Here is a 57671-nt window from a genome sequence, read left to right on the forward strand (position 1 = left end):
AGGTCCGGCGCCGTTACCCGGCGCTCGCCCAGGCGGTGCTCGCCGGTGCGTCCGGCCAACTGCGCAACATGGCCACGGTCGGCGGCAACCTGCTCCAACGCACCCGCTGCGGCTACTTCACCGACGTCACCCAGCCCTGCAACAAGCGCATCCCCGGCAGCGGTTGCCCCGCCATCGAAGGTGAGCACCGCAACCACGCGATCCTGGGCGCCTCCGACCACTGTGTGGCCGTACACCCCTCGGACATGGCCGTGGCCCTGACCGCCTTCGACGCCGTGGTCCGGTTCGAGACGGCGGACGGACCCGGCGAGGTGCCGCTCGCCGACTTCTACCTGCCCGTCGGGGACACCCCGCACCGGGAGACCGCCCTGCCGCCGGGCGCGCTGATCACCGGCGTGACACTGCCGCCCGCCCCGGTCGCCGCCCGCTCCCGCTACCGCAAGGTCCGCGAGCGCGCCTCCTACGCCTTCGCCATCGGCTCCCTCGCCGCCGCGCTCGACGTCCGTGACGGCGTCGTCCGCGACGCGCGCCTGGCCCTCGGCGCCGTGGCCTCCCGGCCGTGGCGGGCCGCCGCGGCCGAGCGGGTCCTGACCGGCGCACCGGCCACCGCCGAGACCTACGCCGCCGCGGCGGACGCCGAGCTGGCGGCGGCGCGGCCGCTGCCGCACAACGGATACAAGGTGGACCTCGTCCGCAATCTGGTGGTGGCCGTCCTGACCGAACTCGCCGAGGAGAGCGCACGATGACCGCCGTCACCACCGGAACACCCGCGCAGGCGCCCGCCGTCGGCACCGGCCACACCCGTGTCGAGGGCAGGGACAAGGTCACCGGAGCGGCCCGCTACGCGGGCGAGGTGCCCTTCGCCGACCTCGCCCACGGCTGGCTGGTGCTGTCCACGGTCGCCCGGGGCCGCGTCCGCGCCCTCGACACCGAACCCGTCCTCGCCATGCCGGGCGTCCTCGCCGTGCTGGACCACCGCAACGCCCTGCGCCTGGAGACCGACTACACCGGCCTGCTGGGCATGCGCCCCGACCCGACCTGCGCGGTCTTCCAGCACGACCGGGTGCCGCACCGGGGCTGGCCGGTGGCGCTGGTCGTCGCCGAGACGTCCGAGCAGGCGCGGGAGGCCGCCGAGGCACTCGTCGTGCACTACGAACAGGAGCCGCACGACGTCGGGTTCACCGGCGAGCGGCCGGACGCGTACCCGCTGGACGGCCACATGCCGGCGGTGACGGAGAAGGGCGACCTCGACGCCGCGCTCGCCTCCTCGCCCGTCGTCGTGGACGCCGAGTACACCACCCCCGAAGAGCACCACAACCCGATGGAGCCCCACGCGGCGACCGCCCGCTGGGACGGCGGACAGCTCGAGGTGATCGACTCCAACCAGGGCGTCACCTGGGTCGCCGGCGAACTCGCCAACCTCTTCTCCCTCGACCCGGCCTCCGTGCGCGTGCGCTCCGAACACGTCGGCGGCGGCTTCGGCAGCAAGGGGGTCCGCGCTCACCAGGTCGCCGCGGTGATGGCCGCGACCGTCCTGCACCGGCCGGTACGGGTCGTCCTGACCCGGCGCCAGATGTTCTCACTGGCCGGCTACCGCAGCCCCACCAGCCAGCGCGTCCGGCTCGGCGCCGACACCGCCGGACGCCTGCGCGCCCTGGAACACCGATCCGTCAGCGCCACCTCCACGGTGTACGAGTTCATCGAGCCGAGCGCCGGGGTGGCGCGGGTGATGTACGACGCCGACGCCCACCACACCGCCAACCGTCTCGTACGGCTCGACGTACCGACCCCGACGTTCATGCGTGCCCCGGGCGAGGCACCCGGCTCGTTCGCGCTGGAGGCGGCACTCGACGAACTCGCCGAGCAGTGCGGGCTCGACCCGGTCGAGCTGCGTCTGCGCAACGAACCGGACAAGGGCCCGGTGTCGGGCCTGCCGTTCGCCGGCCGCCACCTGGCCGCCTGCTTCCGGGAGGGCGCCCGCCGGTTCGGCTGGGCGGACCGGGATCCGCGCCCCGGGGTGCGCCGGGACGGCCGCTGGCTGCTCGGCACCGGTACGGCCGCGGCCTCGTTCCCGGCGGGCGCCGCCCCGTCCACGGCCGCCGCGACCGCGCACCCGGACGGCACCTTCACCGTGCGGATCTCCGCGGCCGACATCGGCACCGGCGCCCGTACCGCGCTCACTCTGGTCGCCGCGGACGCGCTCCAGGTGCCGCCGGAGCGCGTCCGGGTGCGCATCGGGGACAGCGCGTTCGGCCCCGCGATGATCGCCGGCGGCTCCATGGGCACCCGATCCTGGTCCTGGGCCGTCCAGGCCGCGGCTGGTGACCTGCGCGAACGGCTGGCGTTCGGCACCGGCATCCCGCCGGAGGGCATCACCGTACGCTCCGACACCACCGCGGCCATCGCGGCGCTGCCGCCCGCCGAACGCCATTCCTACGGCGCGCAGTTCGCGGAGGTCGCCGTGGACGCCGGCACCGGCGAGGTGCGGGTGCGGCGGATGCTCGGCATCTTCACGGCGGGCCGGATCGTCAACCCGCTCACCGCCCGCAACCAGCTGCTGGGCGGCATGATCTGGGGCATCTCCATGGCCCTGCACGAGGAGGCCGTCCGGGACCACGCCTCGGGCGGCCATGTCGGCGCCGACCTCGCGGGCTATCACGTCGCCACCCACGCCGACGTGCCCCGCATCGAGGCGGACTGGCTCGAGGACACGGATCCGGACGACCCGGTCGGCATCAAGGGCATCGGAGAGGTCGGCATCGTCGGCGCCGCGGCGGCGATCGCCAACGCGGTCTGGCACGCGACCGGCGTACGCCACCGCGACCTGCCCATCCGGCCCGACCGCGTCCTGTCGGCCGCCGCGGGAGCCCCCGATGCTTGACCTGGCCGGGGAACTGCGCCACTGGATCGAGGAGGGCCGGGAGTTCGCCGTCGCCACCGTGGTGGCGGTCGCCGGCAGCGCGCCGCGCGCTCCCGGCGCGGCCCTCGCCGTCGACAGCGCGGGCACGGCCATCGGCTCGGTCTCCGGCGGCTGCGTGGAGGGCGCGGTGTACGACCTGTGCCGCGAGGCCCTGCGGACCGGCGAGAGCGTGCTCGAACGGTTCGGCTACAGCGACGACGACGCCTTCGCCGTCGGCCTGACCTGCGGTGGGACGATCGACGTGCTCGTCACACCGGTGGCCGGCGAGGCCGGCGTACGCACCGTCATCGGGTCGGCGCTGTCGGCCGCCGCGCAGGGCGAACCGGCGGCCCTCGCCCGGGTGGCCCGGGGCCCCGCCGAACTCCTCGGCCGCGCCCTGCTGGTCCGCTCCGACGGCACGTCCGAGGGAGCTCTCGGCGGCGGTCCGGAGCTGGACCGGGTGGCGGCGGCCGAAGCCCGTGCCCTGCTGGAGGCGGGCCGCACCGGCACGGTGGACCTGTCGGCGAGCGGAGCGAGATGGGGGTCCCCCGGGACGGAGTCCGGGGGAGGCGCGCACTGCCCCGGCGGTCTGACACTGCTGGTCGAGTCGAACGTGCCGCCCCCGCGGATGATCGTCTTCGGTGCGGTGGACTTCGCGGCGGCGCTGGCCCGGGTCGGCCGGTTCCTCGGCTACCACGTCACCGTCTGCGACGCCCGGCCCGTCTTCGCCACGCCGGACCGGTTCCCGGACGCCGACGAGGTCGTCGTCGACTGGCCGCACCGCTACCTGCGGCGCACCGCCACCGATGCCCGTACGGTCCTGTGCGTGCTCACCCACGACGCGAAGTTCGACGTACCGCTGCTGAAGGTGGCCCTGCGGATGCCGGTCGCGTTCGTCGGGGCGATGGGCTCGCGCCGCACCCACGAGGACCGCGACCGGCGTCTGCGGTCGGAAGGTCTCACCGAACGGGAACTGTCGCGGCTCCACTCACCGATCGGCCTCGATCTCGGCGCCCGCACCCCTGAGGAGACCGCCCTGTCCATCACGGCGGAGATCGTCGCCGCGCGACGGGGCGGGACGGGGGCACCGCTGACCGGCGCGAAGACGCCGATCCATCACGGGAACGGAGAGGCCGAACGGCCGGCGGTCGCCTGACGGTCATTTTTTCGAGGGGGCACTCGGCGGGCGAAGACGTACGGCATCCGGCAGGGCCCGCTGAGGCCCGTGGCCCAGGCACGCGGCGCCGTCCCCGGCACGTCTCGTCGCGACGGGCCGGCCGTTGGGCGTCCAGTGGAGCGTCGAGCAGCCAACCGGGGTTCGACGACGGATGCCACCTCGCCCCGGTCGGTGAAGACGTGTCCGTTCATTGACGCGTGACCAGCGCTGATGGGTCCTTCCGCATGCTTCGGAGGTGTTCACTGCCTGCTCGCTGCCGTCACGCGCTTGCGGTCGGATTCGGTGCGCAGGGTGCCGGCGGCCACCGCGGTGATCGCACACAGCAGGGTCAGCAGTAGGAAGGCGTGATTCAGGACGACCAGGTGGGTCAGCCAGCCGATGACCGCGGGGCCGGCGAGCATGCCGACGTAGCCGAGCCCGGCGACGCGGGAGACGTTGGCCCCGGCAGCCGAGGAGTCGGCGTGCCCGGCCGCGCTGAACAGCTGCGGGACACAGCCGGACAGCCCGAGACCGAACAGCGCCCAGCCTGCGAACGCCGCCCATATCCACACGGAGACGGCCGCGACGGTGATGCCGACAGCGGCCGTGGCCGCGCCGTGGCGCAGGATTGTCATGGATCCGAACCGGGCGACGAGGCGGTCGGTGAGCAGCCGGCCGATCGTCATGGCCGCCGCGAAGGTGCCGTACGCGAATGCGGCGGTGCTCGCGGGCGCGCCGACGATGTCCTTCAGGTGCAGCGCGCTCCAGTCGTTGGCGGCTCCCTCGCACAGCATGACCAGCAGAGCCAGGGTGGCCAGGAGCCGGATGCGTCCGCTGGTTCCGCGGCGATCGGCGTCCCGAGCCTGCTCGTCCTCCTCCAGAGGGTCCGTGTCGGCAGCGCCGGGCGCGGCCGGTAGCAGGGCGCCGGCCGGCAGCAGGGCGATCACGATGCCAAGGCCTCCCACGGCGGCCATGCCCGCGGCCGGGCCCAGCCCGGCGCCCGCCGTGGCCGCTCCGACGAGCGAGGCGAGGACACCGCCGACCGAGAACGTGGCGTGGAAGGCCGACATGACGGGGCGGCCGTACGCCTTCTCCACGTGTACGGCGTGGGCATTCATGCTCACGTCCAGGCAGCCGTTGCAGAACCCGAAGGCCAGTAGGGCACCTGCCAGAGTCCACGGGTCCCGGGACAGGCCGGGCAGCGCGAGCGCCGCGCTGCACAGCACGCCGGTGGCGGGGACGACGATGCGCGCTCCGAGCCGGTCGGTCAGACGCCCGGCCGCCCGCATGCCGATGAACGCTCCCACGCCCAGCAGCACCAGGAGCCCCCCGAGCGTCGCGTGGCTGACACCGACGCGCTCCTCGACGGCGGGGATGTGCACCACCCAGCTGCCCATCGTCGTGCCGCACAGGATGAAGTAGACAAAGGTCGCCACTCGGGCACGCCGAAGAGAATCGCTCATGGCGGCAACCGTAACGAACACGAGATGCGCTCGGATATTGTTCTTTCGCACACATTGAATGTGCGTTTCGAGGGGTGTTCAATCGCGGTATGAGCAACGCGGACCGACACGGCATGATCGCGCAGGCTGTCAGGGAGTCGGGAAGGATCACGGTGCAGGACCTCGTCCGACTGACCGGCGCCTCCGAGATGACCATCCGGCGCGATCTCGACTCGCTGGCCGCGCAAGGCGTCCTCGAGCGGGTCCGTGGCGGCGCGCGCACCCTGCTGCTCCGGGGGGATGAGCCGCCGTTCGCGCTGCGTGCTCGCGAGGCCGTCGATGCCAAGCGCCGCATCGCGGCGGAGGTGTCCTCGTCCATCGCCGACGGGGAGACCGTCCTCCTCGACAGCGGTACCACCTGCCTGGAAATCGCCCACCTGCTGTGCCGGCGACCGGTCACTGTGATGGCCCTGTCATTGCAGGCCATCCACGTACTGGGCCAGGGTCCGAACCGGGCGAGGCTGATGGTGCCGGGCGGGCAGCCGCGGGCCGCGGAGGGAGCCCTCGCCGGCCCCCTCACCCTCGCTTCCCTGGCGGCGCTGCGCTTCGACACCGCCGTCATGGGCTGCTGTGGCCTGAGCGCAGCCGAGGGCCTGACCGCCTACGACCTCGATGACGCGGCCGTGAAGAAGGCCGGCCTCGCCTCCGCGCGCCGCATCATCGTCGCGGCCGACGGCAGCAAGCTGGGTCACACCGCCTACGCACACGTCGGCCCCTCCACGCTCCTGCACACCCTCGTCACCGACACCACGGCCCCCGCCGACGAGGTGAGCGCGCTGGAAGGCACCGGCGTCGTCGTCAAGGCTGTCTGACGAGGCTTCACCCCTGTGGGAGTGGCGCTGCAAGAGCGGCTGCTCGGCCGCGCCCACGATGGGTGCGGTGAGCCGGTCCAGGGGGCCCGGCGGCGCGGCCATCGGCCACCTGGCCCCGCGCGCCGGGGTCCGGAACTCCGGCGCCTCCGCATGGTCGGTGAAGGGGTGGGAGGCCCGCGCCGGCGATCCGGGTGACGACGGCCCGTCCCGGCACGGTGGGACAGACGGGGAGCGAGCGGGATCACGCGCCACCGCTGCGATGCGCTGCGCCTACCGCTTCGCGGTGGCCTGGTGGGCGAGGAGCCTCCATGTGCCGTCGACCCGGGCCCACACTCCGAGCGAGCGGTTGGCTAATTTCTTTCGTATTCCGCCGGCGGTCATGTCGACGCACATTTCGCCGATCACCACGGCGGTGTCACCGGCCACCGTCACATACTCAATGAGGTGATCGATGCGGTGGTACACATAATAGGCACTCTCGCATTTCGCGACGAACGAATCGAGCGTGTCCAGGGTTCCGCTCGAGTGGGTGTAGGCGAGATCGGGGTGAGCGAGATCGGTGAAGGCGTGGATGTCGCGTTCCACGAGGGTGTCGAACCGGAGCTTCTCCAGCTCGCAGATGACGTCCGCGTCGGTTGCGGTCACGGTTCTCCTCCACCTCGGGCTCCCGCTCGTTCGCCGCCCCAGTCTGCACGTTCACCCGGCTGCCCGTCCTGCGCATTTCGGCCTAGTCCCATCTGCCGACCGTCATCTCACCGAACAAGCAGAAAAGGCGACGCTGTCCGGCTTTCTCCCTCCTAGGATTCCATGGCAAGAATGTCCGGTCACTCGAAGGGAAGCCCGATGGTGAAGCGAGTTCTGCTTTCCGAGACCGATCTGCCCGACCATTGGTACAACATCCTTCCCGATCTGCCCGCCCCGCTCCCCGGTCCGCTCAACCCACTGACCATGGCCCCGCTTCAGCCGGGTGATCTGGCCGATCTGCTTCCGCGGAAGGTCATCGATCACGAATTCACGCAGGAGCGCTGGGTGGAGATCCCCGACCGGGTGCGGGACGTGTACAAGATCTGGCGGCCCTCCCCGCTGGTCCGGGCCGAGCGCCTGGAGCGCGCGCTCGACACTCCGGCGCACATCTACTTCAAGTTCGAGGGCGTGTCCCCGTCGGGCTCCCACAAACCGAACACCGCCGTCGTCCAGGCGTACTACGCCGCGGAGGAGGGGGTTAGCCGGCTGACGACGGAGACCGGGGCGGGCCAGTGGGGCTCCGCGCTGTCGTTCGCCGGTGCGCTGTTCGGGCTCGAGGTGAACGTCTACATGGTCCGGGCGTCCTTCGAGCAGAAGCCCTACCGCAAGTCGCTGATGCGGAGCTGGGGTGCCGAGGTCTACTCCTCGCCCACGCAGCGGACCGAAGCCGGTCGCCGGATCCTGGCGGAGAACCCGGACTCGCCCGGCAGTATCGGCATCGCGATCAGTGAGGCCGTGGCCGACGCGCTGAGCCGGGACGACACCAAGTTCGCGCTGGGCTCCATCATGAACAACGTGCTGCTGCACCAGACCGTGATCGGTCTGGAGGCGAAGAAGCAGATGGAGATCATGGGGGAGTACCCCGACGTCGTGATCGGGTGCGTGGGCGGCGGCTCCAACTACGCCGGCCTCGCCTACCCGTTCATGCGGGACCGGCTCAGCGGCGAGCGCCCGCAGACCCGGTTCGTCGCCGCCGAGCCCGATGCCTGCCCCACTCTCACCCGGGGCAAGCTGGCCTACGACTACCCGGACACCGCGGGCCTTACCCCGCCGTTGTACATGCACACCCTCGGGCACGACTTCATCCCCGGTTCCATCCACGCCGGCGGCCTGCGGTACCACGGTGACGCGCCCAGCCTGTGCCTGCTCAAGGAGCACGGTGTGCTGGAGGCCCGGGCGTTCGCGCAGACGGACGTCTTCGACGCGGCGGTGAGCTTCGCGCGCAGCGAGGGCTTCGTCATAGCTCCCGAGTCGTCGCACGGGTTGAAGGCGGCGATCGTGGAAGCACTGGCCGCTCGCGAGGCCGGACAGGAGCGGGTCGTCCTGTTCAACATCTCCGGGCACGGCAATTTCGACCTGGCTGCCTTCGATTCCTTCCTGGCCGGCACGATGGAGAACCCGTCGGTCACCGACGAGCAGCTCGCGCAGAGCCTGAGCGCCCTCCCGTCGCCCGCCTCGTCGGTCTGAGGGGGCTGGGGTGGTGACGACGCGTCCCGAGCTGCGGGGCACCTTCGGCGCTGTGTCCTCGACCCACTGGCTGGCATCGGCGGCAGGTATGGCCACGCTGGAGGCCGGCGGGAACGCCTTCGACGCCGCCGTCGCCGCCGGCTTCGTCCTGCAGGTGGTCGAGCCCCATTTGAACGGGCCGGGCGGTGATGTGCCTATTCTCTTCTTCGAAGCCGCCTCGGGCCGTGCCCAGGTGATCTGCGGACAGGGCCCGATGCCGCAGGCGGCCACGCCTGCGGCGTTCCGGGCGCTCGGCCTGTCCCGGATCCCCGGCTCGGGGGTGCTCCCGGCCACCGTCCCCGGGGCGTTCGGGGCCTGGCTGAAGGTGCTGGAGGAGCACGGCACGATGCGCCTCGGCCAGGTTCTCCACCACGCCATCGGCTACGCGGCGCACGGCTATCCGGTGCTGCCGAAGGCCGCCGAGGCCATCGCGGTTCTGGCGGAGCTCTTCCGCGGCGAGTGGGCGGAGTCCGGACGCACCTACCTGGTGGACGGCGCACCGCCCCGTCCACGTTCCCGGCTGCGCAACGTGGCGCTGGCCGAGACCTACCGGCGGATCCTCAAGGAGGCCGAAGCCGCCGGACCCGGCCGTGAGCAGCAGATACGCGCTGCCCACCAGGCGTTCTACGGTGGCTTCGTCGCCGAGGCCATCGATGCCCACCTGCGGGGCACCGACGTACTGGATTCGACCGGACGGCGTCACCGGGGGCTGCTCACCGGGGACGACATGGCCCGCTGGAAGCCGCGTACGGAGGCCACGGTGAGCCGCGGCCACCGAGGTCTGGAGGTGCACAAGCCCGGCCCGTGGTCGCAGGGCCCGGTCTTCCTCCAGCAGCTCGCCCTGCTGGAGGGATTCGACCTCGCGGTGATGGGTCTGGACAGCGCCGACCATCTGCACACCGTGATCGAGTGCGCCAAGCTGGCCTACGCGGACCGGGAAGCCTGGTACGGCGACCCGGACTTCACCGACGTACCCCTGGCCGCGCTCCTGGCCGACGACTACACCGACGGCCGCCGCAGGCTCGTCGGCGACCTGGCCTCCGACACCTTGCGCCCCGGCGCCCCGGCGGGCCGGCCGCCGCGCATCCTGCCGCTGGACCGGGCGGATCCACCCGTCGGCCCCCACTGGCAGCGGCAGTTGTACGACGGGCTGCCCACGGTGGTACCCCCTGTCCTGGCGGCGACCGAGGCACGCGGCGACACGTGCTGTCTGACGGTCACCGACCGGCACGGCAACATGGTGGCCGCCACCCCCAGCGGCGGCTGGCTGAAGAGTTCCCCCGTAGTCCCCGGTCTCGGCTTCCCGCTGGGCACGCGGGGCCAGATGGCCTGGCTGGAGGAGGGGCACCCCAACTCCCTGGCACCGGGGAAGAGACCCCGTACCACGCTGAGTCCCACTCTCGTCACCCAGGAGGGCCGGGCCCGGTTGGCGTTCGGCACACCGGGCGGCGACCAGCAGGACCAGTGGACTCTGGGCTTCTTCCTGGCACACGTCGACTTCGGACTCGATCTGCAACGCGCCGTCGAGACCCTCGCCTTCCACTCCGAGCATGTCCCGTCCTCGTTCACCCCCCGCACGCACCGGCCGCTCGCCGTACGGATCGAGAGCCGTCGTCCGGACGAGGCGGCCTCGGGCCTGACCCGCCGCGGGCACATCCTCGTGTCCGTTCCTGACTGGTCGCTGGGAAAGGTGTGCGCCGTGGGCGTCGACCCCGGCGACGGGCTGCTGCTCGCCGCTGCTTCGCCGCGCGGCGAGCAGGCGTACGCGATCGCTCGATGAACCCCTCGAAAGGATCCGCACCCGTGTCTCTCCCCGCGGACGAAACGAAACCGCCCGGCCGCCCCCCACGGGCCGCACTGCACCATCTGGCGGTCGAAACGGCCGACCTGGACAACTGCGTCGCCTGGTACACCGATTTCTTCGGCGGCACCGCCGCCTGGACCCTCGACACCTTCTCCGACCTGACCCGCGAACGACTGCCCGGCATCACCCGGCTGACCGAGGTGACGGCCGCGGGTACCCGGTTCCATGTGTTCACCCGTTCGGCCGCCTACGCTCCGCCGCACCCGGACACCCTCCAGTTCCAGCACGTGTGCATGACCGCCGCGTCCGTCCCGGAACTGCAACAGTGGCGGGACCGCTGGCAACAGCTCTTCGCCTCGGGCGCCTACGTCTTCGCCCGCCCGGAACCCCCTACGGACATCGTCGTGGACGACGACGGGGTGAGCAGTTTCTACGCCTACGACGTCAACGGGCTGGAGTACGAGTTCACCCACATACCGGCGGAGGCCGAGGGCCGGTGAGCGCGCTGGACGCCAACTCGCCCATCGGTCAGCTGGAAGCCTTCGTCCCCGAGTACGGCGGCCGGGCCTACGGGCTCGAACCCCTGATGCTGCCTCCCGACCCGGTGCGCTGCGACGCCGACGGACAGCTGATGCGACAGTATGCGGAGCTCCTCGGCCAGGGACCGGGCCCGGGCCCGGGTGCCGAGTCCTCGAACGCTCCGGTTGCCGCCGACTCCGCGGAGCGGTTGTTCTGGTTCCGGTGGATCACCGGCCACCAAGTCACCTTCATGCTCTGGCAGGAGCTGGGACGGCGGGCCGCCGAGGCAGCCGTCGCCGCGCCGCCGGACGACGCGGCCCCGATGGGGCGCCTGGTACGCGGCTACTCCGCCATGCTGCTCTACACGGCCTCCTGCACACGGGACGTCTACCTCCGGATCATCAGGCCGAGCATGGCGCTGCACCACCCCGCCTTCAGCGGCGCCTGGGCCCGCGACTACGGGCCCGTGCGGGCACTGCTACGGGGCCGGCTCCCCGCTGCCCGGGACGGCCGGTCCGACGCACTCAGCGAGGAGTGCGCCCTCAACGAGAGGGTGCACGAGGGCATCGCCGCCAAGTTGGTGCCGGACGCACCCTCGCTGCTCCAGTCGGCCACGGGCACCTGCCGTCCCTTGCCACGCGACGTCCGGGCGGCCCTGTTCGACACCTATTTCCTCACTCTGCGCGCACCCTGCGCCCCCGAGGAGGTCGCCGCACAACTCCTGCGCCGGCTGAGGGCGGTGCGGGACGATCTGGCGGCCAACGGCCTGTACCCGGCGTCCGCCTCCAGCCGAGCCGAGAGGCCGGAGGCGCTGCGGGCGCCCCAGATCGAGGAGATCGAGCCTGCCGTCCCGGAGCTCCTCGGGAACATCGCCCGCGACTTCGTACGGCGTTCCTCCCCCGAACGCACCCTCCCCTCTTCCTCCACCCGCACGGCCGAGCACTCGATGGAAGGAAGCGGATGCCATGGCGCATGACGTGATCGTGGTCGGCGGCGGCATCGCAGGCTGCGCCGCCGCCGAGCGGCTGGCCGAGCGGGGGCTGAGCGTGCTCCTCCTGGAGCGCGGCGCCCTGGCCGGCGGTGCGACCGGCCGCAACCAGGGCGGTCTGCTGCCGAGCCCGTTGCCCGCCTGCGGTGGCCTGTTCGCCGAGGCGGTCGCCTACTACGCACAGGCCGACCGGGAGAGCGAGGTGCCCTTCCGGTTCCGTCCGCACGGCTACCTGCTGGTCGCGGCGGACGAAGACGGCATGGACCGGGCGCGAGGCCACGGCCGGGCGCTGTCCGAAGGCGGGTTCCCGGCCCACCGGATCAGTCCCCGTGAACTGCGGGAACTGGAGCCCGGCCTCGCCCCCGACCTGGCGGGCGCGGTGGTGGTCGAGGGGGCGCACGCTCTGCACCCGGTCCTGGCGGCCGCGGCCCTGGCCGCCCGGGCCGCCCGTGCGGGCGCCGAGATCCGCACGCACACGACGGTCCGGGGGCTGTTGACGGACGGTGAGCGGGTCGCCGGTGTGGTCACGGACGGCGGCCCGCTGGCCGCGGGCGCGGTGGTCCTCGCGGCCGGACCCTGGTCGCGGAGCCTGGTCCAGCAGGCCGGCACCGACGTGCCGGTCTTCGGAGCACGTGGCTGGCTGCTGCGCACCGCGCCGGTCACGGGTGCGGTGTTCCGCCACACGCTCATGCAGTCCACCTGGCACGGCCCGGTCGGGCTGAAGCGCAACGGACCGCCGTCGCTGGCCGACGTCGCCGCGCCCACGCCGGCGGGAGGCGCCCAGGTCGTCTTCTCCTTGCAGCCGTTGCCGAGCGGGGAGGTCGTGCTCGGCTCCAGCAGCGGCCCGGCGCTACAGCTCGACGACATACGGGACGGTGAGGAGGCGGTCCCGATGATCGCGGCGGCGGCGGTCCGGCACGCCCCGGTGCTGGCCGGGGCACCGGTGCGCGCGGCGTGGTCGGGTGTGCGCCCGATGTCCCCCGACGGCCTGCCCGTCGTCGGCCCGGCGCCCGGGGCCCCGGGGCTGTGGCTGCTCACCGGCTTCGGCATCGACGGCATGCCGTTGGCGCCCGGGACGGCCCGGCTGCTGACGGAGTACCTGATGGCCGGGCGCTGTCCGGCGGGCGCCGAGCCGTTCGCCCCGGAGCGGTTCGACGGCCTGCGGGACCGGCACGGCTGACCCGGGCACACGGAGATACGGAGATACGGAGATACGGAGGGCGGTGTGGTCCGGCCGTCCCGGCACACACCGCCTTCCCGGTTCACGAGGAGAGTTCCTCGATCCTCGGATTCACCACCTCGATCAGGCGCCCGGCCTGCACCCGTACGGTCCGGTCGGCACGTCCGCTGCCGCAGTACACGATGTCCATGCGCGTCACCGACGCGTCAAAGACGATCACGGCGTCCGCCACGCCGCACACCGGGCTCGCGCCGCCCGGTTCCATGCCCAGCAGGCTCAGCTCCCCGGGCTCGGCCTGCCGCAGCTTGGAGCGGGACACGCCCGCGGCCCGGGCCAGCCGGCCGTAGTTGACGCGGCCGGTCACGGGCAGGGCGGCGAGCACGAAGCCGCCGTCGGCGGTCCTGAAGACCATGGTCTTCAGTAACTGCTCGGTGGCGAGGCCGAGTTTGGTCTCGGCGTCCTGACGCCCCACGATGGGAACGTGGTCGAGGACCGTGAACGGCACTCCGGATCTGCGGAGCACCTCCTCGGGCGACAGGACACGGGTGGGCTCCACGGGCTGCGACATCTCACTCCTCGTCGGCTGAGCCCGGCCGGTCCCGGCCGGGCTCAGCCACGCTACTGGCCGACGGCCATGCGGCATACCGCCGCAACCCGTACAGCAGCGGGGCCCGTGCGGGTCCGGTGCCGACGCTCACCCGGGTCACACGGCCGAAGACCACGGTGTGGTCCCCGACCTGCCGCACGCCGTCGACCCGGCAGTCGCCCACGGCGTGCGCGGCGTCCCGCAGATGAGGGCCGGCCGCCGTGCCGGGCAGATGCCACGCCGTCCGCCGGAAGCGGTCCGGGTCACCGGAGGCGAACAGTTCCGCGACGTCCCGGGCGGAGTGATGCAGCAGGTTGACGCTGAACCCCCCGGTGCTCTTCAGGGCGTCCAGCGTGGGGCTGCCGCTGCGCACGCACACCAGCAGTGTGGGCGGGCTGAGGGAGACGCTGCACAGCGACGAGCAGGTCATGCCCCAGGGCCGACCGACCGTGTCGAGGGCACCGATCACCGCAACGCCGGTGGGGAACAGGGACATCAGGGCCCTGAATCCCTCCTCATCCGCGGTCGTGTCCTGAGTTGCCGCGTCAGGTCCCGTCATGGAACAGCTCCTGGGACACGCGCCGTGGCGGTGCTCCGGCGGCGGGGCACCGGACCGCGAAACGCCGGCAGCGGGCCGGTGACGACCGTGGTCACCGACGCCACCGGGACCCGGCCGAGGGCGATCTCCCCGGTCAGCGGTGGCCGGCGTACCGGCGCCACCGCCCGGCGGGCCGGCCGGAGCAGGGCCGGCACCACGGGCAGCGCCGCCGGGGACCGGGGGACGACCGTCATCAGCGCAGCCCTGAGAGGTACTCCACCTGGCTGGGCAGCGTCTCCACGAGCTTGCGCGCCTGCTGCCGTACCCGGGTCAGCTCGTGCCGCGCCGCGCGGGTGTCGACGAGGTCCAGCGCGGGCGGGTGACGCAGCGGGAGGCCGCCGAGCCCGAGGGCCATGCAGACGTAGCTGTAGGGCTCGAAGGCGTGGTAGTAGGGGTAGGTGGTGTTGTTGTCGGGGAGTCTGCTCGTCCACTGTTCCAGGCGCACCGCCATGTCGTCGGGCAGCGGGCGCTTCTTCGCGTCGCGCCAGTAGTCGTTGTTCACGCGGGCGGCGCCCCGGTAGTGCAGGATCAGGAACTCACGAACGCCCTCGACGGCCCTCGCCGTGCTGAGGTTGTAGGTGTCGCGCAGCACCGGGTCGCGGTTCGTGCCGGGGAAGTACCTGACGAGCTGTTCGATCGCGTGCTGGATGAGGAAGATCCCCGTCGACTGGAGCGGCTCGACGAATCCGGCGGACAGCCCGATACCCACGCAGTTGTTCACCCAGGCCCGGTTGGAGCGGCCGATCCGCATGCGGATGTGGTTGGCTTCCAGGTCCGCGGCCGCGGGTCCGACGAAGTCGCGCAGGAGGCGCTCCGCCTCCTCGGGTTCGCAGTAGTCGGCTGCGTAGACGTATCCGGTGCCGATCCTGTCGAGCAGCGGGATGGTCCAGATCCATCCCGCCTCCTGGGCGGTGGCCGTGGTACACGGCCTGATGCCCTGCACGGCGGTGTCGACGGGGACCCGCAGGGCCACCGCGCGGTCGTTGGGGAGTGAGTCCTGGAAGGAGATGAACGGTTCCTCCAGGGCCTCGCCGAGCAGCCTGCTGCGGAATCCGGAGCAGTCCACGTAGAGGTCGGCGGTCAGGTCGCCGTGCTCGCGGGTGACGAGGTGGTCGATCCAGCCCTGCTCGTCGAGCCGTACGTCCACGACGTCGTCGATGATCCGGCGGACACCGCGCTCGACGGCGTAGCGGCTCAGGAAGTCGGCGAGGAGGGAGGCGTCGAAGTGGTAGGCGTAGGGGAACTGGGTGTTCTGCTCGGCGAGCGTGGTGCGATAGAGGGGGCGGTGGGGGTCCTCGTCGAAATCCTGCTCGAAAAGCCGGTGGTCCAGGTACCTGGGGGATGCCTTCGCGTCGCAGAGCCAGGGTATGAGGAAGCAGTCCCGGTCGAAGCGGTCCGTCCCGCCGACCTTCTGCCACCAGTCGGTGAGCGGCACCCCGTCGACGACCCGCATCCGTTCGAACGGATGGTAGAAGTACGTGCCAGGCGCCCGCCAGTTCTCCAGCCGTACCGCCAGCTTGTATGTGGCGTTGCATTCCGGCATCCAGTCGGCCTCGCTGAGACCGAGGTAGTCGAAGAAGTGGCGGACCGTGCTGAAGGTCGCCTCCCCGACCCCGATGGTACCGATCCGCCGGGACTCCACCACGGTGACGTCGACGCTGTCCGCGAAGGCCGCCCGTAAGTAGGAGGCGGTCATCCACCCAGCCGTTCCACCACCCAGAATCACCACGCTACGTGTCATGCCGGGTGACCCTAGGCGTGATCGCCGGGCGGCGTCTTCGGCAGATCGGACGGATCGCGGCAGGACATCGCGTCGAACGGACTAGGCCGAAATAGCCAATTCCTGCCTTCACGCACTTGCCAATCGGATATGGCGAAAAAACGCGCACTCCGGACTGGGGGTGTGGGAGAGGATGACGCCTTGTTCGATTCGGTCCAATGCTGCGGCTCGCGGCACAGGAGGGCCTCGTGCGTGACGCTCGAACCGACCGGGATCCAACATCGGACGGCCTGGACGGCGGCGAGAAGCGGGCACCGTTGCGCATCTTCCTGATCGACGACTCCAGCCTGGTGCACGCCGGGCTCGTCGATGTTCTGCGGGCGTACCCCGACCTCACTCTCATCGGCAGCGCCCGGGACAGTGCGGCGGCGCTCGAAGCCACGCTCGACTCGTCGTTGGACGTGCTCGTGATCAACACCGCCTGCCGGTCCATCGACGTCGTGCACCTGATGCACCGGGCCGCCCACTATGCCGGGGCCGGCGTCTCGCGCATGCTCCTGCTGAGCAATGACGCGAACAACCCCATCCACGCGGAAGCGGAGAAACTCGGTGCCGGGGGGCTGGTGCTGGCGTGGGAGGAGCCGGCGTTCCTGGTGTCCGCCATCAGACTCGTCTCCGGGGGTTACCGCATCGGCGTACCCGAGCAGGGCGAGCCCGACCGCGCACCGTCCCGCAGACACTCCGTCCACCACACGGCGCTCGACCTGCTCACACTCCGCGAGCGGCAGGTCCTCAAACTCCTGGCGCGCGGCCTGAAGAACGCGGAGATCGCCGGAGAACTGGTGGTGAGTGAGAGTACGGTCAAGACCCACGTACAGAACGTGCTCATGAAACTCGGCCTCCGGAACCGGGCCAGCGCGGTCGCGGTCGCGTACGAGTTGGGCCTCACCCGGGCCGAACGGGCCAGCTGACCGGACGACGGCGCCGGCGCGCATCCCGCCGGCGGTGACCAGCGCCTCGCTCCGACTACGGCCTCGGTCGCATGGATGTGATCACATCGTGGTGACCGGCGGCATCCTGAGCCCTGACCGGCAGGGGCGGGGCGGGCTCGTTCCCGATCCGTTCCCGATTCATTCCCGGCCGCTGAACGCGAGCCGGACCCCCAGGCCGACCATCGCGATGCCCGACGCCCCACCGATCCAGGACAGCCGACGTGGTGAACCGGCAAGCCAGTTGCGGGCCGTTCCAGCGAGGAGGCCCCATGCCGCGTCCGAGATCAACGCGATCAGGACACAGATCAGGCCGAGTAGCAACAACTGCACCTGTGCGTTTCCCGCCGACGCGTCGACGAACTGCGGCAGTACCGCGCCGAAGATCAGCAGTCCCTTGGGATTGCTCACCCCGACGATGAAGCCCTCCCGGAAGATCCGTCCCGGACGGGCCGACGCCGACACGGTCTGATCCTCCACCATCAGCAGCTTGCGTCGCCGCCAGGCCTGGACGCCGAGATAGACGAGGTAGAGCGCACCGGCGAACTTCAGGATCGAGAAGATCAGGAGGGAACGGGCAAGCACTTCCCCCAGCCCGAACGCCACCAGCACCACCTGAACGAGCAGTCCCGCTTCATTTCCCACCGCCGTCGACACAGCGGCCTTCCGGCCCAGTGCCACCCCTCGGCTCACCACGAAAAGGACACTCGGTCCCGGCACAGCGATCAGCACGGTCACAACGGTCAGGAAGACAGTCAAACGCTCTGGTCCGATCACCTCCACAGCGTACGCACCACGAGTCCGACGTCTCCGCCGTTTCGGCCAACGCGGTGAGTGACGCCGCAGCGGCCCGGCGCTCGATGGTCGGTTTCCCAGCCGCACCGCTCGGCGGCAGCGCCGCCCCACCGTTCGCTCTCGGCACCGCGCCTCGACCCCACGGTTTGGGCGCAGCGATCGGGTCCGTGGACTGCGGCCCGGTGGGACGGCGTGGGTGACGGGATCCGGGGGCGGTCTCACCGAAGATCACTGCGGGGACACTCCGGTCTCACGGCACCGGCGACATGTCCCCTGCAGACGTGAGACCGGAGGAACCGTCATGCAGCCGGATGACCCGATCATGCAGGGGCCTGGAGAGCGCCGGGTCGCCGAAGCGGCGGAACGGATCGTGGAAGAGGGCCGGCCGCGGTTGCACCGCACCTGGACGTCCTTGGTGGCCACCTCGCTGCTGGGCGGTATCGACGTCGGTGTCGGGGTCATGACGCTGCTGTTCGTGCGGCAGGCGACCGGCAGTGCACTCCTGGCCGGGCTGGCCTTCTCCGTGGGGCTCATCGCTTTGCTGCTCGGTCACAGCGAGCTGTTCACGGAAGGCTTTCTCGTACCCGTCGCCACCGTCATCGCCGGTGCGGCCTCCTGGCTCGACCTGGTGCGCATGTGGGTGACGGTCCTGGTGATGAACCTGATCGGCGGATGGGTGTTCACCTGGCTGGTCATGCAGGCCTACCCGGACCTGCACCGCACCGCGGCTGCTTCGGGCGCGCATTTCGTCGACGGCGGCTACACACTGGGCACTTTCTGCCTCGCTGTGCTGGGCGGCGGCGTCATCACGCTCATGACCCGTATGCATCACGGCACCGAGTCCATGGCCGGGAAGATCACCGCATCGATCACCACCGCGTTCGTCCTGGCCGGGCTCGGGTTGTGGCACTCGGTCCTGGACTCCCTGATCGCGTTCGCCGGCCTGCACACCGGCAGGACGCCCTACGGTTACACCGACTGGCTTCGGTGGCTGGCCTGGGCGGTCCTCGGCAACATCGTCGGGGGTCTCCTGCTGACGACGGGACTGCGCCTCGTGCGCAGCGCTCCGGTGCTGACCGATGACAACCCGTCGGTGAAAGCCGGCGGCTGACACCTGCGAGACGGGCGTGACGCGCTCCGGGTCGCCGAGTCGGCGCCCGGCCACCGGCACTCGGAAGTTCCCGGTGGGTGGCCGGTGACCCGTGATACGGCACGCGCGAGCATGCTCCAGTGGATGTGATGGGCATCACATGCAGGGAAAAAGTGACACGCGAAGTCGCCGTACGCCTCCCAACGGCGCCCCATGCTGGTCTATTCGAGCCCCGGAAGGGGTGTCCGGCAGCGCCCCGCCTTCGATTTGGCGCCCGCGGCACGCCCGGGCCGCGCCGGTGGCGCCGGCGCTCGGCCGCAGGGGTGATCGCTCCGGGCCCCACCGGTCCTGTGCGGAGCCGTCCGGAGCGGGGGACGCCTGAAAGCCGTCTGCTCGGTTCGATCCTCAACTCTGCGGGCGACGCCGCCGTGCCCATTCCTGCGAATTGAATGCCCGGTCTCGACAACCCGGTGCCGTAAGGGGTCTGTGTACCCGTCATGAGCCCCGGGAAGCGCGATTGATTTCATACAGGTCGCGGAGAACACTGATGGAGCAACGGTGAACGACGCCGGAAAAGAGGTGACGGAATCATGGGTGTCAAGATGACGATGACCACCCGCTGCTCGGTCTCACTGCAACGCGAGCAGGTGCGGATGGTCATCATCGTCGTCGTCCTCGTGCTCTGGAGCGTGCTGGCGCAGGCACACGGGGGTACGACACCGGTTGACGCGCTGATCGGACGCATCTGAGGGATGTGGAGATCCCTCGTGGAGGGGCGGCTGCCGAAGCGGGCGGCCGCCCTTTCGCCATGTCAGGCCGGCGCAGGGCGACGGCGGGCGAAGGCTTTGCCCGCGTCGGCTCGGCAATCGCCGTTGAAACTGCCCGGTAATCCCCGTCGTTGTTATCGCGGGAGTCGAGATTTGAAGAAGTCAGGTGGTGAGAAGACGGCGGAAAGCCTCGATTCCGTGCTCGTCGGAAGCCGTGATCGGAATTCCCTGGGCCTGGATCCAGGCGTGGAACCGGCACGGGTCGGCGGCCGTGCCGATGCACCACGTCACCCGGTGTCTGCTGAGGGCCAGCAGCACCAGCGAGGCCAGGGAGGTCTCGAGACAGGCGGCACGTCCGGGGTAACGGGCGGCGGCCTGCCGTACCGCGGCCAGGGCCGCCGTCGCCTGTGCCGCCGTAGCCTCCCGCCGGCACCAACGGCGCAACGTCCACCGCACGATCCGCAGGAGGGTGCGAAAGGGCAGCCGGATGAGTACGAGAGCGATCAGGAGACCGAGCAGCCCCAGGGGCAGGGGGCGCCGGACGGGCGAACGGCCCTCTCCGGACGGATCCGCCGCGGGATCGGCCGCCATGGCCACCTCCGCTCCGCCGGCGGCACGCCTCCCACCGACCGGAGCAGGCGCGCCGTCCACCGGGCCGCGCACGCTCGTGACCGCGCCGTCGCCGTGGGCCGGCCCCTGCCCGGAGCAGGTCGCGGACCTGTCACCGGGGGCCGGCGCCGGCGGTCCGCCCGGGGCACAGGTGATCAGGAGGCCGCGGGCGAGGAGAGCATCGGCGAGCTGCCGCGCGTCTCCCCGGATCAGGTCCTGGCAAGGCCCGGGGAACCGACGCGCCGTCACGCGTACGCCGGTCTCGAAGTCCCGGCTGCGGCGCCACTCCTGCCACAGCAGTCCCGCCACGGGATTCATGGCGAAACAGTGACCCGAACGGGCGTCCAGCAGCACGGCGCCGCCGTGGGCACCCGGGCTCTCGCGGACGTAATCGGGCACTCGCAGCCCGGTCATCGTGCCTCCCCGGCGCAATGTCCGCCCAGCCACACATCCACTCCGAGGAGGCGGTTGAGCGCGGGAAAGGGAGCGGCAAGGCCGTCCACAGCCCCGTCGAGAGCGGCGATCACCCGCGCCGGCTCCACGATGCCCAGGTCGGCGAGCGGCGAACGGGCGAGGCGTACACGGAGGTCCGCCGCGGCCCGGCGGACGCCCAGGTAGTCCTCGGCCGCGTAGGCGCCCTTGGTGCGTCGGCCCAGAACGGCGTCTGGCACCGCACCGGCGAGTGCGGCCCGCAGCAGCGGCTTGACGGCGAAGGGGTCCGCCTTCCAGGGCGTCGCCAGGCTCATGCACGCCCGGACGACGTCGCCGTCCAGGAACGGTGCCTGCGGCCACACGCCGAACGGCCTCGCCACATCCACGAGTTGGCTGTGCAGGCTCGCTGAGCTCCTCAACTCGCACAGGGCTGCGCGCGTGCCCGGACCCGGCCCCGCCTCGCCGCGGCGCACCTGCCCGGCGCGCTCGGCAGCCAGTTCGGCGAGCTCGCGTCGGGCCCTTGGGGTCAGCCACGAGGCCTCCGGCCCGGGGGGCGACCACCAGGCGATGGCGTCCAGCCACCGCGGAGGGTGCGGGAGGGGTCGTTCCAGACGGGTGGCCAGGTCGTGCAGCGCCCGGTCGAGTGGGGTATGGGCCAAGCGCAGGGCCTGGTGGGCGATCCTGGCGGGAGACACGCGGCGCAGTCTGCCGAGGGCGAGGGCGTCATGGGTGAGCCGGCGCACTGTCCGGCACGCCGCCATCTCGCCGAGGTACGCGGGCGGCGCTGTCAGCAGGGCGTCGCCGCCCTCACCCGTCAGGTGGACCCCTCCGCCGCGGCTCGCGATGTGCGTGAGGCGCAACCGGAGCCGGGCGACGATCGCGGTGGAGGGATCGGGCTGGTCGGCCGGCCCGCGCGCGCTCACCGTGGCGTACGGCAGTGATGCGATACCGCCCTGGGTGAGGCGCAGACGGATGGCGGTTGCCTCGCGGGCATGACGCTGAGCGTGGTGCAGGTCGCCCGCCGGGGCCGCGCGGTGGTGATAGACGAAGGCGTCCAGCGGGTCCACCACGTCCGCGGCGAGGAAGGCCAGCGAGGTGGAGTCCATGCCCCCGCTGAAGTCGCAGGTGGTTCGGGTGGCGTCGCGCGCACGCAGGGCGACGGCCTGCTTCAGGGAGGTACGCAGACGGGGCGCTATGTCCTCCATGCAGGCGTCACCGTCGGGTGCGAGTGGCGCGTAGGCCGACCGGGTGAGGGTGCCGGTGGCGGGATCGGCGCGCAGTGCTTCGCCGGGACCCAGCCGGTGCACTCCCGCGAAGCCCGTTCGCGTCCCGGCGAGTTCGGGTACCGCGGGACAGACGATGTGCGCGGCGAGCGCCAGGGTGTCCGGGGTTCCTTCCCGGCCGGTCATGACGGCCACGGCGGCGGCGCGTGTGGAGATCACCGTACGGCCGTTGTGCCGTGCGTAGTAGAGCGGAAACTGACCGGCCGGGTCGGCGTAGGCGGTGACGCGCCCGCCCTGCTCCAGCACCAGCAGCAGGTAGGCTCCTGGCCATCGGGTCAGCCTCTCCCGGTCGCCGTCGCCTGCCGAGCGCTTCAGGTCGTCCCGCATCCGCGTGGAGTCGGCGAGGCACTGGCCGACCGCGACGACCCGGACCCGCGCATGCGCCGCGGTGCGCACCTCTCCGGCATGCCAGGGCCCCCACGACCACAGCCGGGGATCGGCGGGCCACACCCGTGCCGCCGGGACCGGTAGCCGGGGGCCCGGCGGCAGGATGCCGGCAATGGCCGGGCCGGCCGGAAGGCGGATCGTGAGCTCGCCGCTGTCCGGTGCCGGGCCGGCCGAGCCATGGTGGACGGGCTTGACGACCACGACGACTCCTACCAGTAGTACTGGGAGTTGGCGTCGGCATTGCCGTTGGGGGAACTGCCCAACGTCACGTCGCGGACGTGTCCGAGATCGGTGAGCACCGGGGACGCATAGGGGATGTCCTCGCTCAGGGGCGTCCCGTCCAAAAGACTTCCCTCCCCTTCATCGGCCGCATGGTCGCACAGATACTCGGAAAATGTGCCGTAGCTCATCGGGCCGCCTCGGGTCAAGGGCACGGCTGCCTGGTCAGGATAACTGGACATGGGAAGCGGGCTTTCTGGCCATCTCAGTGCATCCCGCAGTGTAGCCATGTGCGCCGGCGGTGCAGCCGGGATCCGGAAAGCGTCGCTGCACCGGCTGAGCAGGCCTTTTCCCCTCACCGCACATGACGGTGAACAGCGTCGGTGTGATCCCTTTCCAAGCCCGCGGCGCGCCGGCCGTGCAGTTCGATGAATCCGGCCCATCCATTCGGAGCAGCCATAACGGCGGATCGACCACTGACCGTTGATTTTGAAGAAAGGAGCCCTGGAAAGACCTTCGGCCGGCTTCGAATGCCGCGCCTCACCCGCCGCAAGCCGTGCGGTCGGCGCTCCTACGGCATCCCGGAGCCTGCGTCGGCGCGGCCTTACGGGCCCGGGTCGCGCGGGGTCCTCGGGCTCTCCAGGCCGCGCAGTCCGAGGACGAGGGCCCCCTGCGCCTCGGCCCTCGTCCTCAGTTCGCTCAGTTCCAGGACGAAGCCGGAGCTCTCGGCCACTGCGCCGGGGAGTGCGAAGCGGTGCAGCGACTCCCTGCAGCCTTCCAGCAGCAGCTCGCACTCGGTCAGCTGGCCGCCCACGACCACGACATCCGGGTTGAAGAGATTGCACAGCTGGGCGAGGACGGTACCGAGCGTCCGCCCCGCATCCTTGATCACCCGCATGCATACCGGGTCGTGCTCCTTGGCGGCTCGGATGACGTCCTCCAGGTGCTCGAAGTCCGCGGCGCCTGCCCTGGGCCGGGACTGCCGCACCCGCTGCACCAGGGCTTCGGCGCCGATCGCGGTCTCCAGGCAACCGCGCCCGCCGCACTGGCACATCGCACCGTCCGGTTCCAGGGTGAGGTGACCGATCTCCCCGGCCATCCCACCGCGCCCGCGCAGCAGGCTGTTGTGGACGATGATCCCGGCTCCGACGCCGGTGGACACCTTCACATAGACCACGGTCTCAGCGTGTTCCCGCCGGCTGTACGTCTGCTCGGCCAGCGCTCCGAGGTTGGCGTCGTTGTCGATGGAGGCGGGGACGCCCAACCAACCCCCCAGGTCCCGTACAGGACTGTCGCCGGGGTGCCAGGGATGGAGGATGGGCGGCGTGAACTCGTTCGTACGCGGATCGATCATCCGGGGTACGGCAATGCCGAGCGAGAAGACATCACGCAGGGTGCAGCCGGCCTCCCTGACCGCGTCTCGGATCATGTCCTGCACGGCGGGCCTGGCACGGTTCCAGCCCCGGGCCACCCCTTCCGAGTCGACGCGGACGGACACCGTGTCGAAATCCCTGTCGAGCCGGCGCGCGACCACCGTGACATGGTTGAACCCGAGATGCACGCCCACACCGACCAGCTCCGTGGCTGCCAGGCACACCTTGCCGGCGCGCCCGCTGTCCGCCCGGGCACCGGTCACCATGCGTTCCTTCTCGAGTTCCCGGACCGCGGTGGACACCGTCGCCTGAGAAAGCAGGGTGCGGCGGGCGATACCGACCTGGGTGTCGGCCTTGATCGCGATGGCAAGCAGGACTTTTCGGCGGTTCTCATTGCGCTTCGGCGAGCCGGCTAACCCGTTGAAGAACTCGCGAATGTCAGCCATGACGCCCCCCTGGTCGTTGCGTGCCCCCGCAGACCGGCCGATTCTCCTACCGAAGGTAGCAGGTGGATCTTCGAATTGAAGGAGAGGCGTCTTCGGCCGGCACGACGATCAATGTAGCTGTCCGGTGTCCGACATCCGAACACGATCCACGACGCTGATTGGAATTGACCGAAAACGTCATTCCGGCTTTGAGGGCGGCACCCGATCGACCGATAGGGCGCACCAGCGGAACCTACAGTCATGCATCTCGAACCACGGTGTACCGGTGTGCCCGCCCAGGGTGGCGTGGAGCGTCTTCTCCTCGGCACCGCCGAGGGGGCCGGACAAGTCCAGGGCCGGTTCGGGCCGCGACCGCGGTCACAGCACCAGTGGCCGTCGCTGTCAACGGCGGCGTCCCCCGTAAGGGTTGGAACTGCGGAGGGGATCATCATTGCCGTGTCATGGGCATACGGTCTGCACCAAGCCCCCGCAGGCGGGGGAAACCCGTACGGGAGGACAGCCGGCAATGGCAACGGGCGATCGGGAGTGGGAGACATGGGCGAAGTGCCGCACTGCGGACCCTGAGGAGTTGTTCGTCGAGGGCGCGGCCCAAAATCGGGCGAAGGCCCTGTGCGACGGCTGCCTGGTCCGGACCGAATGCCTCGCCCACGCTCTCGACAACCGTATCGAACACGGTGTTTGGGGAGGCATGACCGAGCGGGAACGCCGTGGTCTGCTGCGCCGCCGCCCGACGGTGACCTCTTGGCGCCTGCTGCTGGAGACGGCCCGCACCGAGCACGTGAGCCCGGGCCGACCACTCCCGATCCAGGCCACGGAGCGCAAGCGGACCGCCTGAACAGCGCCCTGCGCCAGCCCGGTAGCGCTCGCATCGGGGCGGACGACGACGAGGTACGAAGCCGGCGGTGCCGTCGGCGACGTGACAGTGGACGTTGTCGAGGCCGCGCTCCTGGTGCTGCGGCGGGGACGTGAACGTGTGCGGGGTCGATGCCGGCAGGGCGGTCATGGAGTCCGGCGAGGACGGACGTCCCACCGGCCGCCCCTCTCGGGTCTTCATGAAGATCTCCTGACGATGGACCCGAGCGGACGCGACGGTGCGGACATGTGGCGTCGGGTCACCAGCCCAGGTGGGGCGAGGACGCGGACATGCGGCCGGACCGCCATCGAGGGAACCGGCCGAGGGGCTCCGCCGAGCCTCCGCCCGACGGCCCGGCCGACGAGGGGACCGCAGCCGATCGCCGGTAGGCTACGGCGGTGCGCACGGTCGAGCTCCTGTTGGACGAGGCGGCAGAGCTGGCGGTCCGGGAGGCCTGGCGGCGGCTCGCGGACGCGGGGCTGCCGAGTCAGGCGCGTCACCGTTCACCGACCAACAGCCCGCACCTCACCCTGGCCGCCTGCCCGGAGCTGACCGCCCCGATCCGCTGGGAGCTCGCCGAGGTGGCCGCCGCCCTGCCGCTGCCGGTGCGGTTCACCGGCGTGGTCCGTTTCGAGCGACCCACCTCGGTGCTCGCCTGGGCGCTGGACCTCGACCCGGCGCTGGCCGGTCTGCACCGCCGGGTGTGGGAGGCGGTCGCCTCGGACAGCCCGCCCGAGACCCTCAGCCCCTTCCACGAACCTGGACGCTGGAGCCCGCACGTCACTCTCGGCCGGTCCCGGCGGGCCGGTGCCTTCGCCGACCGGCGGGTCCCTGAGCTGCTGCCGGCGCCACCACTGTCGGTCCGGCTCACCACCCTGCGCAGCTACGACACCCGGACCGGCGCCCTGGAAGTGCTGAAGCCCCACGCCTGAGCCGCGCCGATCACCGCGACAGTGCGGTGTGCGACCATGCCGCGCAGAGAGTCAGAGAGGCAGAGAGGCAGAGAGGGGGAGCGGCTCTGAGGGCAGCGCGAGGGTGAGAGTGACGCACACGGGTCCAGGTATCGGCCGGCCGGGACACAGCTCGCGTCGGCACGGTACGGCCCGACACACCTACGAGCCGATCGCGTCAAGGAGGTGAGGGCCGTTGTTGCGGACGTCGTTCACGGCCGTGGAGACAGGGCGCGCGTCCAGATGCCCGCCGGCGGGCTGGCCGAGGAGAGCGCGCAGTTCACCGGGGTCTTGGTGCGTGGGGTCGAGCCAGGCCCGGTAGTGATCCTCGGTGAGCGCGAGGGGCATACGCGGATGCACGCGGCCGGCTGCGTCGGTGGCCTCGGTGGTGATGATGGTGCAGGTCATCAGCCAGGCGGCCGGGTCGTCGTCCTGGATGACGGCCGGGTCGCGCCAGTACTCGTACAGGCCGGCGAGCGCCATCACCTTCTCGTCCTCGGGGCGGATGAAGTACGGCTGCTTGCGGGCCTTGCCGGTGGCCGGGTCCTTGCCGGGCTGCCACTCGTAGAAGCCGTCCGCCGGGAGCAGGCAGCGGCGTCTGACGAACGCGCGGCGGAAGGCGGGCTTCTCGTGCACGGTCTCCACCCGCGCGTTGATCATTCGCGCGCCGATCTTCGGCTCCTTCGCCCAGGACGGCACCAGGCCCCAGCGCAACGGCCGCAGCTCCCTCGGGGCTGCCGCGGCACCGCGATCGTGGCGAGGGGTGCGCTCCAGCACGGCCCAGACGTCGTCGGTCGGGGCGACGTTCCAGTTCGGTGCGAGCGCCTCTGCGGGGGGCCACTCGGCGACGTGGAACAGCTGCGCCAAGTCCTGCGGGCGCCGGGTGGAGACGTATCGACCGCACATACGACCACTCTCCCACCGTCCATCCGCTCGACGAGGCGCCGGTACGGTGACCGGGCAGAGGTGTCCGTGCGGAGGATCGGCGGGGCAAGGCCGGACGGCCGGCTCGCGCTGTGTCTTCGGGCCGCTCCCGGGGCGGCGGGTGGGGCCCGCTGACGCCTGTCGCGGAGGTGCGCAGCCAGGCCGGGCGTCAGCAGGAAGCGCAGGGTGGCGTGCGTACGCGAGGCCGCCGGATCCTCAAGGCGACTGGGGGACGAGCTTGAGACCGCGCGGCGCGCGGCTGGAGATCGCCGTACCGGATTCCGAGGCTCGCCGATCGGCCTCGGGACGGGGGGCCGGGGGAGACGGCCCGGCCGGTACTTGCGGACAGACGTGGGGAGCGCTCACCCCCACAGCTGGCGGCTCTCGCGGATGAGCGCACCCATGTTGCGCTCCATCATGCGCAGCGCCGCCTCCGCGAGGTCCTCATGGATGTGCGCTACCGCGTCCTTCGGTACGACCACGTCGAAGTGACGGATGTGCGCGTCGAGGGCCGAGTACAGCACGCACTGCTCGGTCACCTGACCGGTCAGCACCAGCCGATCGATCCCCTGCTCCGTGAGCAGATAGTTCAGCGGCGTCTCGAAGAAGATCGAGTGCCGGGCCTTGAGGACGAAGAGGGAGTCGCCGTCGGGCTTCACCGGCTCGACCAGGTCGGCACGCGGCCCGGCGAGCGCCTGCTCGACCTGCTCCCCGTGGTGCGAGCGCCACTCGCCGAAGTTGTCGTTGACGTAGATGACCGGCACCCCTTGGTCGCGGGCCCGCCGCAGGAGGCCGGCCATGACCGGCACGACCGATTCCACCGAGGGAATCAGCAGGTCGGCATCCTTGTGCTCGTACATATTGATCATGTCGATGATGATCAGTGCGGTCTTGCTCATGCGGCCCGGGTTCCACGATCGGGGCTGGGCAACGCGTGTACGGCGTATCTCCGCGGCAGCTTCGCCCGGGGCGCCGACGCGACCACCGGGCGGAGCCGGGAGTCGCTGGAGCCGGGCTCGGGAGCCGTTGAGCTCCACGACGCCTCCGACCCGGTGGAGCAGGCCCCGGATTTCCAGAAGGTGCCATTCGGTGGGGGCGATGCCGATCCCGCCGGCCGCGGTGGTGAGGCGCTCGGCGGCCACGCGAGACGCCCGGCTGGGGAATCCCAGCCGGGCGCCGAGCGCCTCGTCGATCTACCGGCCCTGGTCGAGCCGACCAGCAGTCTCGCGGCTCTCGCCTCGCAGGCACCGGGTGTCCGGTGCCTGCGGGCCGGTTCAGCAGGTGGAGTTGGTCTGGGTGAGGAGGCCGAGCCGCCACGGGAGGTTGTCGTAGTTGCCGCTCGCGTTGGGGTCCTTGCCCTGGTACAGGTACTGGAGCCGGCAGGCGGGGATGGTCAGTGTCTGGTCGTAACCGGCACGGATCATCTCGCCGTGACTGATGTCCCGGGTCCACGCGCCGGTGGGGAAGGACACGTTGTTCGACTTCGCGAAGGGGTTGCTCTCGGACGCGGCCAGCGGCGTCCAGGAGCCGGCGAGGCTGCTCGTCGTCCAGGAGCGGAAGTAGCGCCGGCCGTCCGAGCCGATGGCCTCGACGAGCAGGAGGTACTGGTTGGCGCCCTGCACCTTGTAGACGTTGCTCGCCTCGAACAGGGCGTATTTGTTGGAGTCGCGGGCCGCGATGACGGTGTTGGTGAACCCGTTGGGGAACTGGCCGACGGTCGTCTGCGAGCGGTAGAGGTGTCCGTTGTCGTCGGAGGAGAACAGGTAGCAGTTGGCGCTGTCGCAGATCACCCACATGTCGACCCAGTAACCGGTGCCGATGTTCTGGCGGATGATGTCGGGCATCGACGCGTAGAAGTTGCGCGGCGCGCTCCACCCGTTGGGGTTGCTGATGTCGGGGTTGGTGGAGTACGAGGCGTTCCCGGTCTGGTAGACGAGGTACCAGAGCTTCTGCGGCGCGTAGTAGAACACCTGGGGTGCGGCCCGGTAGCCGGTGCCGATGGCGGTGCGGTCGAGGTAGTGGTGCGTGGCGGAGCCTGCCTGCGACCAGTCACTGAAGTTCAGGTACACCAGGTTGTACCCGGACGAGCTGGCGGTGCTCGCGAACACGTGGTACTTGCCGTTGTAGTAGACGACCGTCGGATCCTTGATCCCGGCGATGTTGTGGGTGGCGTCCGGCTTCGGGGCGATCAGCGCGCCGCTTGAGTTCCAGGAGAAGCCGGCGGGGAGGGCCGCGGTGGACCGGGGTGAAGGGGCGCTGGTCCGTCGTGTCGCGGCCGTGCCGCCCAGCGCCGACAGTGCCGCCTGGTAGGCCGGTTTCTTGTTGCCGTTGCGGTCGAAGAGCAGCGGGTTGTCGCCGCTGCGCCAGGAGTCGCTGTCCCGGATGCCCCAGGTGGTGATGCCGGTGCAGCGCGAGACGTTCATACACGCCCGGACCGTGTTCGCGTACGCCGTCGACGACGCCTGTGCGATGTCCAGTTCGGTGATCTGGACATCCACGCCGAGGGCGGCGAAGTTCGACAGCGTCGTCTGGAAACCGGCGGGCGGACCGCCGGCGCCGAAGTGGGCCTGGAAGCCGACACAGTCGATGGGTACGCCACGCGTCTTGAAGTCGCGCACCATGCGGTAGACGCCCTGGGTCTTGGCGTCCGACCAGTTCTCGATGTTGTAGTCGTTGTAGCAGAGCTTGGCCGCGGGGTCGGCGGAGCGAGCCGTGCGGAAGGCGTCCTCGATGAAGCCGTCACCGAGCAGGTTCTGGAACACCGAGGACCGGTGCCGGCCGCTGCCGCCGTCGGCGAACGCCTCGTTGACCACGTCCCAGGCGTAGATCTTGCCCTTGAAGTGGTTCATCTCGGTGGTGATGTGGTTGTGCATCACGTTGCGCAGCGTGTTCGCGTCGCCGATGGAGCTGACCCAGCCCGGCAGTTGGGAATGCCAGACCAGGGTGTGGCCGCGCATGCGCTGGCCGTGGGCCGTCGCATGAGCCACGATCCGGTCCGCGGGAGCGAAGTTGAACGAGCCGCGGGACGGCTCGGTCGTGTCCCACTTCATCTCGTTCTCGGGAGTGATGGCGCTGAACTCGCGATCCAGGATCGAGGCGTACGTACCGTCGCCGAGCTTGCCGCCGGCCACGGCGGTGCCGAAGTACCTGCCCGATCGGGCCGCCTGGGCGCCCAGCGTGGAGGCCTTGACGGTTGCGGGCGCGCCGGCCGCGGTCCCTGGCGTCACCAGGGCGGCCAGGGCCAGCAGGGACAACACCGAGGCTCGGCGACGGCCGAGCCGTTTCAGCGGATTCATGGTTCTCCTCGTACGGTGGGTGGGGGGCGGGTGGTGCGATCCTCCGTCCGCTCAGGGCGTGGCCAGCTCGAACCGCGTGACGCGGACCGCGCCGCCGAGTGCCTGTGTGGCATGGTTGAACAGGGCGAATCGGTAGCCCATGAAGAACCGCCAGTCGTTGCCCATGGAGAAGTCGGGCCCGAGGCGGACGTAGTTGATGCCGTCGGTGCTGTAGGAGAAGGTTCCGGGGCGTGCCGCGCCGGGACGGATGTCCGCGCTCGCGCGCAGCCAGACCCGGCCACCGGACACGGGCGCGCTCGCGAGTTCGGTGCCCGTGCCGGTGGTGTTCCAGTTGCCGTCCATGGTCAGCCCGCCCACCCTCACCACTCGTGTCACGCCGCCGTCGCGCTTGAGGCCGATCCATGCGGAGGAGTCACGCAGCAGCGCCAGTCCGGCCCGGTCGCCGTCCCGCATCGCCGAGTGGTCCAGCAGGACCGTGGCGGTGGAGGTGGGACCCTGGATGCGGTGGGTGAGGGTGTTGCGGGCCCAGTACAGGTCGTCGGTGACCGTCGCGGTCCGCAGGGTCAGTCCGTCGCCGACCGACCACCTCGTGTCGTCCGGGTTGTGGTTCCACTCCCAGTCCGGCTTCAGGCTCGTCCCGTCGAAGGTGTCGACCCCGGTCATCGGGGCGACCTGGCCGGCCGGAGCGGGTACGGCCGGGCTGGGGTAGGACGTGCCCCAGGCGCCGTTCACGAGCTGTACGACGGGCCAGCCGTCCGGGGTCCAGGTCACCGGCGCCAGGACAGGCACCCGGCCGCCGGGGTACGCGTCCACGAAGGCCATGTAGTACCAGGCACCGCTCTGCGTCTGCACCAGCCCGCCCTGGTGCGGGACGCCCCCGCCGGCGATCGGCCCGCGCAGGTCGAGAAGCACCTGCCGCATCGTGTACGGGCCGAACGGGCCGCTCGACGACTTCAGGATGTACTGCCCGTTCGCCGGGCGGGTCAGGAAGATGTAGTACTGCCCGTCGATCTTGTAGAAGCGCGACCCCTCAAGGGTGCCGACACTCGACGGGGCGGTGAACACCTGCTGCGTACGGACCTGGCCGCGTCCGTCGGGCGAGAGCTGGGCCACGCTGATGGTGGTGTTCCCGTACGCCACGTAGAGGGTGTCGTCGCCGTCGACGAGCAGTCCCGCGTCGTAGTACGGCGTGCTGATTGCCGTGAGTCTGCTCCACGGGCCCTCGACGGCGGTGGCGGTGTAGATGTAGGTCCGGGCGAAGTCGATCTGGCCGAGCCAGTAGAAGGTCCTGTTGCGCGGACGGTAGGCCAGCGACGATGCCCAGACGCCCCGGACGTAGCCGCGGGCACCGTTCAGGTCGTACTTGGCGCCGAAGTCGAGGACGGGTACCGAGTGGCCGGCGATCTCCCAGTGGACCAGGTCGTAGGAGCGCAGGACGGGGGCGCCGGGCGAGTAGTGCATGGTCGAGGCCGAGGCGTAGTAGGTGCCGCCGACGCGGATGACGTCGATGTCGGCGAAGTCCTGCCAGATCACCGGGTTCGTGTACTGCGCTGCGGCTACGGCGGCCGTTCCGGCGGCCGCGGTCCTGGATGCTCCGGCGAGCGGGAGGAGCGAGCCGGTGACCAGGCCGGCGGCGGAGGCCAGCACCCGACGGCGATCCCAGAATTGAGCAGAGCATGACATGTTCACGTGCGCTCCTCCGCGAATGTCCCGGGTGACACGACACTCTTTGTTCGCACTGTCGAACGACGATCGACTGACCGAGCACTCTGGATGGTAAGGAGTCTGAGAGCGCCGTCAATCCTTCTCGCAGGATTCGTCTAAAACATCGAATCTTTCGAAGACTGTGAGCGGGACATCGCGGCTCGGTCCTGCGACGCGAACCCGAAGGAGTAGGCAACATTGACATGCTCGCGGCTCTCCCTGATCATCCATAGGCTTGACCGCTGAGCAATGTTCGGAATCACGAACGAACCTTTCGCGGTTTTGTGAGAGGGGTGCTGGAACAGCTCGGGTGCGGGGTGACCGAGGGCCAGGTCCGCGAGGCCGTCGATGCGATGGTGCCGTCGGGCATGCGGGACGCCGGTTACCGCTACGTGGTGGTCGACGACTGCCGGTTCGATCCGCAGCGGGACGCTGCGGGCAACCTGCGAGCCGATCCGGCCCGGTTCCCGAGCGGGATGAAAGCGCTCGGCACTACATCCACGGCAAGGGCCTGGAGTTCGGCATCCACGAGGCACCGGGGGAGCGCACCTGCGCGCAGGTGTCAGGGGCCGTCCAGGGTGTTCGAGACGACCCAGCGGGCGGGGCGCGATGGCACGGTCGGCGGCCGCCGCCGACCGCTGCCACCACGTCGTCACCGCCGCGGCAGACCCGCCTGGATCCCCCGCGTCCAGAGCCGGCAGACTTCCGTTGACGGCCTCCGGTTCCACGTCCGGCACGACGCGCTGGAGGCGGGCAGGGTGTGCCGGCGGACGGAGTTCTCGCCCCGGTGGGCGCCTCCGGGCGCAGGGGAAGCCGGTGGCGCGCAGCGGCGACCGGACCGCCAGCGGGTGCTTCAGCGGGTCTGCTCGCGCAGGAAGCGGCGTTCCTCGATCCGTCGCCGTACCCGCACCGGCGGAACGGTGTACAGGTCGCGTCCCCACCTCGTTCGCGTCGACCGCCGACGCTTGGGAAGATCAATCGGCCGCGCCGGGAACAGCGGCTCCGGCCGGCATGGTTGCATCGACCGAGGGGCCGGCGCCGCACGGGCGGTGAACACGGAGACCGCAAGGTCGTCCGCCCACCGGGATCCGGGCCCCAAGACCGCGGTGCGCCCGTCGCACACGCGGACCGAGACGTGTTTCCGCTGGAGGACTGTTCCATGACTGACCGGCCTTTGACGCTGATGGCAGTACACGCCCACCCCGACGACGAGGCCACCGGAACCGGAGGGGTCCTCGCGCGGTACGCGGCGGAAGGCATCCGCACGGTCCTGGTGACGTGTACCGACGGCGGTTGCGGTGACGGCCCGGGGGGTGTCAAGCCGGGTGATCCCGGGCACGATCCGGCGGCGGTCGCCTCGATGCGCCGTCAAGAACTCCGAGCGAGCTGTGACGTCCTGAAGGTCAGCGATCTGGAGACGCTGGACTATGCCGACTCCGGGATGGCGGGCTGGGCGAGCAACGACGCCCCGGGATCCTTCTGGCGGGTCCCCGTGCAGGAAGCCGCGGCCCGACTCGCGGAACTCATGCGGCATTACCGCCCTGATGTGGTCGTCACCTATGACGAGAACGGTTTCTACGGCCATCCCGACCACATCCAGGCCCACCGCATCACGATGGCGGCGCTGGAGATGACCGAGCTGGCACCGAAGGTGTACTGGACGACGATGCCCCGCTCGATGATGCAGCGGTTCGGCGAGATCATGCGCGAGTTCCATGAGGACATGCCGGAGCCGGATCCCGCCGAAACCGCCGCGTTGGCCGAGATCGGCCTGCCCGACGATGAGATCACCACCTGGGTGGACACGACCGGGTTCAGCGGTCAGAAGTTCGACGCGTTGGCCGCGCACGCCAGCCAGGGCGAGAACATCTTCTTCCTCAAGATGGGCAAGCAGAGGTTCGGCGAGTTGATGGGCATGGAGACCTTCGTACGGGTCAAGGACGCCACCGGCGCGGCCATACCCGAGAACGATCTCTTCGCCGGACTCCGCTGATCCGCCCTTCCGGCCGGCCGGGACGGGGCATCGGCCGCACGGCGCGTTCGAGCGGATCACACCCGGGGGCTCGCCCACGCGGGTTCCGCTCCGGCATCCCGCGGCGCCCGGGACCACTGATGACGCCCGCCTGTGTCACCTCACCCTCGCGCTTCCGTCCGGCTACGCGGTCCGCCTGTTCGGGGCCCGGCAGGCGGACGCGGGCGGTTGGGTCATCGGCGGCCGCGACGCCGACAACAAGCAGTCCGGGTTCCGTCAAGTGCGTCTCGTCGATCGGCTCCCTGTCCGGCAGGCGCTGAACACGGTCGGGGTTCGCCGGCACACGGAGACTCACCAGGACTCCGCCTCGGAAGAGGCGCGGGGGCGGCCCGGCCGGCCCGCCCCCGCGACGTCCCGTCAGCCACCGGCGGTGCCCGTGCCGGTAGGGTAATTCCGGCAGTATTTCGGCTCTTGCGCCGCCACCGCGCAGGCTGACAGGCTCTGGGTCGTGACCGCCAACGATGCGCTCGCGGCCGTCGGGCCGGCCGCCCCCTCCGGGTGGCTGCCGGCGCCGGCGCAGTCCCAGGAGCCGTGGGACCGCGACGCGGCCGAGTTCGTCGAGGCCGCCCTCGCCGCCGCGCCCGGCGACCCGGTCCCGCCGTCCGGGCCGCTGCCGGGCACGGCCGGCTTCGCCGTCGTGCTCGCGCCGTTCGCCGAGCTGGCCGGGCGGCGGCTGCTCGCCGGGCTCGACCCGGGCGTCGGCCGGTCGACCGGGCTGGACGGGATCATCCGGGAGTTCACCGCGGCCACGGCCGCCGCGCTGGGCGGCCTGGCGGCCCGTGCGCTGGTGCTGGAGCTCCAGGTGGCCCGGGTGGAGGGACGCCTGGCGGGCGCGACCCCGCGGGCCAGGTTCCGCGACTTCGTCGCCGGCACCGGGACCCGAGCCGGACTGGTCCGGCTGTTCACCGAGTATCCCCTGCTGGCCCGGTTGGTCGGTCGCAGCTGCGTGAACGCCGTCGCGGCCATGGCCGAGTTGCTCAACCGGTACGCCGAGGACCGCGCCGAGCTGGTCGCCCGGCTGCTGGCCGGCCGCGACCCCGGCCCGCTGGTCGCAGTGGACCGGACCGCCGGTGACGCGCACCGGCGCGGGCGCCGGGTCGCCGTGCTGCGCTTCGCCGACGGCAGCCGGGTGGTGCACAAGCCCCGCCCGCTCGCGGCCGACCGCCACTTCGGCGAACTGGTCGACTGGTGCAACGCCCGCGCGGGGACACCCGGCCTGCGCACACCGGCCCTGCTGACCCGTCCGCACCACGGCTGGTCGGAGCTGATCGAGGCCCGCCCCTGCGCCTCGCGGGCCGAACTGGACCGGTTCTACCTGCGCCAGGGCGCGCTGCTCGCGCTCGCCCACGTGCTCGACCTCACCGACCTGCACCACGAGAACCTGATCGCCTGCGCCGACCACCCGGTGCTGGTGGACCTGGAGACGCTCTTCCACCCGCCGCTGCCCGAGGACCCCGCTGCCGACGACCCGGCGGGCCGCGCGCTGGACGCGTCCGTGCAGCGGATCGGCCTGCTGCCCCAGCTGGTGCTCGGGGACGGGGACGCGCTCGACCTCTCCGGCCTCGGCGGCGGCGCCGACCGCCGCTCGCCGGTCGAGACGGCCGGCTGGGAGGCCGCGGGCACCGACGCCATGCGGCTGGTCCGCCGGCCCGGCGCGGTCCGCGCCGGGGCCAACCGCCCCCGGCTGGCCGGCGCCGAGGCTGAGCCCGCCGCCCACACCGAGGCGCTGGTGGCCGGCTTCCGCGCCACCTACCGCACGCTCCTGACGCACCGGCAGGAGCTGGCCGGCCTGCTGCGCCGCTTCGCCGACGACGAGGTCCGGGTGGTGACCCGGGCCACCCAGGTCTACGTGACGGTCCTCGCCGAGGCCACCCACCCCGACGTGTTACGCGAGCCGGGCGACCGGGAGGCACTGCTGCGGCTGCTCGGCACGGACGCGGTGGACGACCAGGGCTGGCCGGGATTGCTCGACCACGAGATCGCCGAGCTGTGGGACGGCGACGTGCCGGTGTTCACCGCCCGCCCGGGCCGCACCGACCTGTGGAGCGGCACCGGTGCCCACATCCCCGGCGCCCTCGACCGGCCCGGACTGGCCCGGGTGGCGGTGCGCCTCGCGGCGATGGGCGAGGCCGACCTCGCCGCGCAGGAGCGGATCATCCGGACGGCGCTGGCCTGCCGGACGGCGGCGCCGGCGCATCCCGCCGCGGTGCCCGGACCCCGGCCGGCCGGGCCGGGTGCGCGAGCCGCCGGGCCGGCCGGGCCGCCGGCGCCCGACCAGCTGCTCGCCGCCGCCCGGGAGCTCGGCGACCTGCTGGTCCAGCAGGCCCACCGGGACCGCGGCCGAGCGAACTGGCTGGGCGTCGAACTGCTCGGCGAGCGGTACCGCAGGCTCGGGCCGTGCGGCGCCGACCTGGGGCACGGGTATCCGGGCGTCGCCCTCTTCCTCGCCCAGCTGGCCGCGCTCACCGGCGCTGACCGATACGCCGGGACGGCACGCGCCGCGCTGCGCCCGCTGCCGCGGCTGCTGGACCGGCTCGCCGCGCTCCCGGACGAGGATCTCGGCGCGGTCGGTTCGGGCGGCTTCACCGGGCTCGGCGGCATCCTGTACGCGCTCACCCGCATCTCGGCCGTGCTGGACGACGCCGGGCTGCGCGCCCTGGTCGAGCCGGCGGCCGCGCTGACCGTCCGGGCCGCCGGGGCCGAGCGGCCGACCGGCGTGCTCGACGGCACGGCGGGCGGCTTGGCAGCGCTGCTGGCCGCGCACCGGGCGTACCCGTCGGCCGAGCTCCGGCGCGGCGCGGGCGCCTGCGCCGACCGGCTCGCCGCCGGGCCCGTCCCGGCGGCGCCGGGCTTCGCCACCGGCGCCGCCGGGGTCGGCTGGGCGCTGCTCGGCTTCGCGGGCGGCGAGCGGTACCGCCGGGCGGCGCTGGCCGCGCTGCGTTCGGCCGTGGCCGCGTTGCCGTCCGCCGGCGCCGACCTCTCCTGGTGCACCGGCACGTCGGGGGTGGCGCTGGCGGTCGCCGACCGGCCCGGGGCGATGGCGGATCCGGAGCTGGCGGCGGCCGTCGCCGCGGCCGTCGGGCACCTCGCGGACGCCGGCCCGGTGCCGGACGGCAGCCTCTGCCACGGCGAGTGGGGCCTGCTGGAGCTGCCGCACCGGACAGCGGCCGGCGCGGTGCTTCGGATGCGGGCCGCCGGGCCGGTCCGGCGCGGCCCGCACCCCGCGGACGGCGGCACCATCACGGCGCCCGGCCTGCTCACCGGCCTGGCCGGCCACGGCCTCGGCCTGCTGCGGCTGGGCTTCGCCGACCTGGTCCCCCCGGCGTTGCTGCTGCGGGCGCCGGATTCCGAACCCGTCCCGCCCCGGCCCGGGTCGCGGCCGCGGACGGCTCCGCGACGCCTGGAGCCGGGCAGCGCCACCTGACGCAGACCACCGAGAACATCCGCAGGGAAAGGAACCCCTTGATGAACACCACCGACCTCGTGCAGTTCTGGAAGCGGCCCAGCACCCGGCACGGCGCCCCCACCGACCACCCGGCGGGCGAGATCCGGCTGCGCAGCGGCGGCGGGCTCGGCCGCCGGTCCCAGCTGCTCGGCGAGTCCTCGGCGTTCCGCGGTACCAGCCCGTGGACCTCCGTCAGCATCGAGGTCCACGACGAGCGCCCCTGAACAGCCCGCCGGGCGGCAGCGGCGGGCTGCCGCGGCGAAGCGTGATCATCTTTCCCGTGGAGCTCTCTACTCAGCGCGAGTACGGCACGGGTAGCCTGCGCAGGTGCACACTACTGCCCCGACCACCATCGGCCGCGAGACCGAACTCGGGCTGTTCCGGCGGGTACTGACCGGCCTTCAGGACAGGGCGGGCCACACGGTCCTGCTGGTGGGGGAGGCGGGTATCGGCAAGTCCCGGCTGGCCGGGGAGTGCGCCGGCCAGGCCGAGTCGCTCGGCCTGCCGGTGCTGCGCGGGCGCGGCAGCCCGACCAGTACGGGGATGCCGTACCGCCCGCTCATCGAGGCGCTGAACTCCCGTTTCCGGGTCACGGGCGTGCCCCGGGACCAGGAGCTGGAGCCCTACCGGCCGACCCTGGGCCGGGTGATCCCGGAGTGGCGGCACACCGCCGTGCCCGGCTACCCCGAGAGCGCGGTGGAGCTGGCCGAGGCCGTGCTGCGGCTGCTGGCCGTGCTCGGCCGGGACCGCGGCTGCCTGCTCGTCCTGGAGGACCTGCACGAGGCCGACTCGGAGACCATCGCCGTGGTGGACTACCTGGTCGACAACCTGGCCGGGCTGCCGGTTCTGCTGGCGGCCACGCTGCGGCCCGAGCCGGGCGCCGCGCTGGAGCTGGCCCGGGGCGCCGAGCGGCGGCGGGTCGCCTCGCTGGCCACCCTGGAGCCGCTCGGCGCACCACAGGTCGGCGCGCTCGCGGCCGGCTGCCTGGACCTGCGGGCCGAGCAGGTGCCCGCCGCCGTGGTCGAGCGGCTGAGCACGCTCAGCAACGGCAACCCGTACCTCGTCGAGGAGTTGCTCGCCGAGATGGTCGGTTCCGGAGTGCTGCGCCGGGACGGCGGCGGCTGGCGGGTCACCGGCGACCTGGCGGCCGCGGTCCCGGTCAGCGTGGTCAGCGGCCTGCGGCAACGGCTGGCGCAGCTCGATCCGCAGGTGCGCGACCTGCTGCTGCTCGCCGCCACCCTGGGCACCGGGTTCTCGATCGGCACGCTGGAGCTGATCACCGGACACAGCGTGCGGCTGCTGCTCGACCAGCTGGCCGCCGCGGCCGCCTCGGGCTTCGTCGTCCCCGATCCCACCGCGGTCGACCAGTACGCCTTCCGGCACGCGCTCACCGCGGAGGCGCTGCTCGCCGGGCTGCCGCCGGCCGAGCGGGCGGTGATCGCCCGCCGGGCGGCCGAGGCGGTCCTGGCCGCCGACCCGGGGGTCTCCGACGACCGCTGCCAGCTGGTGGCGCGGCTGCGCCTGCTGGGCGGCGACGAGGCGGGAGCGGCGCTGCTCTACGCCGAAGCCGGCCGCCGGGCGCTCGCCGGGGGCGCCTCGGCCACCGCCGTGCGGCTGCTGGAGCGCGCCCGCGGGCTCGCGGCGCCGGCCGACCGCACCGCCGTCACCGAGTCGCTGGTGCACGCGACGGCCGAGACCGGGCAGCTGGACCGGGCACTCGCGCTGGCCGAGTCGCTGCCGGACGCGGGGGCCGACGCGCTGGACATCGAACGGCGGGTCGCCCTGCACACCAGGCTCGCGTGGGCCGCGGTGATCTCCGAACGCGCAGCCGACACTCTGGCGCAGGTGGCCGCCGCCCGCGCGCAGCTCGGCGAGGCACCGGATCCGCGGCACACCGCCGCGCTGGCCGTGGTCGAGGCCCACCTGGCGCTGCTGCCCGCGCACGGCGCGGAGACCGCCGAGACCGAGCGGCTGGCCCGTGAGGCGGCCGAGGTCGCCGAGCGCGAGAAGCTCCCCGTGGTGGCCTGCCAGGCCTGGCAGCTGCTCGCCCTGCTGGCCCGTGAGCGGGGCTTCGACGACGCGGACGCCTGCCTGGAGCGCATGCTCGCCGTCGCGGAGGAGCACAGCCTGCCGGTCTGGCGGGTGGAGGCGCTGCTGCGGCTCGGCGCCAACGCCTTCCTGCGCAGCGGTGACGCGCGTCGGATCCGGGAGGCGCGGGACGCCGCGCGCGACCTGGGCGCCCTCGCCCTGGTCCAGCACGCGGAGGGCCTGTTGGCGATGGACGCCGTGCAGCGCGCCGACTTCCCGGCCGCACAGGAGATCATCGACCGCTGCCTGGAACCGAGCGCCCGGATGCGCAACCTCGGCGGCCACCGCTACCTGCTGCTGGTGGCCGCCACCCTCGCCGCCCACCAGGGCCGGCGGCGGCAGATGGAGCGGGAACTGCTCCGGTTCGACCAGGCCGACGAATCCACCTCCTTTCTGATGCCGGTCCTGCTCGGCCTGTGCCGGGCCTTCTGCGCCCTGCTGGAGGAGGACCGCACCCAGGCGCTGGCCGAGCTGGCCGCCGCGGCCGCCTGGGAGGACCAGCACCCCAACATGTTCTACCTGAGCGGCCGGTACGGTCTCGGTCCGCTGCTCGCCGTCGTCGGCGGCGCCGCCGACCGTGCGGCCTACGCGGCGGCCCTGGCGGCGCCGGCCGCCGCGCTGGCCTGGAACCGGCAGTTCCTGGTGCTCACCGACGCCGTCCTGCTCGGGCGGGAGGGCCGAGGCCTGGAGGCTGCCGGACTGGTGGACCGGGCGCGGCGGGAGTTCCGGGGGTTCCCGACCGGTCGTCACCTCGGGCTGCGGCTGGTCGCCGAGGCGGCCCTCGCCGACGGCTGGGGCGAGCCCGTCGCCTGGCTGCGGACCGCCGAGGAGTACTTCCACCAGGCCGGTGTCCGCTCCGTCGCCGGCGCCTGCCGGTCGCTGATCCGGCAGGCGGGCGTGCCGGTCGCGCAGCGGCGCACCGGACGGGAGCTGATTCCCGAGGGGTTGCGGTCGGTCGGGGTGACGCCGCGTGAGTTCGACGTGTTCGCGCTGCTCGTGGAGCGGCTCGGGAACCAGGACGTCGCCCAGCGGCTGTCCATCTCGCCCCGCACGGTGGAGAAGCACATCGCCAGCCTGCTCCACAAGACCGGCAGCGCGAACCGCGCGGAGCTGTGCCGGCTGGCCCGGGCGCTGTGCGGGGACTGACCGCCCGTGGCACCGGGCCGGCCGGTCCCCGCCCGGTGCCACGGGCGAGCCGTCGGTCACCGCGCCCCGGGTGGGAGGAAGCCCGGGACGTCGGTGGCGAGATCCTGCTCCTGAGCCCGGTGACGGACCAGGTCGGCGACGGCGAGGTCCAGCACGCCCAGGCCGCACGGCGAGAAGACCGTGAGGGCCTCGGGGTCGCGCTCGCGCCGGCCGCCGGCGAGGATGGCACCGATCGAGTCGGCGAGGAAGTGGCGGTGCCCGGCCCGCTCTCCGGGCGGCTGCGGCGGGGTGGGCTCGCGGCAGACGTGGTCACCGTCGTCGACGATGTTGACGCTGGACAGGATGGTCTCCGGGGCGAGGTGGCGCAGGGACGGGTGCGGCACCGGCGTCCCGGGCGGGCAGGGGGACGGGTCCCGGTGCGGGGGCGGCGGCGGTGATGGCGAGCGGGACCAGCCGGTGGGCCGCCAGGGCGTCCCCGATCCGCTCGGTGGTGGTCCGCAACCCGGGCAGCTGGGCCGCGCGGCGCTCGGCGAAGGCCCGCGCGCGGGCCGGGTCGAGGATGAAGAGGGTGACCTCGACGCGCGGGCCGGGTCGAGGATGAAGAGGGTGACCTCGACGCGCGGGCCGGGTCGAGGGCGAGGAGGGTGACCTCGACGCGCGGGCCGGGTCGAGGGCGAGGAGGGTGACCCCGGCCGACTCGGGCGTGGATCTCCTCTTTTCCCGGCAACCCGGACACCTGGCTGGAGCGCGCCTCGGCGGCGGTCGTCCTCGACTCGATGCGCACCGGCCCTCGGGTGCCGGCGACCGGCTCCTGCGCCCCGGTGCCGGCGGCGTCGCCGGTGTTCCCGAGGGCCGGCGGGGTTGTGCGCCTGCCTGGGGAACCGCAGGAGGGGCGAGTGCGGGAGCGCGATCCGGCCGGCCGCGTGCGGCCGTACGCCCGGCTCGCCGCCCCCACCACCCGCTGCTCCGCACCGGCCAGGGCCTGGCGGACCTGGCCGGCCGTCAGCATCAGCATGTCGCCGCCTCGGCCACTGGACCGTGCTCCTGCCACAGGTGGGCGACGTCGCCGAAGTGCGACGCGACCCAGTCGTCGTCGTAGATCGTGTCGAGGTAGCGCTCGCCCCGGTCGGGCAGGATCACCGCGCAGGTCGCACCGGCCGGGATCCGGTCGCCCAGCCGCCGGACCGCGGCGAGCACCGCGCCCGCCGACCCGCCGGCCAGGATCGCCTCGCGGTGCGCCAGCCGGCGGCAGTTGACCACGCAGTCGAGGTCGCCGACGTGGACCACCTCGTCCGCGAGGCCGTCCTGGTGGAGCGCCGGGCGGACGGCCGCGCCGTGGCCGGGGATCAGCCGAGGCGCGGGCTCGCGCCCGAAGATGACGCTGCCCTCGGCGTCGACGGCCACGATGGTCACCGGGAGCCGCCGCTCCTGCGCGTACTCGGCGCAGCCCCGCAGCGTCCCGCACGAACTGGTCGCGCAGAACAGGTAGTCCAGGCCGCCGGGCACGGCCTCGCAGATCTCCCGCATGGTCGCGTGGTGAGAGCGCGGGTTGAGCGGGTTCGAGTACTGGTCCGGGCAGTAGGCGTGCTCGGTGCCGGCGAGGATCTCGCGCACCCGGCGGATCCGTACCGGCAGGTACTCGCCGGTGACCGGGTCGATCCTGGTGACCACCTCCACCTCGGCGCCCAGCGCCCGCATGATGGCGATGTTCTGGCGGTTGGCGCGCGGGTCCACCACGCAGACGAAGCGGACCCCGAAGTACCCGCACGCCTGGGCGAGTCCGATACCCAGGTTGCCCGAGCTGGACTCGACCACGACCGACCGGCCGGGGATCACCCGGCCCTCGCTGATGGCCCCGCGCAGCAGTTCCAGCGCGGAGCGGTCCTTGATCGAGCCGCCGGGGTTGTGCGCCTCCAGCTTGGCGAACAGGCGGAAGCGGGCGCTCGGGTCGAACCTGGTCAGCTCGACGAGCGGCGTCCGGCCCACGGTCTGCAGCACGCCGGCGGGCACGGTGTCAGACGGTCGCACGGGTCCCGCTGGTGGCGGTGCTGTCCATCCGGTTGCGCAGGCTCAGCGGCCGCATGTCGGTCCACACGGTCCCGATGTGCGCCAGGCACTCCTCCCGGCTGCCCCGGGTACCGTCGCACCGCCAGCCGAGCGGCAGTTCGCGGTCGGCGAGCCAGATCGAGTACTGCTCCTCGTCGTTGAGCACGACCAGGTAGGTACGGGTGTCGGCGGCATCCTCGGTCATCAGGCCCTCCTGCCTCGGGGGTTCGACACTGCGACGGGGCGAGCCTGCCGGGCCCCGGGGATCGGCGGCAAGAGACAAACGGGCAGCAGGAGCGGCACCGCACCCTGCCACTGTGTCCCTGGTGCCGGGCTTGCGCCCGCCAGCAGGCTTCGCCGGGGGCGCGGTGCGCGTCCGTGAGGACCCGTGGAGGTGGCCGGTGGAGATTGACGACAGCCGTGGCGGCACGGACAGCACGGCCGGGGCGCCCCGCAGCGCATCGTTCGGACAGCAACGGCTCTGGTTCCTGGACCAGTTGCGGCCGGGCACGCCCGACTACCTGCTCCCGCTGGCGCTGCGGATCCGGGGTGGCCTGGAGACCGGCGCGCTGCTCGGTGCGCTCACCGCCGTCGTCGAGCGGCACGAGGTGCTGCGCACCAGCTACCGGCAGGACGCCGGCCGGCTGCTGCAGCGGATCGCTCCGGATGCCCAGGTCCCCTTCCGGCAGTGCGACTTCAGCGACCTGCCGGCCGCCGATCGGGAGGCGCGGCTGGTCCGGCTGATCGAGGAGGAGCTGCGGCTCCCGGTCGACCTGGCCCGGCAGCCCCCGCTGCGGGCGGTGCTGGCCCGGGTGGGCCCCGCCGACCACCTGCTGATCGTGGTGGTCCACCACATCGCCTTCGACGGCATGTCCTGGCACCTTCTCGGGGCCGAGTTGGCGGCCGGCTACCGGGAGCGCACCGGTGGCGCGCCGGCCGCCCTCGCGCCGCTCGCCCTGCAGTACGCCGATTTCGCCGACTGGCAGGCCGAGCGGCTCACCGGCCGGCGGCTGGCCGCCGGGCTGGACCACTGGCGCACCGCGCTGGCGGGTCTGACGCCGCTGGAGCTGCCCACCGACCGCCCCCGCCCGGCCGTCTGGGACGGCGCCGGCGACGCCGTCCGCTTCGAGCTGCCGGCCGAGCTGATGGCACGGGTCGACCTGCTCGCCCGCCGCAGCCGGGCGACCCGGTTCATGGTGCTGCTCGCCGCGTTCCAGGCGGTACTCGCCCGGTTCAGCGGGCAGCGGGACATCGCGGTCGGCACGCCGGTGGCCGGCCGCGGCCTGCCCGATGCGGAGCGGCTGATCGGCCTGTTCGTCAACACCGTGGTGCTGCGCGGCGACCTGAGCGGTGAGCCGTCCTTCCGGGCCCTGCTCGGCCGGGTCGCGGCGAACACGCTGGCCGCCCTCAGCCACGCCGGTACACCGTTCGAACTGGTGGTGGACGAGCTGGCGCCGGAGCGTGACCTCGCCCGCAACCCGCTCTTCCAGGTGTCCTTCTCGCTGCGTGGCGCGCCGCCGGAGCCGATCGCGCTGCCCGGCCTCGACTGCGAGCTGGTCCGCACACCGCTGACCGGCTCGCCGTTCGACCTGGTGCTGGACACCGACGTACTGCCCGACGGGCGGCTCAACGCCCGGCTGCAGTACGCCACCGCGCTGTTCGACCGGACGACCGCGAAGCGCCTGGCAGACGCCTTCCGGGTGCTGCTCGACGCCGTGCTGGCCGACCCGGACCGCCCGCTGCACCGCATCGGCCTGCTGACCGATCAGGACCGGCGGGCCGTCGTCGAGACGTTCAACGAGACCACCGTGCCGCTGCCCGAGCGCTGCCTGCACGAGCTGTTCGCCGAGCAGGCCGAGCGCACCCCGCTCGCGGTCGCGCTGCGCTGGCCGGACGGTGAACTGACCTACCGTCAGTTGGACGGCCGGGCGAACCTGCTGGCGCACCGGCTGCGGGCGCACGGGGCGGGACCGGAGAGCCTGGTGGGCGTCTGCCTGCGCCGGGGGCCGGAGCTGGTGGTGGCGCTGCTCGCGGTGCTCAAGGCCGGCGCCGGCTACCTGCCGCTGGCACCCGACCACCCGCCGCTGCGGCGCTCCCGGCTGCTCGACCGGGCCGGCGCCGAACTGCTGATCGCCGACGACGAGTCGGCGCAGGGCTGGACCGGGACGGTGCTGGCCGTCGAGGACGGGGAGCGGGAGACCGCGCCCGAGGGCGGCGCCGGGCCGGACAACCTCGCGTACGTGATCTACACCTCGGGCTCCACCGGCGAGCCCAAGGGCGTCATGGTGACCCACCGCAACGTGGTCAACTACGTGTGCTGGTCCGCCCGGACCTACCTGGGCGAGGGCGCCGGCACCGCGCTGTACTCCTCGGTCGCCTTCGACCTGCCGGTCACCTCGCTCTTCCCCGCGCTGCTCACCGGCGCCGCCGTCACCCTCACCCCGGACGACGGCACGCCCGGCCTCGACGGCCTGGTGCGGCTGCTGAGCCGGGACTCCTTCGACCTGCTGAAGCTCACCCCGACCCACCTCGGGCCGCTCGGTCGGGAGCTGCCCGCGGCGGCGCTGCGCACCGCGACACCCCACCTGGTGGTCGGCGGCGAGCAGCTCACCGGCGCGATGCTTGAGCCGTGGCGGCGGCACGCCCCGGACACCGTGGCGTTCAACGAGTACGGCCCCACCGAGACCACGGTCGGCTGCGCCACCCTCGCCCTCCCGGTGCGCGAGCTCGGCGAGGGCCCGATGGGCATCGGCGTGCCGATCGACAACACCACCCTCTATGTGCTGGACGACGAGCTCGAGCCGGTGCTGCCGGGCACCGTCGGCGAGCTGTACATCGGCGGCGTCCAGGTGGCCCGCGGTTACCGGGGGCGCGGCGACCTCACCGCCGAGCGCTTCGTCCCCGACCCGTACGCCAAGGTCCCCGGCGCCCGGCTCTACCGCAGCGGCGACCTGGTGCGGCACCGCTCCGACGGCCTGCTGGAGTTCCTCAGCCGCGTCGACACCCAGATGAAGGTCGCCGGGTTCCGGGTCGAGCCGGCCGAGGTGGAGGCCGCGCTGGCCGAGCACCCCGAAGTACTGGAGGCCGCGGTGGGCGCCCACGGCACGGGAGACGCGGCCCGGCTGGTCGCCTACCTGGTGCCGGCCGGCGAGCGGGAACCGCTGGTGGCCGAACTCCGCGCCCACCTGGAGCGGCTGCTCCCCGCACACCTGGTGCCCGCGCTCTACGTGGTGCTGCCCGAGCTGCCCCACACGGCCAGCGGCAAGGTGGACCGCAAGGCGCTGCCCGACCCGGCCGGCGCCCGGCTGGTCCCGGCCGAGGACCGGGTCGCGCCGCGCACCTCGCTGGAGCACGCGATCGCCGCCCTCTGGTGCGAGCTGCTCGACCTGGACGAGGTCGGTGTGCACGACGACTTCTTCGCCCTCGGCGGCAACTCCCTGCTGGCCACCCGGCTGGCCTTCCGGCTCCGGCAGGTGCTCTCGGCCGAGGTGCCGCTGGCCCAGGTGTTCGCGGCCGGCACCGTCGCCCGGCTCGCCGAGGTCCTCGCCGCCGCAACCGCCGACCGGCAGGCGCCGATCACCCCGGCGGGCACGGACGGACCGCTGCCGCTCTCCTTCGCCCAGCAGCGCCTGTGGTTCCTCGACCGCCTCGCGCCCGGCGCCACCGACTACCTGGTGCCGATCGCGCTGCGGCTGCGCGGCCCGCTGGACCGGCCGGCGCTGACCACCGCGCTGGCCGCCCTGGCCGAGCGCCACGCGGTGCTGCGCACCCGGTACGAGGAGCGCGACGGCGAGCCGGTCCAGCTCGTCGACCCCGGCGCCCGGATCCCGCTGACCGAGCGGACGGCCACCGAGGAGGAGGCGCTGCGGCTGATCCGCGCGGACCTGGAGGTCCCGTTCGACCTGGCGGCCGGCGCCCCGGTTCGCGCGACGCTGCTGCGCATCGGCGCGGACGACCACCTGCTGGCGCTGACGCTGCACCACATCGTCTCCGACGGCTGGTCGGTCGAGGTGCTGGCCGACGAGCTGGCGCGGCACTACGCCGGCGAGGCCGTCGAGCCGCTGCCCGTCCAGTACGCGGACTTCGCCCGCTGGCAGCGCGAGCACGCCGCCACCGACGAGTTCGCCGGCCGGCTCGGGCACTGGCGGGAGCGGCTGGCCGGCCTGGCCCCGCTGGAACTGCCCACCGACCGCCGCCGCCCGCGCCTGCGAGATCCGCGCGGCGACCGGCTCGCCGTCGAGCTGCCCGCCGAACTGAGCATCGCGGTCACGGAGTTGGCCCGCCGCAACGGCGCGACCCCGTTCATGGTGCTGCTCGCCGGCTGCTACGCGCTGCTCGGCCGGTGGAGCGGTCAGCAGGACATCGCGGTCGGCACCGCCGTCTCCGGCCGCACCCGCTCCGAGACGGCGCCGCTGATCGGCTTCTTCGCCAACACCCTGGTGCTGCGCGGCGACCTGAGCGGGCGCCCCAGCTTCACGGAGCTGCTCGCCCGGGTCCGCGAATCGGCACTCGATGCCTACGCCCACGCCGACGTGCCGTTCGAGCGCGTCGTCGAGGAGCTGGCGCCCGAACGCGACCTGTCCCGCAACCCGCTCTTCCAGGTGATGTTCGAGCTGCGCCCGCCCACGGGCGAGGCGTTCACCCTGCCCGGGCTCCGGGTCGAGCAGCTCGCCGTCTCCTGGCCGGCGGCCAAGTTCGACCTGACGGTCTCGGTGCAGCCGCAGGCCGACGGCACCCTGCGCTGCGGCTTCGAGTACGCCACCGCGCTGTTCGACCGCGACACCGTGCGAAGGATGGCCGAGCACTACGGCCGCCTGCTCGCCGCGGTGGTCGGCGAACCGGACCTGCCCCTCGACCGGATCGAGGCCCTGGACGCCGCCGAACGGGAGGCGCTCGTGCACGGCTGGCACGACACCGCCGCCGAGCCGCCCTCCCGCTGCCTGCCCGAACTGTTCTCCGAGCAGGCCGCCCGAACCCCCGACGCGCCCGCCGTCGTCTTCGGCGAGCGCACCCTGAGCTACGCCGAACTCGACGCCCGGGCCACCCGCTTGGCGCACCACCTGCGCGCCGTCGGGGTGCGCGCGGAGACCCCGGTCGCGGTCTGCCTGCGCCGGGAGGCCGACCTGGTCACCGCCCTGCTCGGCGTGCTCCGCGCCGGTGGCACCTATGTGCCGCTCGACCCCGCGCACCCGGCGCGGCGCCGCACCCACGTGCTCGCCGACAGCGGCGCCACCGTGCTGATCAGCCAGTCCTGGATCCGCGGGGAACTGCCCGAGGGCGCGGCACGGCTGGTGCTGCTCGACGAGGACCCGGAGCTGGTCGGGCCGGCACCGGCCGACCGGCGGCTGGGGGCCGAACTGCCGCCGCTCGACCCCGCCGGGGCCGCCTACCTGATGTACACCTCGGGTTCGACCGGTCGTCCCAAGGGCGTGCTGATCAGCCACGAGGCCATCCGCAACCGGGTGCTGTGGACGGTGCGCGAGCACGGCCTCGGCCGGGCGGACCGGGTGCTGCAGAAGACCACGGTCGGCTTCGACGCCTCCGTCTGGGAGTTCCTGGCACCGCTGGTCTGCGGCGGAACGGTGGTGGTCGCCGCCGACGGCGTGCCGCGCGATCCGGCCGCCATGGTGCGGGCGGTGGCCGAGCACCGGATCACCGTGCTGCAACTCGTGCCGTCCGTGCTGCGGGTGCTGGTCCAGCAGCCCGGGCTGCGCGACTGCGGCACGCTCCGGCTGGTGTTCTGCGCCGGCGAGCCGCTGCCCGTGGAACTCTGCGACCGGCTGCTCGCCCTGCTGCCGGTCACCCTGGTCAACACCTACGGCCCCACCGAGTGCGCCATCGACGTGACCTCCCGGCGCTACGACGGCCGGGAGGCCGGCGAGATCGTCGCCATCGGGCAGCCGATCGACAACACCCGGATCCTGGTGCTCGACCCGGACGGCGGCCTGGTCCCGCTCGGCGTCCCCGGCGAGCTGTGCGTGGCCGGCACCGGCCTGGCGCGCGGCTACTTCGGCCGCGGCGACCTGACCGCCGAGCGCTTCGTCCCCAACCCGCACCCGGCCGCCCCGGGCGAGCGGCTCTACCGCACCGGGGACCGGGTCCGGCGCCGCGGCGACGGCACGCTGGAGTACCTCGGCCGGCTCGACCGGCAGGTCAAGCTGCGCGGCATCCGGATCGAGCCCAGCGAGATCGAGGCCGCGCTCTGCGAGCACCCCTCGGTCGCCGCGGCGGCCGTCGGCGTCTACGGTGACCAGCAACTGGTCGGCCACGTCGTCCCCGCCGAGGGCGTCGAACCCGACCCGGCCGCGCTGCGGGCCCACCTGGCGGCCCGGCTGCCGGACGCCATGGTGCCGGCCGTGCTGCGGGTCCTCGACGCACTGCCGCTCACCGCCAGCGGCAAGGTGGACCTCGAGGCGCTGCCCGGGCTGGCCGGGCTGGCCGCGGTGGGGGAGTACCTCGCGCCGCGTGACCCCGCCGAGCAGACCGTCGCCGAGGTCTTCACCGAGCTGCTGGGCCGCGAGCCGGTCGGCGCGCTCGACGACTTCTTCGCCCTCGGGGGCCACTCGCTGCTCGCCACCCGGCTGGTCTTCCGGCTGCGGGCGGCCTTCGGCGTCGAGATCCCGGTCGCCGAGGTCTTCTCCCGCCGCACCGTCGCCGCCCTGGCCGAACTGGCCACCGCCCCGGGCGCCCGGCCCACCGACCCGGCCGGAGCGGTGCTGCCGGTGCCGCGCGGCGGCACGCTGCCGCTCTCCTCCGCCCAGCGCCGGATGTGGTTCCTCGACCAGCTGGAGCCCGGCAGCTCCGAGTACCTGGTGCCGCTGGTGCTGCGCCTGCGCGGCCCGCTGCACACCGGGGCGCTGGCCGGCGCGCTGGACGGCCTCGCCGTCCGCCACGAGGCGCTGCGCACCCGCTACCTGGCGCCGGGCGGCGAGCCGGTACAGGTGATCGACCCGGTGGTCGTTCTCGGCGCCGCGCCGGTGGACCTCTCCGGCCTGCCGCCGCGGGAGGCCGCCGCCCGGGCCGAGGAGCTGGTGCGGTCCGAGACCGCCCGGCCGTTCCGCCTCGACCGCGAACCGCCGCTGCGCACCCTGGTGGTCAAGGTCGGCGAGCAGGAGCACCTGCTCGTCCTGACGGCCCATCACATAGCGGTCGACGGCTGGTCGCTGGAGCTGCTGACCCGCGACCTCGGGCTGCTCTACCGGGCCCGGCTGACCGGCGGCGGCCTGCCGCCCGCGCCACCGGTGCAGTACGCGGACTTCGCGGCCTGGCAGGACCGCTGGTCGCAGGGCGAGCTGCCGGAGGTCCAACTCGCGCACTGGCGGGAGCGGCTCGACGGGCTCACCCCGCTGGAGCTGCCCACCGACCGACCCCGCCCGGCCGTCCGCGATCCGCGCGGCGACCTGCTCGCCCTGGCGGTTCCCGACGAGCTCGCCGAGGCCGTGGCGGACCTGGCGCGCAGCCGAGCGGTCACCCCGTTCGTGGTGCTGCTCGCCGCCTTCGACGTGCTGCTCGCCCGCTACACCCGGCAGGCGGACATCTGCGTCGGCACCCCGACCGCCGGCCGGACGCGGCCCGAAGTGGAGGAGGTGGTCGGCTCGTTCGTCAACACCGTGGTGCTGCGCGCGGACCTCGGCGGCGACCCGAGCTTCGCGGCGCTGCTGCGCCGGGTCCACCAGGACGTGATCGCCGCCTACAGCCACCAGGACCTGCCCTTCGAGCGCCTGGTCGACGAACTCCAGCCGGACCGGGACCTGTCGCGTAACCCGCTGTTCCAGGTGATGTTCGAGCTGCAGCACGTCCAGAGCACCCCGCTGCGGCTGGACGGCCTGACCGTCGAGCGGGTTCCCTCGCCCTGGCGGACCGCGAAGTTCGACCTCACCCTCTCGCTCGGCCGCCGCGCCGACGGCGGTCTCCAAGGGCTGTTCGAGTACGCCACGGCGCTCTTCGACCGCACCACGGTCGAGCGGATGGCCGGGCACTACCTGACCCTGCTGCGCGCGGCCACCGCGCGGCCCGAGACCCCCCTCAGCCGGCTGGCGATCCTCACCGGGGACGAGCGGGAGCAGCTGGTGCACGGCTGGAACCCGGCCGGCGCGGAGCTGCCGGCGGCCTGCGTGCCGGCCCTGTTCGAGCGACGCGCCGCCGAGATCCCCGACGCGGTCGCCGTCTCGTTCGGTCCGGCCTCGCTCGGCTACGCCGAGCTCAACGCCCGGGCCAACCAGCTGGCCCACCACCTGCGCGAGCTGGGTGTCGGGGCGGAACGCCCGGTCGCGGTCTGCATGGAGCGCGGGGTCGAGGTCGTGGTGGCGCTGCTCGCGGTGCTCAAGGCGGGCGGGGTCTACGTGCCGATCGATCCGGAACACCCGGCCGAGCGGCTGGCGTTCATGCTGGGCGAGCTGGACGCCGGCGCCGTGCTGAGCACCGGCCGGTTCGCCGAGCGGCTCTCCGCCGTCGCCGGCGGCCCACTGGTGCTGGTCGACGCGGAGGCGGAACGGATCGCCGAGCGCCCGGACCGCAACCCCCCGCCGCAGGCCGCGCCGGACCAGCTGGCGTACATGATCTACACCTCGGGCTCCACCGGGCAGCCCAAGGGCGTGCTGATCCAGCACGGCTCCTACGCCCACCACTGCCGGGTGATCGCCGACGCCTACGCGATCGAGCCGGGCGACCGGGTGGTGCTGCTCTCGGCGCTCACCTTCGACGTGGCGATGGACCAGATCGCCGCCACCCTGCTGGCCGGCGCGACCGTCGTCGTGGCCGACCCGCTGTTCTGGAGCCCCGCCGAACTCCCCGGACGGGTCGCCGAACACGGCATCACCGTCATGGAGATCACCCCCGCCTACTACCGGGAGGTGATGCAGCACGTCCGGACCGGCGACGAACGGCTGAGCGGCCTGAAGCTGATGAACGTCGGCAGCGACGTGGTCACCGTGGACGACGCCCGGGCCTGGGCCGCCACCGGCCTGCCCGGCCGGTTCCTGTGCAACTACGGGCCCACCGAGGCGACCGTCACCTGCGTCCTGCACCCGGTGCCGGCGGCCCCACCCGGCCGTGGCGAGGCCGCGCTGCCGATCGGCCGCCCCGTCCCGGGCACCCGGGCCTACGTGCTGGACGGTGCCGGCGACCCTGTACCGGTCGGGGTGCCCGGCGAACTCCACCTCGCCGGCGTCCGGCTGGCCCGCGGCTACCACCGCCGCCCCGGGCTCACCGCGGAGAAGTTCGTCCCCGATCCCTTCGGCGACGTGCCGGGCGGCCGGCTCTACCGGACCGGCGACCTGGTGCGCTACCTCGCCGACGGCACCATCGAGTTCCTCGGCCGGATCGACCAGCAGGTCAAGCTGCGCGGTTTCCGGATCGAACTGGGGGAGATCGAGGCGGTGCTGGCGCAGCACCCCGGGCTGCGCCAGGTCGCCGTCGTCGCCCGCGACGTCCGGCCGGGCGACCGCCGGCTGGTCGCCTACCTGGTACCGCGCGGCAACGGCGGCCCGGACGTCGCCGAGCTGCGCGAGTGGGCCGGCGAGCGGCTGCCCTCGTACATGGTGCCCTCGCTCTGGACGACCCTGTCCGAGTTGCCGCTGACCCCCAGCAAGAAGGTGGACCGCAAGGCCCTCCCCGAGCCCGTCACCACCGGCCGGGTGCTGGAACGCCCCTACCAGGCGCCGCGCAACCCGACCGAGGAGATCGTGGCCGAGGTGTGGGCGGAGATCCTCGGCATCGACCGGATCGGCGTCAACGAGGACGTCTTCGTCCTCGGCGCCCACTCGCTGCTCGCCACCCGGGTGCTCGCCCGGTTGGTCGCCGTCTTCGACGTGGACCTGCCGCTGCGCTGCCTCTTCGAGGCCACCACGGTGGGCGCCCTGAGCCAGGTGCTGCTGGAGGCGCTGGAGGCGCAGATAGCCGAGCTGACGGACGAGGAGGTCGCCGCCCTGCTGGCGGAGGAGGGCGAAGCCCGCTGAACCCCGGGCCCGGCACGTCCGCCCGCCACCCCCTCGGGGGCGGCGGGCGGACGTCTCCGCGTTCCCGCCTTCACGCACGGCCGGGCGGCGTCCTGGGTGGCGGCGCCGGCGACACGGGGCCGCCGGCGGGCACCGGCGAAGCGCGGCGCACGGTGGGGAGCCGTGCGCCGCGCGAGGCGGCTCTCGTGCGTCGGCTGTCAGGCGGCAGGCGTCGGCTCCGGCTCGTCGGCGGTCGCCGTGGCGCCGGCCAGCGTGGGGGCGGAGCGCACCGAAGGGCTGAGCGCCGCAGTCGCGGCCAGCAGGACCATCCAGGCGGCGAGGACCCGGACGGTGGCGTCCGCGCCCAGCCCGGCCAGCAACTGGCCGCCGACCAGAGAACCGAGCGGGACGGCGCCGAACGCGACCAGCCCGACCGCGCCGAGCACCCGGCCCTGGATGGCGTCGGGCGTGACGGCCAGCTGGTAGGCGGAGATGACCACGTTCCACACCGGGCCGACGAAACACATCAACGCGTACACCACGCCGATCAGGTACGGGTCCCGGACCACCAGGAGCACCGGAGTGAGCAGGGCCCAGGCGCAGTTGGCGCCGATCACCACGGTCCGCATCGACAGCCGGCGCTCCACCGCGGGCGCGAGCAACGAGCCGAGCACCCCGCCCACCGCCGCCACCCCGAACATCACGCCGATCGCGGCGGACGAACCGTGCCGCCCGCGGGCCATCACGATGACCGTCAGGAAGAGCGCCTGGAACAGCAGGTTGCTCCCGGCGATCAGGAAGGTGGTCGTACGCAGGAACGGCTGGTGCCACAACCAGCGCACACCTTCGGTGAGTTCGCGGTGCAGCGGAGCAGTGCGCGGGCGCCGCTCGGCCTGGAACTCGCGGCGGATCAGCAGCAGGCCGACCAGCGACCACAGGTAGCTGGCGGCGTCGAAGAGGAACGGCACCGCCCGGCCCAGGCCGAAGAGGACGCCGCCCAGTGGCTGGCCGAGCATCGCGGCGCCGCGCGCCCGCGCCTCGTTGCGGGAGAGCGCGGCGGCGAGCTGGGAGGGGTGCACCACGTTGGGGACGGCCGCTGAGGCGGCGATCCGGAAGCACACCGTCAGCGTGCCCTCGGCGAACCCGACGGCGAGCACGTGCGGCAGCGAGAGCCGGTGCAGCAGCAGGGCCGCCGCCACGCTGCCGACGGCCAGGCCGCGCAGCACGTCGCAGGTGATCATCGTCCGCCGCCGGTTCCAGTGGTCCACCAGCGCTCCGGCCGGCAGCTGGAACAGCAGTTGCGGCAGCAGGGTGATGAAGCCGGTGAGCCCGGCGTCGGCCGGGGAGCCGGTCAACGCGAGGATCAGCAGCGGGTAGGCCACGCTGGAGGCGTTGGAGCCCAGCCCGGAGACCGCCGCCGCCTGCCACAGCAGGACGAAGTCTCGGTTGCGCAGCAACGGCTTGACGTTCCGGGGGACTTCCTCGCGCACGGTGTGGGTCATGGCTCGATGCTCGGAGGCCGTCCGTCCCCGGCCCAGAGAAGGACCGGCAGTCACGCGCGCAGTCCGCGGCCGGAAGTTCGCCGCGCTGACCCTGCCGCCGGCCGGTCCGCCGTCGGCAGGCTGCTGCCTGGCCGGTGGACCGTCGCCGGACCGGACCCCGTCGCACGCACAGGAAGGCGAAGGATGAGCACCAGCCAGAGCTCCCGCACGGAGCTGCTGCAGCGGCGCCTGCGCGGATTGACGAAGAAGCGGCAGGACGGGATCACCCCCGTTCCCCGGGACGGCGCTCTCCCGCTGTCGTTCGCGCAGCACCGGATGTGGGTGCTCGACCAGCTCCGGCCGGGCGGCACCGAGTACCTGATGCCGCTGCTGCTGCGCCTGCCCGGCCCGGTCGACCCGGTGGCGCTGCGGCGGGCCCTGGACGCGCTGGTGGCCCGGCACGAGGTGCTGCGCACCCGCTACCCGGCGGTGGACGACGAGCCGGTGCTGGTGATCGACGCGCCGGGCCCGATCGCCCTGACCACCGTGGACCTGCGCGGCGCGGACGGCCGGGAGGGCGGGCCCGGCGCGGACGGCGGGCCCGGCGAGGCCCTGGCGCGGGCCGAGCGGCGGCTCGCCGAACTGGTGGCCGAGGACGGCCGGCGCCCCTTCGACCTGGCCGCCGAGCACCCGGTCCGGGCGCTCCTCGCCAGGCTCGGCGAGGACGCCCACGCGCTGCTGCTGACCTTCCACCACATCGCCTCCGACGGATGGTCCGAAGGCGTGCTGCTCGGCGAACTCGACCAGTTCTACGAGGCGTTCACCACCGGCCGGCCCGCACGCCTGGAACCGGCCGGCCTGCAGTACGCGGACTTCGCCGCCTGGCAGCGCGAGCAACTCTCCGGCGACCGTCTGGCGGCCCAGCTCGCCTACTGGCGCACCACCCTGGCCGGCCTCACCCCGCTGGCGCTGCCCACCGACCGGCCGCGCGGCCCGGTCCGGGACGCCGCAGGCGCCACCGCGGCCTTCACCATCCCGGCCGAACTGGTGCAACCCCTGGTCGAGTTGGGGCGGGGTCAAGGCGCGACCCCGTTCATGGTGTTCCTGGCCGCCTTCCAGCTGCTGCTCGGCCGCAGCTGCGGGCAGCGCGACGTGGTGGTCGGCACCCCGGTGGCGGGCCGGGACCGGGCCGAGACCCAGGCCATGGCCGGCCTGTTCGCCAATACGGTGGCGCTGCGCACCGATCTGTCCGGCGCCCCGTCCTTCCTCGAACTCCTGGGCCGGGTCCGGGAGACCGCGCTCGGCGCGTTCACCCACCAGGAGACCCCGTTCGAGCGGCTGGTGGACGAGCTGGCGCCCGAACGCGACCCCTCCCGCAACCCGATCTTCCAGGTGGTCTTCCAGCTGGCCGCCCACACCCCGGCCGAGCCGGGCGCGCTGCGCGCCGAGCAGCAGCCGGTGGACTGGCGCACCGCCAAGTTCGACCTCGGCCTGGCGCTCGGCAGCACCACCGAGGGCGCCCTCACCGGGCAACTGGAGTACGCGACCGCGCTGTTCGACGAGGCGACGATCCACCGGACGATCGCCCACTACCTGCGGCTGCTGGCCGACATCGTCGCCGAGCCGGGAAAGCCGGTCGACCGGCTGGAACTGCTGCCGGACGCCGAACGCGCGCTGCTCGCCTCCTGGAGCGGATCCGGCCGCAGCTACGACGCCGAGCGGACCCTGCCCGAGGTCTTCGAGCGCTGGGCCGGTCGCACCCCCGACGCGCCCGCCGCCAGCTGCGAGGACGTCTCGCTCAGCTACGGCGAGCTGAACGCCCGGGCCAACCGCCTGGCCCACCGGCTGCGCGCGCTCGGCGCCGGCCCGGAGAAACTGGTCGGAGTGCGGTTCGAGCGCGGGCTCGACCTGGTGGTGGCGCTGCTCGGCGTGCTCAAGTCCGGGGCCGGCTACCTCCCGCTGGACCCCGGCCAGCCGGCCGACCGGCTCGGCTACATCCTGGCCGACGCCGGGGCGGACGTCCTGGTCGCCGACCGGCGCACGGGCGAGGAGGCCGTCACCACCCTGCTGCTCGGCGAGGACGACCAGCAGTGGCCCGACACCGATCCCGTCCCACTGGCGACTTCCGGCAACACCGCGTACGTCATCTACACCTCCGGCTCCACCGGAGCGCCCAAGGGCGTCCAGGTCACCCACGCCAACGTGCTGCGGCTGCTGGGCTCCTGCCAGCAGGACTTCGGCTTCGGCCCCCAGGACGTGTGGACGCTCTTCCACTCCTACGCCTTCGACTTCTCGGTCTGGGAGCTCTGGGGCGCTCTCCTGAACGGCGGCCGGGTCGTGGTGGTGCCGTTCGCCGTCTCGCGCTCGCCGCAGGACTTCCTCGATCTGCTGGTCACCGAGCGGGTCACCGTGCTCAACCAGACCCCCTCCGCGTTCCGCGGTCTGCAGGAGGCGGTGGCGCTGGCCGACCTGAGGCCCGGGGCGCTTGCGGTGCGGACCGTGGTCTTCGGCGGCGAGGCGCTGGACGTCACCGAACTGGCACCCTGGTTCGAGCGGTTCGGCGGCCAGCGGCCGTCGCTGGTCAACATGTACGGCATCACCGAGACCACCGTGCACGTCACCTACCGCCAGGTCCGGGCCGGCGAGGAGGCCGGGGCCCCGCGCAGCCCGATCGGCCGCCCGCTCGGCGACCTGCGGGTGTACCTGCTGGACCCCGACCTCAACCAGGTGCCGATCGGCGTCCCGGGCCAGCTCCACGTCTCCGGGCCCGGCCTGGCGCGCGGATACCTGGGCCGTCCGGGCCTGACCGCCGAGCGGTTCGTCCCCGACCCGTTCGCCACCGTGCCGGGGGCCAGGATGTACCGCACCGGCGACCTGGCGCGCTACGGCGCCGACGGCGAACTGGAGTTCCTCGGCCGCGCCGACGACCAGGTGAAGATCCGCGGCCACCGGATCGAGCCCGGCGAGATCGAGGCGGCCCTCGGCAGCCAGCCCGAGGTGGAGGGCAGCCTGGTGATCGCGCACCGCCGCCCGGGCGAGCGGGAGGCCCGGCTGGTCGCGTACGTCGCGCCGCGGGCCGGCCACTCGGTCGAGGTGGCGGAGCTGCGGGCCCGGCTCGGCCGGACGCTGCCCGGCTACATGGTGCCCGCCGTCTTCGTCCCGCTGGACGCCTTCCCCATGACGGCCAACGGCAAGATCGACCGCCGGGCGCTGCCCGACCCCGAGGCGCACGGCGCCCGCGGAGCGGGCGAGTACGTCGACCCCCGGACCCGGACCGAGCGCATCGTCGCCGAGACCTGGGCCGAGGTGCTCAGCCTGCCGAAGGTCGGTGCCCTCGACAACTTCTTCGAACTGGGCGGCGACTCGA

Annotated in this window: 38 protein-coding genes and 4 pseudogenes (2 of these 42 cut by a window edge); 22 read left to right on the forward strand and 20 right to left on the reverse strand. The window is 72.9% G+C overall.

Going from position 1 to position 57671, the window contains the following annotated elements:
- The 3 genes in view from ACGFT1_RS18285 to ACGFT1_RS18295 are tightly spaced (each overlapping or abutting the next) and all read left to right on the forward strand, a layout consistent with a single transcriptional unit that may run on beyond the window.
- Window positions 1-746, forward strand: partial view of a xanthine dehydrogenase family protein subunit M gene (locus ACGFT1_RS18285; protein WP_373909996.1) — the 3' portion only. 247 nt of this gene lie to the left of the window's left edge; only the last 746 of its 993 coding nucleotides appear in the window; its start codon lies off the left edge, out of view; its stop codon occupies window positions 744-746.
- Complete coding sequence (locus ACGFT1_RS18290; RefSeq protein ID WP_373909997.1) at window positions 743-2881, forward strand: xanthine dehydrogenase family protein molybdopterin-binding subunit; 2139 nt, start codon at window positions 743-745, stop codon at window positions 2879-2881. The genes ACGFT1_RS18285 and ACGFT1_RS18290 overlap by 4 nt, the downstream gene beginning before the upstream one ends.
- A complete protein-coding gene (locus tag ACGFT1_RS18295) occupies window positions 2874-4055 on the forward strand; it encodes an XdhC family protein (RefSeq protein ID WP_373909998.1) in 1182 nt (393 codons plus the stop codon). Before ACGFT1_RS18290 ends, ACGFT1_RS18295 begins: the two co-directional genes overlap by 8 nt.
- Before the next feature lie 260 nt (window positions 4056-4315).
- Here the strand turns inward: ACGFT1_RS18295 and ACGFT1_RS18300 are convergent, their stop codons facing one another.
- A complete protein-coding gene (locus ACGFT1_RS18300) occupies window positions 4316-5518 on the reverse strand; it encodes an MFS transporter (RefSeq protein WP_373909999.1) in 1203 nt (400 codons plus the stop codon).
- An 89-nt stretch (window positions 5519-5607) separates the two neighbouring features.
- Here ACGFT1_RS18300 and ACGFT1_RS18305 point away from each other — a divergent pair, with 89 nt between their 5' ends.
- Window positions 5608-6369: a DeoR/GlpR family DNA-binding transcription regulator gene (locus tag ACGFT1_RS18305; RefSeq protein ID WP_373910000.1), complete on the forward strand. Its 762-nt coding sequence runs from the start codon at window positions 5608-5610 to the stop codon at window positions 6367-6369.
- Between the two features lie 270 nt (window positions 6370-6639).
- Here ACGFT1_RS18305 and ACGFT1_RS18310 read toward each other — a convergent pair whose 3' ends face one another.
- Window positions 6640-7014 carry a nuclear transport factor 2 family protein gene (locus ACGFT1_RS18310; protein ID WP_373910001.1) on the reverse strand — a complete coding sequence of 125 codons (375 nt, stop codon included), beginning with the start codon at window positions 7012-7014 and terminating at the stop codon, window positions 6640-6642.
- A 198-nt stretch (window positions 7015-7212) separates the two neighbouring features.
- Here ACGFT1_RS18310 and ACGFT1_RS18315 point away from each other — a divergent pair, with 198 nt between their 5' ends.
- The 5 genes from ACGFT1_RS18315 to ACGFT1_RS18335 are packed head-to-tail and all read left to right on the forward strand — an operon-like array spanning window position 7213 to window position 13110.
- Window positions 7213-8580, forward strand: coding sequence for a TrpB-like pyridoxal phosphate-dependent enzyme (locus tag ACGFT1_RS18315; RefSeq protein ID WP_373910002.1), 1368 nt, complete (start codon window positions 7213-7215; stop codon window positions 8578-8580).
- Window positions 8581-8593: 13 nt separating this feature from the next.
- Window positions 8594-10399, forward strand: a complete 1806-nt coding sequence (locus ACGFT1_RS18320) for a gamma-glutamyltransferase family protein (RefSeq protein WP_373910003.1) — start codon at window positions 8594-8596, stop codon at window positions 10397-10399.
- A 23-nt stretch (window positions 10400-10422) separates the two neighbouring features.
- Window positions 10423-10923, forward strand: a complete 501-nt coding sequence (locus ACGFT1_RS18325) for a VOC family protein (RefSeq protein ID WP_373910004.1) — start codon at window positions 10423-10425, stop codon at window positions 10921-10923.
- Entirely contained in the window at window positions 10920-11918 is a 999-nt protein-coding gene (locus tag ACGFT1_RS18330) for an L-tyrosine 3-hydroxylase (RefSeq protein ID WP_373910005.1), read from the forward strand. The genes ACGFT1_RS18325 and ACGFT1_RS18330 overlap by 4 nt, the downstream gene beginning before the upstream one ends.
- Complete coding sequence (locus ACGFT1_RS18335) at window positions 11908-13110, forward strand: NAD(P)/FAD-dependent oxidoreductase (RefSeq protein ID WP_373910006.1); 1203 nt, start codon at window positions 11908-11910, stop codon at window positions 13108-13110. The genes ACGFT1_RS18330 and ACGFT1_RS18335 overlap by 11 nt, the downstream gene beginning before the upstream one ends.
- Before the next feature lie 82 nt (window positions 13111-13192).
- Here the strand turns inward: ACGFT1_RS18335 and ACGFT1_RS18340 are convergent, their stop codons facing one another.
- From ACGFT1_RS18340 to ACGFT1_RS18350, 3 genes are all read right to left on the reverse strand, one after another.
- Window positions 13193-13678 (reverse strand): aminoacyl-tRNA deacylase, encoded by a 486-nt coding sequence (locus ACGFT1_RS18340; protein ID WP_373910007.1) that lies wholly within the window; start codon window positions 13676-13678, stop codon window positions 13193-13195.
- A gap of 1 nt (window position 13679) precedes the next feature.
- A complete protein-coding gene (locus ACGFT1_RS18345; RefSeq protein ID WP_373910008.1) occupies window positions 13680-14255 on the reverse strand; it encodes a flavin reductase family protein in 576 nt (191 codons plus the stop codon).
- A gap of 232 nt (window positions 14256-14487) precedes the next feature.
- On the reverse strand, window positions 14488-16035 hold the full coding sequence (locus ACGFT1_RS18350) for a tryptophan halogenase family protein (protein ID WP_373910009.1): 1548 nt from the start codon (window positions 16033-16035) through the stop codon (window positions 14488-14490).
- A gap of 227 nt (window positions 16036-16262) precedes the next feature.
- Between ACGFT1_RS18350 and ACGFT1_RS18355 the strand changes: the two genes are divergently transcribed.
- A complete protein-coding gene (locus ACGFT1_RS18355) occupies window positions 16263-16985 on the forward strand; it encodes a response regulator transcription factor (protein WP_373910010.1) in 723 nt (240 codons plus the stop codon).
- A gap of 159 nt (window positions 16986-17144) precedes the next feature.
- On the opposite strand, the gene ACGFT1_RS18360 is transcribed toward ACGFT1_RS18355, so the two are convergent.
- Window positions 17145-17780 carry a LysE family translocator gene (locus ACGFT1_RS18360; RefSeq protein WP_373910011.1) on the reverse strand — a complete coding sequence of 212 codons (636 nt, stop codon included), beginning with the start codon at window positions 17778-17780 and terminating at the stop codon, window positions 17145-17147.
- 319 nt (window positions 17781-18099) lie between these two features.
- Between ACGFT1_RS18360 and ACGFT1_RS18365 the strand changes: the two genes are divergently transcribed.
- Window positions 18100-18909 (forward strand): formate/nitrite transporter family protein, encoded by an 810-nt coding sequence (locus ACGFT1_RS18365; RefSeq protein ID WP_373910012.1) that lies wholly within the window; start codon window positions 18100-18102, stop codon window positions 18907-18909.
- 569 nt (window positions 18910-19478) lie between these two features.
- Window positions 19479-19637: a hypothetical protein gene (locus tag ACGFT1_RS18370; protein WP_373910013.1), complete on the forward strand. Its 159-nt coding sequence runs from the start codon at window positions 19479-19481 to the stop codon at window positions 19635-19637.
- A gap of 180 nt (window positions 19638-19817) precedes the next feature.
- Here ACGFT1_RS18370 and ACGFT1_RS18375 read toward each other — a convergent pair whose 3' ends face one another.
- The 5 genes and pseudogenes from ACGFT1_RS18375 to ACGFT1_RS18395 all read right to left on the reverse strand — a co-directional run.
- Window positions 19818-20678, reverse strand: coding sequence for a lasso peptide biosynthesis B2 protein (locus ACGFT1_RS18375; RefSeq protein WP_373910014.1), 861 nt, complete (start codon window positions 20676-20678; stop codon window positions 19818-19820).
- A complete protein-coding gene (locus ACGFT1_RS18380; RefSeq protein WP_373910015.1) occupies window positions 20675-22567 on the reverse strand; it encodes an albusnodin/ikarugamycin family macrolactam cyclase in 1893 nt (630 codons plus the stop codon). Before ACGFT1_RS18380 ends, ACGFT1_RS18375 begins: the two co-directional genes overlap by 4 nt.
- Window positions 22568-22575: 8 nt before the next feature.
- Entirely contained in the window at window positions 22576-22710 is a 135-nt protein-coding gene (locus ACGFT1_RS18385) for a lasso RiPP family leader peptide-containing protein (protein WP_373910016.1), read from the reverse strand.
- Window positions 22711-23189: 479 nt separating this feature from the next.
- A complete protein-coding gene (locus ACGFT1_RS18390; RefSeq protein ID WP_373910017.1) occupies window positions 23190-24404 on the reverse strand; it encodes an ROK family transcriptional regulator in 1215 nt (404 codons plus the stop codon).
- Window positions 24405-24581: 177 nt separating this feature from the next.
- A pseudogene (locus tag ACGFT1_RS18395) lies at window positions 24582-24761 on the reverse strand (hypothetical protein); the annotation flags it as partial.
- Between the two features lie 148 nt (window positions 24762-24909).
- Between ACGFT1_RS18395 and ACGFT1_RS18400 the strand changes: the two are divergent.
- Window positions 24910-25239 carry a WhiB family transcriptional regulator gene (locus tag ACGFT1_RS18400; RefSeq protein WP_373910018.1) on the forward strand — a complete coding sequence of 110 codons (330 nt, stop codon included), beginning with the start codon at window positions 24910-24912 and terminating at the stop codon, window positions 25237-25239.
- Window positions 25240-25655: 416 nt separating this feature from the next.
- Window positions 25656-26189, forward strand: coding sequence for a 2'-5' RNA ligase family protein (locus ACGFT1_RS18405; RefSeq protein WP_373910019.1), 534 nt, complete (start codon window positions 25656-25658; stop codon window positions 26187-26189).
- A gap of 180 nt (window positions 26190-26369) precedes the next feature.
- Here the strand turns inward: ACGFT1_RS18405 and ACGFT1_RS18410 are convergent, their stop codons facing one another.
- The 4 genes from ACGFT1_RS18410 to ACGFT1_RS18425 form a co-directional block, all read right to left on the reverse strand.
- The gene (locus ACGFT1_RS18410; protein ID WP_373910020.1) at window positions 26370-27113 is read right to left on the reverse strand and encodes an SOS response-associated peptidase; all 744 of its coding nucleotides are present in this window, start codon (window positions 27111-27113) and stop codon (window positions 26370-26372) included.
- A 380-nt stretch (window positions 27114-27493) separates the two neighbouring features.
- Complete coding sequence (locus ACGFT1_RS18415) at window positions 27494-28030, reverse strand: cysteine hydrolase family protein (protein WP_373910021.1); 537 nt, start codon at window positions 28028-28030, stop codon at window positions 27494-27496.
- Between the two features lie 375 nt (window positions 28031-28405).
- Window positions 28406-30427, reverse strand: coding sequence for a non-reducing end alpha-L-arabinofuranosidase family hydrolase (locus ACGFT1_RS18420; protein ID WP_373910022.1), 2022 nt, complete (start codon window positions 30425-30427; stop codon window positions 28406-28408).
- Between the two features lie 51 nt (window positions 30428-30478).
- Window positions 30479-32110, reverse strand: a complete 1632-nt coding sequence (locus tag ACGFT1_RS18425; RefSeq protein ID WP_373910023.1) for a glycoside hydrolase 43 family protein — start codon at window positions 32108-32110, stop codon at window positions 30479-30481.
- Window positions 32111-32439: 329 nt separating this feature from the next.
- Here ACGFT1_RS18425 and ACGFT1_RS18430 point away from each other — a divergent pair.
- From ACGFT1_RS18430 to ACGFT1_RS18440, 3 genes and pseudogenes are all read left to right on the forward strand, one after another.
- Window positions 32440-32777, forward strand: a pseudogene (locus tag ACGFT1_RS18430) (alpha-galactosidase); the annotation flags it as partial.
- Between the two features lie 513 nt (window positions 32778-33290).
- The gene (locus ACGFT1_RS18435) at window positions 33291-34124 is read left to right on the forward strand and encodes a PIG-L family deacetylase (protein WP_373910024.1); all 834 of its coding nucleotides are present in this window, start codon (window positions 33291-33293) and stop codon (window positions 34122-34124) included.
- 97 nt (window positions 34125-34221) lie between these two features.
- A pseudogene (locus ACGFT1_RS18440) lies at window positions 34222-34320 on the forward strand (XRE family transcriptional regulator); the annotation flags it as partial.
- Between the two features lie 42 nt (window positions 34321-34362).
- On the opposite strand, the pseudogene ACGFT1_RS18445 reads toward ACGFT1_RS18440, so the two are convergent.
- Window positions 34363-34458, reverse strand: a pseudogene (locus ACGFT1_RS18445) (hypothetical protein); the annotation flags it as partial.
- A 153-nt stretch (window positions 34459-34611) separates the two neighbouring features.
- Here ACGFT1_RS18445 and ACGFT1_RS18450 point away from each other — a divergent pair.
- The 3 genes from ACGFT1_RS18450 (at window position 34612) to ACGFT1_RS18460 (ending at window position 40842) form a co-directional block, all read left to right on the forward strand.
- Complete coding sequence (locus ACGFT1_RS18450; RefSeq protein ID WP_373910025.1) at window positions 34612-37587, forward strand: type 2 lanthipeptide synthetase LanM family protein; 2976 nt, start codon at window positions 34612-34614, stop codon at window positions 37585-37587.
- Window positions 37588-37628: 41 nt separating this feature from the next.
- Window positions 37629-37832 carry a hypothetical protein gene (locus ACGFT1_RS18455; protein ID WP_373910026.1) on the forward strand — a complete coding sequence of 68 codons (204 nt, stop codon included), beginning with the start codon at window positions 37629-37631 and terminating at the stop codon, window positions 37830-37832.
- A 103-nt stretch (window positions 37833-37935) separates the two neighbouring features.
- Window positions 37936-40842 (forward strand): AAA family ATPase, encoded by a 2907-nt coding sequence (locus ACGFT1_RS18460; protein ID WP_373910027.1) that lies wholly within the window; start codon window positions 37936-37938, stop codon window positions 40840-40842.
- A 56-nt stretch (window positions 40843-40898) separates the two neighbouring features.
- On the opposite strand, the gene ACGFT1_RS18465 is transcribed toward ACGFT1_RS18460, so the two are convergent.
- The 3 genes from ACGFT1_RS18465 to ACGFT1_RS18475 form a co-directional block, all read right to left on the reverse strand.
- Window positions 40899-41225 (reverse strand): hypothetical protein, encoded by a 327-nt coding sequence (locus ACGFT1_RS18465; protein WP_373910028.1) that lies wholly within the window; start codon window positions 41223-41225, stop codon window positions 40899-40901.
- Between the two features lie 625 nt (window positions 41226-41850).
- Window positions 41851-42840, reverse strand: a complete 990-nt coding sequence (sbnA, locus tag ACGFT1_RS18470; protein ID WP_373910029.1) for a 2,3-diaminopropionate biosynthesis protein SbnA — start codon at window positions 42838-42840, stop codon at window positions 41851-41853.
- A 16-nt stretch (window positions 42841-42856) separates the two neighbouring features.
- On the reverse strand, window positions 42857-43093 hold the full coding sequence (locus tag ACGFT1_RS18475) for an MbtH family protein (protein ID WP_373910030.1): 237 nt from the start codon (window positions 43091-43093) through the stop codon (window positions 42857-42859).
- Window positions 43094-43289: 196 nt separating this feature from the next.
- Between ACGFT1_RS18475 and ACGFT1_RS18480 the strand changes: the two genes are divergently transcribed.
- A complete protein-coding gene (locus tag ACGFT1_RS18480; RefSeq protein WP_373910031.1) occupies window positions 43290-52844 on the forward strand; it encodes an amino acid adenylation domain-containing protein in 9555 nt (3184 codons plus the stop codon).
- A 197-nt stretch (window positions 52845-53041) separates the two neighbouring features.
- Here the strand turns inward: ACGFT1_RS18480 and ACGFT1_RS18485 are convergent, their stop codons facing one another.
- Complete coding sequence (locus ACGFT1_RS18485; RefSeq protein WP_373910032.1) at window positions 53042-54325, reverse strand: MFS transporter; 1284 nt, start codon at window positions 54323-54325, stop codon at window positions 53042-53044.
- A 183-nt stretch (window positions 54326-54508) separates the two neighbouring features.
- Here ACGFT1_RS18485 and ACGFT1_RS18490 point away from each other — a divergent pair, with 183 nt between their 5' ends.
- A protein-coding gene (locus tag ACGFT1_RS18490) for an amino acid adenylation domain-containing protein (protein WP_373910033.1) crosses the window boundary here: on the forward strand, window positions 54509-57671 show its 5' portion. Its footprint extends 4202 nt past the window's final position; 3163 of the gene's 7365 nt are visible here — the first part of the coding sequence; its start codon is at window positions 54509-54511; the stop codon falls past the right edge of the window.

The organism is Streptomyces sp. Y20 (assembly GCF_043195475.1).
In the GTDB taxonomy this organism is placed as follows: Bacteria; Actinomycetota; Actinomycetes; order Streptomycetales; family Streptomycetaceae; genus Streptomyces.

Excerpts from the sequence above, each read along its gene's own strand:
- ACGFT1_RS18425 (WP_373910023.1), bottom strand. The coding sequence starts at position 32,110 with ATGTCATGCTCTGCTCAATTCTGGGATCGCCGTCGGGTGCTGGCCTCC.
- ACGFT1_RS18300 (WP_373909999.1), bottom strand. The coding sequence starts at position 5,518 with ATGAGCGATTCTCTTCGGCGTGCCCGAGTGGCGACCTTTGTCTACTTC.
- ACGFT1_RS18345 (WP_373910008.1), bottom strand. The coding sequence starts at position 14,255 with ATGACGGGACCTGACGCGGCAACTCAGGACACGACCGCGGATGAGGAG.
- ACGFT1_RS18400 (WP_373910018.1), top strand. The coding sequence starts at position 24,910 with ATGGCAACGGGCGATCGGGAGTGGGAGACATGGGCGAAGTGCCGCACT.
- ACGFT1_RS18435 (WP_373910024.1), top strand. The coding sequence starts at position 33,291 with ATGACTGACCGGCCTTTGACGCTGATGGCAGTACACGCCCACCCCGAC.
- ACGFT1_RS18305 (WP_373910000.1), top strand. The coding sequence starts at position 5,608 with ATGAGCAACGCGGACCGACACGGCATGATCGCGCAGGCTGTCAGGGAG.
- ACGFT1_RS18415 (WP_373910021.1), bottom strand. The coding sequence starts at position 28,030 with ATGAGCAAGACCGCACTGATCATCATCGACATGATCAATATGTACGAG.
- ACGFT1_RS18350 (WP_373910009.1), bottom strand. The coding sequence starts at position 16,035 with ATGACACGTAGCGTGGTGATTCTGGGTGGTGGAACGGCTGGGTGGATG.
- ACGFT1_RS18335 (WP_373910006.1), top strand. The coding sequence starts at position 11,908 with ATGGCGCATGACGTGATCGTGGTCGGCGGCGGCATCGCAGGCTGCGCC.
- ACGFT1_RS18370 (WP_373910013.1), top strand. The coding sequence starts at position 19,479 with ATGGGTGTCAAGATGACGATGACCACCCGCTGCTCGGTCTCACTGCAA.
- ACGFT1_RS18375 (WP_373910014.1), bottom strand. The coding sequence starts at position 20,678 with ATGACCGGGCTGCGAGTGCCCGATTACGTCCGCGAGAGCCCGGGTGCC.
- ACGFT1_RS18410 (WP_373910020.1), bottom strand. The coding sequence starts at position 27,113 with ATGTGCGGTCGATACGTCTCCACCCGGCGCCCGCAGGACTTGGCGCAG.
- ACGFT1_RS18315 (WP_373910002.1), top strand. The coding sequence starts at position 7,213 with ATGGTGAAGCGAGTTCTGCTTTCCGAGACCGATCTGCCCGACCATTGG.
- ACGFT1_RS18390 (WP_373910017.1), bottom strand. The coding sequence starts at position 24,404 with ATGGCTGACATTCGCGAGTTCTTCAACGGGTTAGCCGGCTCGCCGAAG.
- ACGFT1_RS18295 (WP_373909998.1), top strand. The coding sequence starts at position 2,874 with ATGCTTGACCTGGCCGGGGAACTGCGCCACTGGATCGAGGAGGGCCGG.
- ACGFT1_RS18365 (WP_373910012.1), top strand. The coding sequence starts at position 18,100 with ATGCAGCCGGATGACCCGATCATGCAGGGGCCTGGAGAGCGCCGGGTC.
- ACGFT1_RS18340 (WP_373910007.1), bottom strand. The coding sequence starts at position 13,678 with ATGTCGCAGCCCGTGGAGCCCACCCGTGTCCTGTCGCCCGAGGAGGTG.
- ACGFT1_RS18420 (WP_373910022.1), bottom strand. The coding sequence starts at position 30,427 with ATGAATCCGCTGAAACGGCTCGGCCGTCGCCGAGCCTCGGTGTTGTCC.
- ACGFT1_RS18290 (WP_373909997.1), top strand. The coding sequence starts at position 743 with ATGACCGCCGTCACCACCGGAACACCCGCGCAGGCGCCCGCCGTCGGC.
- ACGFT1_RS18475 (WP_373910030.1), bottom strand. The coding sequence starts at position 43,093 with ATGACCGAGGATGCCGCCGACACCCGTACCTACCTGGTCGTGCTCAAC.
- ACGFT1_RS18485 (WP_373910032.1), bottom strand. The coding sequence starts at position 54,325 with ATGACCCACACCGTGCGCGAGGAAGTCCCCCGGAACGTCAAGCCGTTG.
- ACGFT1_RS18455 (WP_373910026.1), top strand. The coding sequence starts at position 37,629 with ATGAACACCACCGACCTCGTGCAGTTCTGGAAGCGGCCCAGCACCCGG.